Here is a 57,671-nt window from a genome sequence, read left to right on the forward strand (position 1 = left end):
GTTGTTTAGTTTTAATCGAACAGAACTTGCCAAAACAGGCGGTTCTCCTACTTTATTTCTTAACCAGTTTCTAATACCTTTATTTTTGGTAGGTTCACCAGCTAAATTGTACATCCAAAGTTTAAATGGCATACCTAGGAATTTTTTGTTAGGTTGTGGACGGGTTTTGCTTTCTAACAAATCTTTTAATGATTTTTGATCTTCAACTTTACCAGTACTGTCTGGATTTATTTTAACCGTTGCTCCCACATAAAGATGATCACCAACAGGTAAGTGCTTCGTTGTACTGCAACTGCTCAACACTAGTATGGTGAACAAAAGCACACAAATTATAAAGTATTTATTATTGGATGTCCTCATTTTATTTGTCTTCTTTGGTGTTGATGCTTTCTGCGTTTCTACGTCTACTTACTTTTTTAAAGATTTCATTGAATCTATTGTAATCTACAACTAAGGCAAATCCGACACCAGTTTCTATTATTTGTCCTTCAACAATTCCTTCTGTTTCGTTTCTACGATAGAAACGAAGTCGGTAACGGCCATCGGCTGATATGAGATATTCAACATTAATATTTCCAGCAATATTGCTCGACTTCTGATTACTTGGCCTATTGCCTTCTATACCAAATGTGCTGCCCACTGATATGGTGAGTCGGTCGTTTAATAATTTCTTTGAAAAATCTATTTCTAAATCTGTTCTATTTTCTAATGAGCCAGAAGAATAATCCTCAACTGCATTTACACCAAAATTTATATCTATTCCTTGAATAAGATTGGTTGCTAAATTATTTAACTGCTCGGTAAGTAACTTGCTCACACTTTGTCGTGCTATTGACGAAGTACTACTGCCTCCTGCTAAGCTTTGAAATGGATTTTCTGAAATAAATCTATTTAATGCTAATAATGCAAATACCTGTTTGTTTAATTCGCTTTCATTGGAATTTACTTGCTGTAATTTTGCAAATGCTGCAGCTCCTACAGCGCTAGCCCGTTCATCTTCCGGTAAATCTATTTTGAAGGAGATATTGGGTTTTAATAATTCGCCTTTTAAATACAACAGAACTTGGAAGTCTAATTTTTGTTTATAGGTGTTTCTGGCACTTGCGTCGAGGGTTTCCATTTGATCGGCTACTAAGTCAATTGCCGCTGTATTTACCTCGTAAATAGCCGTAATGTTTATGTCGGCAGAGGTGGGTTCTCCAGTCCAAACAATGTAAGATTCAGGTTGAATTTTAAATTCTTTTCTTGCTAATCCGCCTATAGAAAGGTTGTAAGAACCATCGGTTAATTGGTAACGACCAGTTAAACTTGTTTTTCCGCTCGGATCAATGGTTGCATTTAAACTTCCTTCGCCTTTTACTTTAAGCGCGTCTCCATTTGAAGGGTCAATCACTACGTTTAATTCTGCTTTTTTGTCGATAGTTAGATTTACACTTAAATTCATACCCGTTAGGGGCGATCGTGTTAAACTATCAACGTTTAAGGCGCGCTCTCCATTGAAAGGAGGGGCGTCGGCATCAATAAATTGGACAATTCCACTTTGTTCAATAACAGCTGGATCATCAGCTGGCATGGCAAAGAAAAACTTAGTGTCTTCGTTAACATTTACATTTCCATTAACGATTGGCTGATTTAAATCACCTGAAATTTTCAAATTGGAGCTTAAATAAACCGTTCCATAAATCAACTCATTATCCTTTGAGGTGGAGTTTAAGGCTCTAAAATTATTTGTTCTTAAGTCTAAGTTGAATTTAAAATCCTGGTAATTTGTGGTTAGAATAGCACCATCAATAACCGCAGTTTTTCCTAGGCTATCTATTAATGTAAACGAATCGAAATTAATACCCTTATTATTAAAGCTTATAGTTTCCTGTGGCACTCGAAAAAAGGAATTAACATATTTTATATTAAATCCAGCTTGATTAAAGTTTACCTTACCTTGTATGGTTGGCTCAGAAATAGCTCCTTTTGCAGTTAAATTGGCAGATATGGTTCCTGTTCCTTCTCTAATTTGTCCGCCTGATAAGCTTTCAATAAATTCAAGATTCAATTTCTCTAAATTTAGATTCAAATCTAAAGCACCATTTTCATTGGTATAATAGAACCCATTTACACGAGCTTCATGAATGCCAGTTAAAGAAGCATTTATTTCTATTGCATCATTAGTTTTGTTATTGGCATCTAATCTTAAAGTACCTAATTGGTCTTTTTGGTAGCGTAATTGGGAAGCAACTAGGTTGGCATTAAAGTTCATATTGGTTTGAATATCGCTTATTAATGCTTTTCCATTTAAAGTTCCACCCAATATAGATGTGTCTGTTTCTGCAAAACTTGTTAAGGTTTCAATTTTAAAATCTTTTAAAGTTATTTCAATTGGTGCATTCGGTGTATTTTCGCGACTCTGAATGCGCAAAAGTTGTTCGCCCTTGCTTAAATTAAAATTATTTGCCAATATCCCATCTTCACCAAACTGTATTAAGTTATTTGGATTAACCGTCCAGCGTTCGTAATTCAGGAGTAGATTTTCTGGTTTTAAGCTAAATTGGTAGAAGTTATCTTTAGCATTAAAAACTCCCGTTAAGGCGTATCTGTTTTTGAGTGCTTTATCTTTTAAGAAGATATTTACATTTAGCTTGTTATTTGAAGCATTGCCTATAATTTCTGAGTTGAAAAGCTGAATAGAAGGAGTAACAACAGACTTAATATTTAAGTTATAATCTAAAATTGCTCCAACTGGGCGAAGGGTAAGTAGTGCGCTGTCGATAGTATTTTTATCGTAAACAATTTTTGGGAACCACGCGCGTAGGCTTAAACTATCTGTAAGGGTGTTAAGTTGTCCACTTATTCTACTTGCCGCAAAGGTTTCTAACTTAGGTACAAATTCTTTTAGCAATTTTGAATTATAGATATTGACATCAAAATTGATTTTTTGATCTTCAGTTGGCTTAATTTCTCCGAATTGATAATACTTATTTATTTGATTGATAAAGGCCTGGCCGATTTGACTCAGTTTGTAATTTCCTTCTAGCTTGGCTTGGAGTACTTCGGAGTTAAGAGTTAGTGAATTTGCATCTTCGGTGCTTAAAGCCTCAATTTTTATCGTATCAACGTTTATTCGTTTGCCTTCTTTAACAATTTGTAAGCTTGTAGCCTTAACTGTGCCGTTTAAATAATCTAGATCGGCAGTTTCTATATTAGCATTTATAATTCCAGCTGCCTTAAATTCTGAAGGGCTAAAATTTATTGCCTGTAAATCTATTTGTTTAAGTTCAAGTTTTGCTGCAATTTTTGGGTAGGTATTTGATAAATTTCCACTTGCTACTAAACTAAAATCCACATTTTCGTCATTGCTAATTGTGTTAAACTGAAATTTTTGTTTGTCAAGACTAGCAGTTAATTGAATATTACGGTAATTGTATTGGTTGTAATTTAAACTTTCAATTGTGCCTTTTAAATCAGATTTAGCCGTTTTTAGATCAAACCCTTTACCATTAGCTTGAACTTTAAGCGAAATTTTACCTAATTCATTTTGTTGATTTAACAATGTTCCAACATCAAAATTTTCTAAATGAATTTGTGCATTATATTGCTCATTAAAGTTAAGTTTAGCTTGGAGTTTGGCGTTTCCGAGACTGGATTTAACTGCAAGGTTGGTGTCGAATTTTTTTAGTCCCCCTTTAAATTTACCATTCAACACAATGTTACTCGGTAAATTTATAGTATTGGGCAAGCTGCCTTTTGGTGCAAGTAAATTTATATCCTGTTTGTTGGTAATAAAGTGGTTGATGGTTAAGTCTAGGTTTAATGCATCTGGATTAGTAATGTTATCTGCTTTACCTTGAATATCTATTTTTGTATTACTAAGTCCATTTATTTTAAATTTTGGAATATTAATACTGGCTAAATTTCCATTTAAATTCCCGTCGACTTTTAAATTCAGATTTTTGTATTGTTCAGGTACTGCATCTGATAACAAGATAGCATCTTGCATCCCTATCTGTGTATTGATAATGCTTAAATTTAATTTTACATCGCTAGGTTTTTTAGTTAAATCTTCTAAACTATTAAATTGAATAAGCGCTTGACTGTTAATTTGGGTATAAGGCGTTTTTAGGGTGAAATCTTTAATTGAAATCTCACGATTCGTATATTTTGCAATACCTTTTAATAATTGTAATTCAAAACCACTTTTATCTTTAAATGAACCATTTAATAGGTTTGCTTGAATTTGATGCTCGGAATAGCCGATGTCTTTTCCTGAAAGATTTAAAGAGGTTAAATTAAGGTGATTAAAATCGATTCCATGCGAGGTTGGTTTTTCGGCCAGATTGTCAAACTGAATACGATTGTTTTTAAAATCAAATTGGTGAAGAGTGAATTTAATTTTGTTCGGACTATCCTTGATTTCAGTTGGTCCAACGCTAGTTTTAAGTGGCTCGGGCTTAAAGGCGAACTTAATCTGGGAATTTTGAAGTTTTATTCCACCCAAAACATAATTCATTTCAGTTAAATTTAATTTGGAGTGAGATAATTGTAAATCTTGAAGATTAGCTATCGCTTGAGTTGAAGAAACTTTATCATTGAAATTAATTTTCACCTTGTCGAACATCAACTTTTCAATTTCTATAAATGGCAAAACTGAGTTTGCAGTTTCTGAAGGATCTACACTTTTCTCAAGTTGATTTGCCAAAACCGCCAATGGTTTTTGTTGTAAATAATCTAATTGAGCGTTTTGAAGATTGATGTTTTTAATTTTAAATTTTTGATTGTTTAAATCAAAATCGTCAATTCTTGAATTAAAATTTCCGACACTTAATTTTAAAATATTGCCAGCCACATCATCACGATATTGAATGCGGATATTTTCAAACTTAAATTTATCGATCGAAAATTTAAGTGTAGAGGTAGTGTCTTTATCAATTTCTTCTTGTGATTTTTGTTGGTCGGACATAAAAGCGTTGACCAAAAAATTGAAATTAAAAGTTGTGTCAGGCGCAATACGAACAACATTTGCATTGATGTTATTTAATTCAATGTTTTTTATTTCAACTTGACTTTTAAAAAGTTTAAATAAACTAATATCAACCGCCAATCGTTCTGCATAAACCAGCGTGTCGCCCTTTAAATCTTCTAAATAGAATTCATTTAAAACAATATCGTTAGGGAAAACAATACTAATGCGCTTTAAGCTAACTTCTGTATTGGTTTTAGATTTCAGATAACTTATTGCTTTGTCTTTTACAAAATTTTGAACTGATGATAAATTCAAAGAAAGTGCAATTAAAACAATTACAATAAACAATACTGCGATTAGCCAAAGTCCAATCTTTAAGACTCTTCTTAAAATGATATTCAAACTTAATAATTGATTTATTTGGTTTATTTATTAAGCAATTTATACTTAAATTTTGTTTAAAATAACAATTTAAGAATTCATTTGTTCTTTGAAATTTATAATTTTTGAATATATTGTGAAATGGAGCAAAAAGCGTTAACTATAGAATATAAAGTATTTAAGAATATAAGTGAATTAGATCCAACTATTCAGAATTTGTGTGAAGCTTCGGAAAAGGCTCTAGCAACGGCTTATGCGCCCTATTCTAATTTTAATGTAGGAACGGCAATAGAACTTGAAGATGGTAAAATTATAAAAGGAAGTAATCAAGAAAATGTAGCCTATCCATCTGGTTTATGTGCAGAACGTGTTGCCTTATTTACAATTGGATCTCAATTTCCAAATGCCATTATAAAACGAATGGCCATTACTGCTCAAACTAAAAAGTTTCAAATTTCAACACCTGTTACTTCTTGCGGTTCTTGCTTGCAGGTAATGGCTGAGTTTGAGCAAAAGCAAAAATCATCTATTCAAGTTGTATTTTATTGTTTAGGTGGCGAAGTAGTGGTGGTGAATTCGGTAAAAGATTTAATGCCTTTTTCATTTGTTGAAGATAGATTGGGAGATTAATTGACTGTAGTGTATTTAATTGGGTTTCGAACCAAATAATTAAGTCCAATTTTTAGTCTAAACTTGCCAAAACTTGCCTATAGAAATTAAGCCAATCATCAATTTTTATTAATATTGAATATTCATGTTTAATTAAATTTTAAGATGCTTTTTTGGAAATAAATCATCTAAAAAAGGTCTTAAAATTGTATATTTACACTTGCCTAAAGCGTATAGTTAATGAGTGAAGAGTTAGACGAACAATTTGATGAATCCACATCATCTCAAGATCAAGAAGTAAAGCATACTATAACCCCAATTACGGGTCTTTATGAAAATTGGTTTTTAGATTATGCTTCATACGTAATTTTAGATAGAGCAGTTCCCCATATCAATGATGGGTTAAAACCGGTTCAGCGTAGAATATTACATTCTTTAAAAGAAATGGACGATGGTCGTTTTAATAAAGCGGCCAATGTTATAGGTAATACCATGAAATATCACCCCCATGGTGATGCATCAATTGGTGATGCCATGGTTCAAATTGGACAAAAAGATTTATTAATTGATTGCCAAGGAAACTGGGGTGACCCTGTAACAGGAGATAGTGCTGCTGCACCTAGATATATTGAAGCCCGATTATCTAAATTTGCGATTGATGTTGTTTTTAATCCTGATACCACAAAATGGCAATTAAGTTACGATGGTCGAAATAATGAGCCTGTTACTTTACCAGTCAAGTTCCCACTCTTATTAGCTCAAGGTGCAGAAGGAATTGCAGTTGGTTTAGCTACCAAAGTAATGCCGCATAATTTTGTGGAATTGTTAGATGCATCTATTGCTTCTTTAAATGGCGAGCGACCTAATATTCTTCCGGATTTCTTTACCGGCGGAATGGCAGATTTCTCAAATTATAACGAAGGTATGCGCGGAGGGAAAATTAGAGTTCGCGCTAAAATTACTGAAAAGGATAAAAAGACTTTAGTTATTACCGAAATCCCTTTTTCTACGACTACAGGTTCAGTAATTGATAGTATTCTTTCGGCAAATGATAAGGGTAAGATTAAGATTAAAAAGATTGAAGATAATACAGCTGCAAATGTAGAGATTGTAATTCATCTTGCTCCCGGAATTTCTCCTGATGTAACTATAGATGCTTTATATGCTTTTACCAATTGCGAAGTTTCTATTTCTCCAAATACCTGTATCATTAAAGAAGATAAGCCCCATTTTATGAGTGTTAACGATATTTTAATCGAAAACACAAAATATACTAAAGGCTTATTAAAACAAGAATTAGAGATTAAGCTTAATGAATTACAAGAGAAAATATTCTTCAGTTCATTATTAAAAATATTTATTCAGGAAGGGATGTATAAAAATCCTGAATATGAAAACTCACCGAATTTTGATGCGGTTGTAGAGGTATTACACCGTTTATTTGATCCGTTTAAAGCTGATTTATATCGCGAAATTTTAGCTGAGGATTTTAAAAAATTAATCGATAAGCCAATGAGCAGTATCACCCGCTTTGATGTGAAAAAGGCGGATGAACAAATGAATACTTTAAATAATGAAATCAAAGTTGTAAAAGGTCATTTAAAGAATTTAACTGCTTATGCCATTGCTTGGTTCCAAAAACTTAAAGATAAATACGCTAAAGGAAGAGAACGTAAGACAGAAATTAGGTTCTTCGATAGGGTAGAGGCAGCTAAAGTTGCATTGGCCAATGTGAAGCTTTATATGAATCGTGAAGATGGTTTTATTGGAACCGGATTACGTAAAGATGAGTTTGTGGCTGACTGTTCTGATTTAGATGAAATAATTGTTTTCAGAGCAGATGGAAATTGTATTATTACCAAAGTGGCCGATAAAACTTTTGTTGGTAAAGATATTATTCATGCGCAAGTATTTAAGAAAAATGATGAGCGCACGGTTTATAATATGATTTATAAAGATGGTTCGAGTGGTACAAGTTATATTAAGCGTTTCTCTGTAATAGGCGTTACGCGCGATAAGGAATACGATTTAACAAAGGGAAGTAAAGGCTCTAAAGTATTGTATTTTACCGCTAATCCTAATGGGGAAGCCGAAATTGTGAATGTACAATTAAGACCACATAGTAAACTTAAAAAGCTACAGTTTGATATAGATTTTTCAGAATTAACCATTAAGGGTAGAAATTCTATGGGTAATATTGTTTCTAAATACCCTGTTAAGAAAATTGTTTTAAAATCTAAAGGTGTTTCTACTTTATCTGGCCTTAAAATTTGGTATGATGATTTATTGAAACGTTTAAATGTAGATGGTAGGGGAACTTATTTAGGTGAGTTTGATGGTGATGATAAGATTTTAATTGTACACGAAGACGGTTGGTATGAGTTAACCTCTTTTGAATTAAGTAATCATTTTGATTCAGGAATGATTCTTATGCAAAAATTTGATCCTACAAAGGTTTTTGGTCTAGTTCATTATGATGCTAAAGCGAAGAATTATTTTGTAAAACGCTTTGTGTTTGAACTTCAACCTGCTGGCAAAGAGGTGAAAATTATAAGTGAAGAACCAGGCTCTAAATTGATGTTTATTACAGGTGATCCTAATGCTATGATAGAATTGGATGTAGAGAAGGGAAAAACCAAAACTCCTGAAACATTACAATTAAATCTAGCTGAACTAATTGATGTAAAAGGATTGAAAGCTAATGGAAATCGGTTAAGTCAACACGCAATTCAAGCAATTCGCTTAATTGACACGCCTGAAATAATGGTGGATGAAGTTCCTGAAAAAAACGAATCAAAGGTTGAGGATTCGGTTAATGATATGGAGATTAATGATGGGGATGATGCAGACGAAAACTCAGTTGAAGTAAATGAATTTAAGGAAGCTTCTAGTGGTGAGGCTGATGATAAAAAGGAAGCTGAAGTCGTTTCCAAACCAAAAACTATAGATTTAGAAATAACTAACCCAAATGATTTAGAAATAGATGATAAGGGACAAATGGGGTTATTCTAAGAACTTAAAAAGGAGCAAATAATTAAATTTGCTCCTTTATTTTTTCTTTAAATTCTTTAATAAACTTATTTAGCTTTGGTTCTATTACAAATGAACAATAGGGCTGATAAGGGTTGTTTCTATAATAATTAAAATGCTCTTCTTCTGCTGGATAGAAAGCACTTGCTGCGGTTATTTCCGTTACAATTGGGTTTGTATAAATACCTTCTTCATCTAAACTATCTTTAATCTTTGAAGCGGCATTTTGTTGAGCTTCATTTAAGTAAAAAATTACAGATCTGTATTGAGTGCCTTTGTCGTTCCCTTGACGGTTTAATGTGGTTGGGTCGTGTGTCTTGAAAAACACCAATAGTAATTCTTCGTAGCTAATTACATCTTCATTAAAGTCTATTTTAATTACTTCAGCGTGTCCAGTATTTCCATAGCAGATTTCTCTATAGGTTGGGTTTTTTAATTGTCCACCCGAATAGCCTGGTATTACGTTTATAACACCTTCTAGTTGTTGGAACACCGCTTCAGTGCACCAAAAACATCCTCCTCCAAAAATTGCTGTTTGCATAAATTAGAAACAAAAAAAGTTAGACGCTGGTTTTAAAAACAAAACATCTAACTTTTTAAAAACTATTATTTTATTGATACTGAATGTAAATAGGCTGAGGTTTTAATTTTAATAACTCCTCAGGCGTCATTAATCTATTTGGCGCTCGTTTAAGGTCGTTTTTATAGAAGATTTTAAACCCAGTAAATTGAATAGGTTCACTATAAATAAAATGTCTGTAAGTGCCTTTCTTTAACTCAGGTTCTCCCCATCCATCCATATGAGAAACAATCTGAACTTCCTTTCTTAATTTAACGTTTTGATAGTTGGTTACCATTCTTCTAGTAAATCTATGAACAACCAATACTTTAGGAGGTAAATTATGTTTATTTACTAAATCTGCTAAATATTGCGATACATAGTTTATATCAGCAGCGTCATAGGTTCCAATTTTTTTGCCAGGTAAACTACCATCTTTCATCGAGAATTCTGGATCAATGCCTAAATGTACATGAGGCATCATCATGTATTTTTCCAATTTAGGCAGCTCTTTTTGAATGGTACTTAATCCAACTTGAATATCAAGGAAAACAATTGCATTATGCATTTTAGCGATTGCAAGTGCCGAATCAATTTGAGAATCAGGCATTCTGTTAATGTACATTCCATCTTTTCCTGGACTACCACTAGCTACCACAGCAATATAATGAATACCTACTTGAACAGGAGTTTTTGGATCTGCTTTTTCCCAGTTTTGCACTTCTTTTTTAAGCATTTTCCACATTTCATTAGGTGCATATTCGCCTAATGCCCCCATTTTTTTTGAATATAAATTGCCATAATAAACCACTATTCTTTTATTTGGAAGAATAGCTCCATCAATCGGATAGGGTTGTTTTTTAACTGGCCATAAGCCAGAAGTATCTCCATTTGCTAGTTCTTTATTCTTTTTATTGTATAAAGCAGTATCTACAGGTAATCTCTCTATCACAGCAGCTTGTTCTTGTTCTTCTACGTTTTCTACAGCATCTGTTTTTTTTGCCTCTGTAGATTTTCCTTTAGTGTCGGAAGTACAACTACTAAAAATACCTAATGCTAATAAATAAGTTAAGGTTACAGCAGAAAAGGAGTTTAATTTCATATAAAAAGAATATTATAATATTTAGATATAAAGGTAAATCATTTATATTGATTTGAACTTAAGAAATATTTTTCAAATCAAGAAAATTCAAAGATTAAATTGTGATTTAAGGAAAGTCTGAGTAAAAAAAATAGGTCGTTGAATTTATCAACGACCTATTTTATTAATTTTATATAAAAAGTTTATTTTGTTGCTTTATCCCAAGCTGCTTTTCCTCCTACAACCGGAATGGTGAAACTTGTTCCATTTAGGTCAATGGTAATTTCAGTTCCTGCCTTTGGCCAAAGCGTAAATTCTTTATCACTTGAGAAAATCATTAATCCAATTTGTTTTCCAGCTGGAATGATTTGATCGTCTGGCTGAAGTTCAAATGTTAAATCAACAAATTTTCCAGGAACCAAAGGTTCACCTTTTCTAATTGATTTGTGATTTTGAGGGTCTGCCCATCCACGAGTAATTACATTTTCATAAATTTTCGCAGTTTTTTCCTCATTCCAAGGTAGAGAAACTAACCAAACAGAGAAATTTGCTGCTGGTTTACTGCTCGATAGTTTAACAGAAATTTTGCTCAAACCTGATAAATGTACAGCTTCCTTTAAAACTGGACTAACATATAATAACCTATTGTCTGACTTAGGCGACATGGCTAAATCTTTTCCAGAGAATTGTACGTCATCAATTAGTTTTTCAGTTCCTTGATTAGATGCTTTAGAAGTACTTAAATTACCTTTTTCATTTCCACCTTTAGTTAAATAAAGGGTTACTGGGCTTGCTGCAGGGTTAGGGAAATTTGCATAAGGAGTAGGCTCACCTTGTGGCGCACCTTCGCGAGTAATCCATGCTTTTGGATCTTTTTCAACTCCATTTTGAACATCAAACAAGAAACGAGTGAACCATCTGTTCATCATTTTAACCGGAGGGGGACCGCCATGGCCTCCTTGGTGATAATAAATTTGAGTTGGTAATCCCATTTTCTCTGCTTCTTTATACACTCTATAGCTATGTTCAGGCATTACATTCCAATCATTGAAACCGTGCGACATAAGTAATGCAGCTTTCATAGGTTTCATTTGATTAACATAATCTCTACCCGCCCAGAAATCATTGTAATCGCCAGTAGTACGATCCATTCCATTTGCTAATTCTGTATCACGAACAGTTTTATTATTATAGGCTCTTTTAGATGGGTCACCGCTATGGATGTAGTCATATAATACGTCTATGTCTTCACCTGGGTAACCTCCAGGGTTTCTAATTAAGCCATTTGAACGATAGTAATGATAATAGGAAGTATTTGGAGCTACAGGAATAATTGCTTTTAAAGCTTCTACACCAGTTGTAGCTGCAGCAAGGGGTAATGTACCTACATAAGAAGTACCGGTCATACCAACTTTTCCAGTACTCCAAAATGCTTTTACTTTTTCGCCACCTACTCGTGCTGTATAACCATTATCTTTTCCTGCTAACCATTCGATCACAGCTTTTGGTGCTAGAGATTCATTTTTCCCACCAACTGTAGGCGAGCCATCAGATTGTCCGGTACCTGGTGATGATGAATGCACTACAATAAAACCTCTTCTAATCCATTCGCGTTCTTGAGAAGTTGAAAGAGGTTTTGGAGTTCTGGTTACAACTTCGTGATGTGTTCTTGCAATTGGTGGCTTTACCCCAACTTCATGCTTCACATCCCAAAAAACACCTGGTTGATTGCCTAAAGTTCCAGTGTAATATGGACTAGTTTCATAAATTATTGGAAGTTTTAAACCTTCAGTTTCTGTTTGATATGGTCTAGTTACCGTAACATGCATACGGTCTAATTTTCCATCGCCATCGGTATCAAATGTAGTTTCTACCCATAATTCTTGTCGAATCCATTTATCTGGAGTTTCGAAAGCTGGAACAATTTGCGCTTCTCCGTCTTTTATTACCGGTTTAGCAGGCGAACTATTCTGCGCAAAAACGGAAGAAGCAGCCAACACTAGACCTAGGGAAAGGCCTATTGCTCCTTTTTTATTAATGTTAATTTTCATCATAAGATTTAGTATTTCGGATTATTTGTGCGGAAATATTTAAAAATTCTATTCAACTAATAAATAAACCCTATTAATTTTAATAAATATAAATATTACTTTATTAAAATATTAAAATAGTGATTAGTTAACTAGATTTTTACCAAATCTTCGTTATAACTTTAATTATTTGATTAATAAGTGATTGAGATAGGTTTGAGAAAGTCGTAAATGTTAAGAGGAAAATTGATTTACCTCAAAAAAAAGCGGAATATAAGTGCTTAGTAAAACGGCTAAGCACTTATATTTTATAAACTGTTAAATTTACCAAAAACGCCCAAGGGCAATTTTATACCAGAAGTGGCTTGTAAAAATAATTCTCCAGTTTCTAGGTTTTTAACTTTAGGGAATGAAGTTTTAATAAGATTCTCTACGATTACTGAAGAAAAGCCTAATGAATAAGTATTTAAGATTAGAAAATGTTCCCCAGGATCTAAAAGTTGAACTACATCTTGCATCATCTCTTGAATATGATCCTCTAATTTCCATTTTTCGCCATTAGGGCCATGTCCGTATGCTGGAGGATCTAAAATAATTCCGTTGTATTTTTTTCCTCTTTTTAATTCCTTTTTAACATATTTCAACGCATCTTCTACCATCCACCTTGTGTTTTTTAAGCCAGATAGTTCTTGATTTTCATTGGCCCAGGTAACAACTTGTTTAATAGAATCCACGTGCGTTGTGTCGGCTCCTGCGGCATTAGCAATTAAACTTGCAGCTCCCGTGTAAGCAAAAAGGTTAAGAACTTTAGGACTAGGCGTTTTAAACTTTTTAATTGTTTTTGAAATGTAATCCCAGTTTACTGCTTGCTCAGGAAAAACACCTAAATGTTTGAAAGAAGTTAAACCTAATCTTAATTTAATGGATACTTCGGGATTTGAATATTCAATATGCCAACGATCGGGTGCATTTTTATTCTTTTTTATCCATTCTCCAGAAGTAGCTGATCTGCCTTTGAAAATTATATCTGCTTTTTTTTGCCATTCATTTTCTGTGTAAACTTTTTTCCAAACGGCCTGAGGTTCAGGGCGACGTAAAACAACGTCTCCAAAACGTTCTAATTTTTCAAAGTCTCCACAATCTAATAATTCGTAATCTGGAAAATTAGTTGGCGATAGTAGTTGAATCATGTGTTAAAATTTATCTTTCGCAGCTTTCATAAATCGGCTTGCAAAAACAAAGTCGTTAAGTTCTTTAATGTCTGTTTTAGAAATGTCTTTATTAGAACCTTCCCAGAATTTTTTCCCTTCATAAAGGAAAATTATATAATCTCCAATACCCATTACCGAGTTCATGTCGTGGGTAACCACGATTGTGGTTGTATTATATTCTTCCGTAATTTCTTTAATCAGTTCGTCTATAACAATTGAAGTTCTAGGGTCTAAACCAGAATTGGGTTCATCACAGAAAAGGTATTTAGGATTCATCGCTATTGCTCTAGCAATACCTACTCTTTTTTTCATTCCTCCAGATAGTTCTGCAGGGTATAATTTATTTTTCCCAACCAAATCTACTCGTTCTAAGCAAAAATTTGCTCTTTCTCTTTTTTCACTATTCGACTGATCTGTGAACATATTTAGTGGAAACATGATGTTTTCTTCAACTGTCATGGAATCGAAAAGTGCAGATCCTTGAAATAGCATTCCAATTTCTTTTCTTATTTCAATTCTTTCCTCAAAATTCATGTTTAAAAAATCTCTACCATCGTAAGAAACTCTTCCACTATCGGGTTTATGTAACCCAATCATGCATTTTAGTAAAGTTGTTTTACCTGATCCCGAACCACCAATTATTAAATTTGTAAGACCTGGTTTAAATGTACCTGAAATACCTTTTAAAACTTTATTGTCGCCGAACGACATATGTATATCCTGAACTTCGATCATAGTAATAATTGAGTAACGATATAATCTGCCGCAAGAATAGAAATACAGCTAATAACTACTGCTTTTGTACTAGAACGTGCAACTTCTAAAGCACCTCCACGTACATAAAAACCTTCGTAAGCAGCAACAGAAGTAATTATAAATCCAAATACAAATGCTTTTACTAAAGCCACTGTAATGGTATAAGGATTAAAATCGGTAGTAATACCTTGAATATATTGAGAAGCAGTAATAGCTCCAGATAATGTACCTCCAATATAACCTCCTAAAATACTTAAGAACATAGAGATAATTACTAGAAATGGAACCATAGTAATACCTGCTATAATTTTAGGTAAAATTAAATAGCCCGGTGCGTTGATTCCCATAATTTCTAAAGCATCTATTTGTTCTGTGACACGCATGGTTCCAATTTCTGAGGAAATTGCAGATCCAATTTTTCCGGCAAGAACTAATGCACTTATGGTTGGACTTAATTCTAAAATACTAGAATCTCGAGTTACTTGTCCAATAATTGTTCTAGGTATTAAATCACTTGTTAACTGGAAAGCAATTTGCAATGTCATAACTGCTCCAACAAAAGTAGAAATAATACAAATTAGCCCTAAAGAACCAATTCCTACATAATTCATTTCTTGAAAAATTGCCTTTATATAGATTTTGAGCTTTTCGGGTTTTCTGAAAACTGCTTTTAAAAGAAGTATATACCTGCCAAAATTGGTAAAGTTCATGTATTTACATTATTAATTTATTGCAAAGATACTATACTACAAAGAAACGATAATATTTGTTCTGAGTTATATTTCTTAAAAAAATAATAATCATTTGAAAAATTTATAAGTCATTTGTCTTTTATGGAACAGAAAAGAGCAATAATTACAGGAGCTAGTAAAGGAATTGGTAGGGCCATAGCTTTTAAATTGGCAGAAGAAGGTTATTCTTTGGCACTTTGTGCACGAACTTTAGCCGATCTTAACTTGTTGAAAATGGAATTGGAAGTTTATAAGACTGAAATTCTTGTATTCCAGGTAGATTGCTCAATTAAGGCAGAAATAAAAGAATTTATAAAACAAATTGATCAACATTGGGGAGGAGTAGAAGTGCTCATCAATAATGTAGGTTATTATAAATCTAACTTAATTTTAGAAGAAGATGATCTAGATTTTGAATATCATTTAGCTGTTAATTTATTAGCGCCATATTACCTTTCAAAGCATTATGGAAATTTAATGAAGAAAAAAGGTAGCGGGCATATCTTTAATATAATTTCGATAAGTGCAATAGAGCAAACTGTAAATTATGGTAGTTATGGTGTAACTAAAGCGGGATTACTGAGTCTTAATAATGTAATTAACAAAGAGCTGGCTGAATTTGGTGTTAAAGTAACAGCGATTCTTCCGGGACCAACATTAACGCATTCATGGGCAGGTACAAATATACCCTCTGATCGTTTTTTAGATCCTAAAGATATTGCCGAAAATTTATATCAAGTTCTAAAATTAGGTTCAAATACTCAGGTAGATGAAATAATAATAAAGCCTCTTCAGTTTAAAATTTAAAATTGTAAGTCATGGAAAAGAAACTATATAGAAACGAACACGATAAAATGTTAGCGGGTGTATGTTCGGGTTTAGGAAATTACTTAGGAATTGAGGTGACTATTGTAAGATTGGTAATGGTTTTACTAACTTTTGTATTGGTGTTTTCTCCAATTATTGTATATATAATTCTTTGGGTTATTCTGCCTGTTAATCCTAATGGAATGCAGTATTTTAATACTTTTAATTCTTCTGCAGGTAGTCAGTTTAACAGCGCTAACGACCCTAATGATTTTAATAAAGCAGGTCAGTGGGAAAATAAATGGAATATGCCAAATGAAGGTTTTAATACAAATTTTAATCCCGATAATTTTAGACCAAAAAATAATAACGGAAAAATTATTGCAGGTGTTATCTTAATTGTTTTGGGAGGATTGTTTTTAGTAAGGGAATTAGAAATTCTGCCTTACTGGTTTAGCGTTAGAAAATTATGGCCACTAATTTTTGTTGGATTGGGTTTAGCTTTCATTTTTAAATCAAAAAAAGACAAACAATTTGAAGAATTTAAAGCAGCTAATGAAAAATATAATTCTACAGTAAATAAAGGAACTGCTCCTGATGTTGAAGAAAAGGATCAAAATTCTGCTGACCAAAATCAAACCATTTAATACATAATTTAAATCTGAATCTTATGAAAGTAGATAGAATAATTTGGGGGTTACTTTTCCTATTCGTTGGAGGAGTTATCTTATTGGATAATTTTAATGTTATCGAATTTTATTGGAGAAATGTATGGCGTTTTTGGCCAGTACTCTTAATAGTGGCTGGTGTTAACTTGTTGGTTAATAGAAAGAATTCGCCAATTGGAGGATATGTGACTATCGCAGTTACTGTAATTTCCCTTGCTTTTTTGTTTTGGAAAGGTCAACAGCCTGCACAAAGTTGGTGGTTTGGTGATAGAATTTATTCAAAAATAGAAAATGATGATTGGGAGGTTGATCATAAAGCTAAAATGGTTTATTCTGAAGCTATGCCGAGTGTAACTCCTAGAACGGCTAATCTTAATTTCAATGGTGGAGGTTATAAATTTTCACTTGAAGGTGAAACAGATAGCTTACTTTTTGCAGAATCTAGAATCAAAAAAAATGCACTTAGTTATACGAGTATAATAACTGATTCTGTGGCTACTTTAGAGTTTTCTACTAATAATCGCAAGAATAACTCTTGGAATGTAGATGGAAGTAACCAATTAAAATTATATTTAAACAAAAATCCGGAATGGAATTTTGATATAAATTTTGGTGCGGGGGAATTAGATATGGATCTAAAAGATTATAGAGTGAAAAATTTTGAATTTAATGGGGGAGCAACAGATGTTGATATAGTTTTCGGAAATCTAGTTCCATTATTAAATGTTGTAGTAAAAGCTGGAGTATCTGATATAAAAATTAAAGTTCCTTTTGATAGCGGTTGTCAGATTGTGACCAGTACAGGAATGTCTATGAGAAACTTTAGAAATTTTAAGAAAGTGGAAGATGGATTATATGAAACTGAAGGTTATGCAGCTGCAAAAAATAAAATAAACATCAAAATTGAAGGAGGATTAGGTAATTTTGAAGTTCAAAGAAACTAAAATAACGAGTGGATAACGAAAAAAACTATATGGTTGTAATTCAGGGTAGGCCCGCAGGGCCATTTACCATGGAAGAACTAAAAGGTTTAAAAATTAAATCAGATACTTTTATTAAGGTTAGAGGTATGGATGATTATAAAGAAGCGCATGCAATTCCAGAATTGCGTGCGCTTTTCAATTTAAAGCCTATCATTACGGCACCTCAGTACTTTGGTTCCTTTGATTTAAGGCTTTTCGCTTCGGTTGTAGATCACTTATTGATTTCAATGATTTATGTGTTTTGCATCTTAATTTCCTTTGTTTTTATAAAAGATACAGCCACTAGAATATATGTAGCTTTATTTTTCTCGCCATCAATAATTATTGGGAAATTTATCTATTCTACTATTGCCGAATCTTCTAAAAAACAGGCCACTATTGGCAAAAGGTTGGTTAAAATTAGAGTTACAGATTTGGATGGAAAGAGGATTAGTTTTTCAGTAGCTTTTTTAAGAAACCTTTCGAAATTAGCATCTACTTTGCCTTTTTTTATAGGATATCTTTACAGTTTTTTAAACAAAAAACAACAGTGTTTACACGATGTAATTTGTGATACACTTGTGGTGAAAGATCGTCTGTTATAATCATTAAATCAGATTTTAAATTATTCAATATTTCCTAAGAACTTGATGTAGGTTATTGTTTATCTTTGCAATAATGGAGCAGTTTTCTAATCAAAAATTAAAAGGTGGTTATTGTAATGATCTGAATAATTATTCGAGATTTTTAACCCGTGAAGTAAATGTAGGTGGAATAATTATGGGTGGAAATAACCCTATAAGAGTGCAATCTATGACAACTACAGATACCATGAATACATTGGCTACTGTAGAGCAAACCATACGAATGGTAGAAGCGGGCTGCGAATATGTTAGAATTACTGCGCCCAGTATTAAGGAAGCCGAAAATTTAGCCGAAATAAAGAAACAACTAAAACTAAGAGGGTATGATGTACCTTTAATTGCTGATATACATTTCACACCTAATGCAGCAGAATTGGCCGCTAGGATAGTAGAAAAGGTAAGGGTTAATCCTGGTAATTATGCCGATAAAAAGAAGTTTGAGGAGATTGAATATACAGCTTCAGCCTATGAAGCTGAGTTGGAAAGAATTAGGAAAAAATTTACGCCGTTAGTTAAAATCTGTAAAGAATATGGAACGGCGATGCGCATTGGAACTAATCATGGTTCTTTATCTGATAGAATTATGAGCCATTATGGCGATACACCAGAAGGAATGGTGGAATCGGCCATGGAGTTTATTAGGATTTGTGAAGCAGAAAGCTTTCATAATTTGGTTATCTCTATGAAAGCTAGCAATACCCAAATTATGGTGCAAGCTTATAGACTCTTGGTTCAAACTATGGTTAAAGAAAATATGAATTACCCATTGCATCTAGGTGTAACTGAAGCCGGTGATGGTGAAGATGGAAGAATTAAGTCGGCGGTTGGAATAGGTACATTATTAGAGGATGGCCTGGGCGATACTATTCGAGTTTCTTTAACTGAAGAACCTGAAGCTGAAATTCCTGTGGCGCGGGCTTTGGTTGATAGATATGTTAGGAGGTCAACTGAATCCAAGAAAGTTGAATCGAAAATATTAAATGATCAAAGTGAAAATGTACATTATAGCCCTTTCAATTATACTAGACGTAAAACTAACTCGGTATTAAATATCGGTGGGGCAATTCCTCCAGTTGTTTGTATTGATATTTCTGGTGAGAACCTTAAAGATCCATACATGTTAACTAGTTTGGGTTATAATTATAGTGCTTTATTAGATAAGTATAATTTAAGTGATCAGGCAGCAGATATTGTATTTCTAGGAGATAATTTACCTTCATTTACTTTACCAGGTAATTTAAAGCAAGTTTATAACTACAAAACATGGTTGGAAATAGAAGACAAGGAAAATTGTTATCCAATTTTTAATGCTAAGGAAATAGACGTTAATCATGTTTGGGATGAGCATTTGAACTTTATTGAAATTTCAACGAATGATGATTTGGAACTTTCAAATCTGAAAAATTATCAGACTGAAGGAAAAAATATTGTTTTGGTATTGTCTACTGAATCTTCACATGGAATGGCAGCACAAAGAGCATTTTTCCTTGCTCTTGAAAATCATCAATTAGATTTTCCTGTTATTATCAAGAGAACTTACCAAAGTGATTTGTTGTTGGAAAATGTAAAATTATATGCTTCTACAGATTTTGGTGCATTGTTTACAGATGGATTTGGAGATGGAATTTGGCTGAGTAATCCTCAAAATATTGTAGAAATAAACAGCACCTGTTTTGGTATTTTACAAGCTACTAGAACAAGAATCAGTAAAACTGAATATATATCTTGCCCAAGCTGCGGCAGAACACTTTTCGATTTACAAGAGACCACTCAAATGATAAGATCTAGAACTGATCATTTAAAGGGTGTGAAAATTGGGATAATGGGTTGTATAGTAAACGGGCCAGGCGAAATGGCTGATGCAGATTACGGATATGTGGGTACTGGACCAGATAAAATAACCCTTTATAGAGGCAAAGAGGTGGTTAAAAAGTCGGTGCATTCTAGTAATGCTTTAGATGAACTAATCGACTTGATAAAAGAAGATGGAAATTGGGTTGAAAAACTTGGTTAATTATAATTAAGAACCATTTATTTAATACTCAATTTGACTCAAAAACTAACTGTTTTTATATAATAGAACAATAATTTAGATAGGTTTTCATTATTTAAAATCTTTCTAAATTAATCTTAATTACAGCTTAATGACAGATGAGCAAATTGTGGTGAGTACATTTGCAGAAAGAAAAATTATACGGAGTTTAACTTGGAATATTTAAAGGTAATCGCATTTACACATAAACAGATTGATTTACAATCACTAGGTAAGCTAGTTATTTGTGATCAGTCTTTAAATACTAGGTTGAGTAATATTCAGGCTTCACTTAATATTAAAGAAATTTTCTACGTGGCTACCTGCAATCGCGTTGAGTTTGTTTTTACTTCAAATTTGGCGATTGATAATAATTTTATCCATACTTTCTTAAATACATTGGATTTAGGCTTACCGCCTGAGTTTTTGGAGCGTTTTATAGATCAGGTTTCAGTATTTGAAGGAGAAGATGCTTTTAATCATTTGTTGCGAATTTCGTGTTCGTTAGAAAGTTTAGTGGTGGGGGAAAAAGAGATTTTAGCACAGTTACGTAAAGCATATGAACAATGTAAAGCTGAAGGTTTTACAGGCGATTATTTACGTGTTATTATGGATAGGGTTGTAAAAACTGCAAAGGAAGTTTATACAAACACTAAAATCTCAAGAAATCCTGTTTCTGTAGTTTCACTGGCTTATAGAAAATTAAAGCAATTAAATACTTGTAGTAATAGCAGATTATTAATTATTGGAGCAGGGGAAACCAATAGAAATCTTGCTGAGTATTTAAAGAAACATAAATATTCAAATTTTTCAATTTTCAATAGAACATTTGAGAAGGCAGAATCTCTAGCTAAGGTTCTAAATGGTACAGCATATCCTTTAAGTGAATTAAAAAACTTTAATAAAGGATTTGATGTTCTAATTACATGTACTGGTTCTACAGAGCATATTATTACACCAGAAATTTATGCGCAATTGTTGAATGGGGAAGAAGATAAAAAGGTAGTTGTTGATTTAGCATTACCAAATGATGTAGATCCTGAAGTAGTTTCTAATAATTCTATTCATTATATTGAAATTGAAAGTTTAAAAGAAACTGCACGTAAAAATATTCAAGAACGTTACGATGAATTGGTTCATGCTGAACAGATTATAGCTGATAATATTAAAGATTTTGAGCTGGTATTAAAACAGCGCAGAATTGAATTGGCTATGAGTGATGTTCCACAAAAAATAAAGGAAATAAAGCATACCGCTATTAATGCAGTTTTTGCTAACGAGATTAATTCAATGGACGATAATTCCAGAGAAATATTAGAGCGAGTTTTAAACTACATGGAGAAAAAATGCATTAGTGTCCCTATGCGTATAGCTAAAGAAATTTTAGTTAATAACAAATAGACCTTCTCGTCTTATATACTTTCTTATAATTATATTTGTTTTAGAATTTTAAAAAATTCTAAACATCAATTTTAGATATCAACAAGAGAATGAAGACACCTTTAATTATAGGTACTAGGGGCAGTGATTTAGCACTTTGGCAAGCCAATCATATAAAATCTAAATTAGCAGAAATTGGCGTCGAAGCTGAGCTAAAAATCATTAAAACCCAAGGTGATAAAATATTAAATTTAAGACTCGATAAATTAGAGGGTAAAGGTTTCTTCACTAAAGAATTAGAAGAAGAACTACTTAATGGGTCAATAGATTTAGCGGTACATTCGCACAAAGATTTACCAACAGAAAATCCACCCGGATTAATAATTGCAGCAGTTCCAGAAAGAGAAGAAGCATCAGAATTATTGTTGATATTAAAGGATTGTGTAGATATTACTCAACCCCTTTCTCTTAAAACTGGCGCACAGGTTGGTACCTCATCAAACCGAAGAAAAGCTCAATTATTAGCGATTAGACCTGACTTAAATATCGAAGATCTAAGAGGTAATGTGCCGACAAGAATTTCTAAACTTAGAGACGAAAATTACGATGCTATTATGCTTGCACATGCAGGTGTAAAGCGTTTAAATATCGATTTAAGTGAGTTTCATGTAGAGGTATTGAGCGTTTCAGAAATCGTTCCAGCTCCAGCTCAAGGGGCGTTAGGTATTCAGATAAGAGAGCAGGATACAGAATTGTTCGATCTTCTTCAAAAAATAAATAATAAAGCAACTGCAGAAGAAATTGCTGTAGAACGCAAAGTGCTTAATTTGTTCGAAGGCGGTTGTCATATGCCTCTTGGTTGTTATTGCAAGAAAGATGGCGATGAATACGAAATATGGACATCAAAAGCGGATGACGACGAAGAGTTTCCAGATCGATTTTATTATCGCACTTCAAAGTTAGAAGGGGCTGCTGAGTATATTCATTCAAAATTCAATGCTTCGAGAAAGAGACCATCAACCGTTTTTATTTCTAGAGAAATTGGTGAAAATAGTTATTTCAGAAAAGCATTAGAAAAACATAATATTGAAATTGAGGGTCGTTCCTTAATTAAAACTACTCCTATTGTTACCAAATTAGATCCATTTACCTTAAGAAATGTAGATTGGGTGTTTTTTGCAAGTAGAAATGGGGTAGATTATTTTTTCAATCTTCATCCAGAGCTTTCTAAGAAAACTAAATTTGGTGTGGTTGGTAGAGGATCTGAAAGTGCATTAAGGGCCCATGGAAAGATGGCTGATTTTGTTGGTGAAGGTGTAGATATGAAGGAAGTGGGAGATGAATTTGCAAGTATTTTGACTGACGAAACGGTGTTGTTTGCAAGAGCACAAGATTCATTAAAGAGTATCCAAAATAGAGTGCCTTCTACGGTTACTATTGTCGACTTACCAATTTATGAAACAGTATTAGAGGAAGAGGTTGACCCAACGTTTGCCGAAGTTTTAATTTTTACTAGTCCATCTAATGTAGAAGCTTATTTTGCTGAAAATTTATTAGACCCTGGTCAACAAGTAATAGCAATTGGAACATCAACAGGAAAAAAATTAGAAGAGATGGGAACACCATATATTTTACCTTTTTCGCCAGATGAAATGGGATTAGCGGAAACAGTTTTTGGGATAGATATTAATTAGAAATGGAAAACTTTAGCATGTTAAATAGGCCAAGAAGGAATCGTAAATCAGCTGTGATAAGAAACATGGTTCAGGAGAATTATGTTCAAGCATCTAATTTGATTTTTCCATTGTTTATTGTAGATGGTGAAAAAAAGAAAGAAACCATTGCTTCTATGCCAGGGATTTATCGATATTCAATTGATAATTTATTAAAAGAAGTAGAATCTTGTTTAAATATAGGGCTTAAAGCATTTGATTTATTCCCAAATATTGAGGAGCATCTAAAAGATAAAACAGCTTCTCAAGCTTATATTAACGGCGGACTTTACTTACGTGCAATTGAAGCAGTAAAGAAAAATTTTCCAGAGGCTTGCATTGTTACAGATGTGGCAATGGATCCATATAGTAGTGATGGTCATGATGGTTTAGTATCTGAAGATGGTGAGATTTTAAATGATGAGACTTTAGAAATTTTAGGAAAAATGGCTTTAGCTCAGGCACATGCAGGAGCTGATATTATTGCTCCATCAGATATGATGGATGGTAGAGTTGGATACATTAGAAATGTATTAGATCAACATGGATTTTCAAATGTATCTATCATGTCTTATACAGCAAAATATGCAAGTGCATTTTATGGGCCTTTTAGAGAAGCGCTTCAATCTGCTCCAAAAGCAGGTGATAAAAAGACTTATCAAATGAATCCTGCGAATAGTAAGGAAGCATTAATAGAGGCTATGTTAGATACACAAGAAGGAGCTGATTTTTTAATGGTTAAGCCCGCTCTTGCTTATTTGGATATCATAAAACAATTAAACGAGCAATTCGATTTACCTATTGCGGCTTACAATGTAAGTGGTGAATATGCAATGGTAAAAGCATCTGTTCAAAATGGGTGGTTAGATGAAGGAAGAACAGTTGGTGAGATTTTAATGGGGATGCGTAGAGCAGGAGCAACTGCTATTTTAACCTATCATGCTAAAGAAGCTATACAAAATAAATGGATTTAATAGGTTTAAACCTATTTTTATAATAAAGAAAACATGCTAGATTCTATAAAGAAAATATTTTCAAATAACGAAGAAGAACTGCCAGTTAATTCGAGCTCAAAACCTGATATTTCTAGAGCTAAATCTGCTGAGCTATATGAGAAGGCAAAAACTTATTTTCCAGGTGGAGTAAATTCACCGGTTCGTGCATTTAAATCTGTTTATGGAACTCCATTATTTATTTCTAAAGGTGATGGTTGTACAATTTGGGATGCAGATGATAATCAATTCATTGATTTTTGTGGAAGTTGGGGTCCTTTAATTTTGGGTCATAACCATCCTAAAGTTAGGGAAAAGGTGGTTTCTGTAATGCAAAACGGAATGAGTTTTGGTGCTCCAACCGCTTTAGAAAATGAATTAGCAGAGTTAATTATTAAAAATAATAGCTTTGTAGAAAAAATTAGATTCACCAGTTCAGGAACAGAAGCAGTTATGTCTGCTATTAGATTGGCCCGAGGTTTTACTGGTAGAAATAAGATTATAAAATTTGAAGGTTGTTATCACGGACACACTGATTCTTTATTAGTTAAGGCTGGATCTGGATTAGTAACTTTCGGTGAAACTTCTTCAGCAGGAATTCCACCAGCATTTGCAAATGAAACATTGGTTTTACCTTTAAATGATTTAAATGCACTGAAAGAAGCATTTGCCTCATTTAAAGAAGATATTGCAGCAGTAATTATTGAAGGTATACCAGCTAACAACGGGTTATTGATTCAAGATAAAGAATACATACATGCCTTACGTGAAATTTGTACAGAAAACAAAGCTTTATTAATTTTTGACGAAGTTATAACTGGATTTAGGCTAGGATTTGAAGGTGCTGCAGCTTATTACGATGTGGTTCCAGATTTAGTAACTTACGGAAAGATTATAGGTGGAGGATTACCTGTAGGTATGTTTGGTGGTAAAGCAGAAATTATGGGAATGATTTCTCCAGATGGTGGCGTCTATCAAGGTGGTACCTTGTCTGGAAATCCTGTAGCTATGGCGGCCGGAATTGCTCAATTAACTGAACTTTCAAAATCAGGTTTTTATAAAGACTTAAATAAAAAAGCTGAAGAATTTTGTGAGAGTTTGCAAAGATTTGCTTCTGCAAGAAATTATCAATTTAAAGTTTTTAATGTTGGTTCAATTTTTTGGTTTGCTTTTTCAGATAACCCTGCCATAAAAACTGCAGCAGAAATTGATCCGGCAAGTATGGAAAAATATAAGGTTTTACATAGAGAGTTATTAAATAGAGGAATTTATTTTGGTCCTTCTGGTTATGAAGTAGGCTTCGTTTCTAGTGCACATACCAAAATAGATTTAGAAAAAGCTAAACGTGCTATTTTTGATTCATTAGACATAGTTTTTAGGAAATAGAATTGAAAAAATCTATCATCATATTTTATGCATTAATTTTTTATGCATTAACCCAGATGTTTTCGTGGGGATCTCTTGTAATGAGGTTACAACCCCAGCGAGTTGCTATGGTGGTAGGGGAAGGTTCTGTGTTTTTATTCCTATTAATTATAGGTGCTTATTTTATTAGAAAATCTATAATTAAAGAAGGGAAACTTAAGGAACAGCAACAAAATTTCTTGTTATCTGTTACCCACGAATTAAAATCGCCTTTAGCAGCTATAAAAATATCATTACAGACTTTAGTAAAAAGAGATTTAAACAGGGAAATGCAAACTTCTTTGTTGAATAATTCTTTGAAAGATATAGAACGATTAGATACGTTAGTAGAGAATATGCTATTAGCGACTAAAATTGATAATAGATCTTATACATTTCCTAAAGCTGAGGTAGATTTTTCGGAATTGGTGAGTAGAATATCGGATAGGTTACAACTACATTCTTGTAATACCCAGCAGATTATAAAAGCAGATATTGAACCCAATATTAAAATATATGGTGATGCATTTACTTTAGCGTCTGTAGTTACCAATTTAATTGAAAATGCGGTTAAATATTCCGAACCTTGTGCAGAAGTAAATGTTTCATTGCGCCAAATTGACAGCAAGGTAGTGTTTGTGGTGGCAGATCATGGAACAGGCATTTCTGATGAGGAAAAGATGTTTATTTTTGATAAATTCTATAGAGTGGGGGCAGAAAATACTCGGAGAACAAAAGGAACAGGCCTTGGCTTGTTTATTGTTAAAGAGGTATTACAACAACACGACGCTGAGATAGTTGTGAAAGATAATGTACCACAGGGTACTATTTTTGAAGTAACATTTTAATAATATGTCACAAAAATTAAGAATACTTTTAGTTGAGGATGAGGATCATTTACTCGACGCTATCAAATTAAACCTTGAATTAGAAGGATATAAAGTTCATGCTGTAAAGGATGGTAAAACTGCTTTAAAAGTTTTTAAAGAAGAACGCTTTAATCTAATAATTTTAGACGTTATGCTTCCTGAAATGGATGGTTTCCAAGTATGTGAAACCATTAGATTGGAAAACACTGAAGTCCCAATTTTATTTTTAACTGCAAAAAATACCAGCGAAGATAGAGTAATGGGCTTGAAAAAGGGTGCTGATGATTATTTAGTTAAACCTTTTAATTTAGAAGAACTTATTCTTCGTGTGGGAATTTTAGTTAAAAGAAGTTTAAAATCTGATGATTTAAAAGAACTTAATTCTTATAAAATTGGAGATAAAACAATTTATTTTAATTCATTCGAACTAAAATTAGATGACGGTACTGTAGTTCCTTTAACTAAAAAGGAAACTATGTTATTGAAATTATTAATTGAACGTAAAAATGAAGCCGTTTCTAGAGAGCAAATCTTAGAAACAGTTTGGAATTATGATGTTTATCCATCAACTCGTACAATCGACAATTTTATTTTAACTTTCAGAAAATACTTTGAGCCTGACCAAAAGAATCCGGTTTATTTTCATTCAATAAGAGGAGTTGGATATAAATTTACGGATAGTTAATGTACTCAGCATTTGTTAGATATATCCTTTTAGGATTTGCCATTGTGGCAGCCATTACATTCGGTTTTTATAGAGAATTAGAATTAGTAGCTGCCTCAATTTTTTTATTTTTCTTTATTCTTTGGAGTCATTACCGACACAGTTCTGTATTGTTAGCTTCAAAATATTTTAAAAATAAAGATTACGAGAACACGCAAAAATATTTAAATGAAGTACCTAATCCAGATAAATTAGCTAAAAATAGGAGAGGGTATTATGAGTTTATGCTAGCAAATATCGCTTTACAAGAAGAAGATTTTGCGGCGGCTGAATATCATTTTCAAATATCCAGCAAATTCCCTTTAGGTGGGAAAAATGATAAGGCATACGTTATGATTCATTTAGCAAACTTAGCCCTAAGAAATAAGGATATTGAAAGGGTTAATGTTTATTTGAAACATGCAAAAGAGTTGGCTACTACATCAAAAGCCAATGAATTAATACAAAGAATAGAAAAACAAGTATCCAAATTAAGTTAGTAATCTAATTACTAAGAAATAAAAGAATATCATGAAGAATAATTTATTTTTAGACGCAGCATTTTCAAAATCTACTGAACGTCCACCTGTATGGATGATGCGTCAGGCAGGTCGTTTTATGCCAGAATACTGGGAAATCAAAAACAAGTATTCATTTCTTGAGATGTGTAAAACTCCTGAAATTGCAGCTGATGTTACCATGCTACCTGTAGATTTATTAGGTATTGATGCAGCTATATTATTTTCTGATATTTTAGTAACTGGTGAAGCAATGGGTGGAGATTTAAGCTTCACACAAGGGGTTGGACCAAAATTCTCAAATCCAGTACAATCTATGGCAGATGTTGATAAATTAGATATTGATGTTTTGCCAAAATTACAATATGTTGCAGATGCAATTAAAGTTGTTCAACAAAGATTAAATGGTTCTATTCCTTTAATTGGTTTTGCTGGAGCTCCATTTACTGTAATGAGTTATTTAGTAGAAGGTGGTTCATCTAAAGATTTCAAGAAAACTAAATTACTTATTCATAATCATCCTGATATTGCTCATAAATTATTAGGGAAAATTGCTGCGGTAACTACAGATTATTTAAATATGCAAATTGAGGCAGGTGTAAATGCCTTACAAATATTTGATAGTTGGGCGTTATCTTTAGCTTGGAACGATTATAATGAATTTTCACATCGTTATATACAACAAATTATATCGAATTTAAATAGAAAAGATATTCCTATTATTTCATTCTGTAAAGGAAGTTCAGTTTTTGCACCTATGATGGCAGAAGCTAAACCTGATGTTATTTCTATAGATTGGAATGCAGATCTTTTAAATATTAAAAAGATTTTACCTTCGGGAATTGCTGTTCAAGGAAATCTAGATCCACATGTTTTATATGCCGATAAAGCGGTGATTAAAAAGACCATTATTCAGTTGTTCGAAAGAATGAGAGATGAAAAAGGGTTTATTTTTAATTTAGGGCATGGTATTATGCCAGACATTCCTTTTGATAATGTAAAATACGCCGTTGAAGTTGTAAAAGAGTTTAGATATTAAAATAATTTAATCTTCTAGGTATGGAATATTATTATCATGTTCTAGCATTACACATCATATTTGTGGTGAGCTGGTTTGCTGGTTTATTTTATGCTGTAAGATTATTTATTTACCATACCGAAGCAAATGACAGACCCGAGCTTGAAAAGCAAATTCTGCAAAAGGAATTTGTGAAAATTGAAGCTCGACTTTGGAATATTATTACCACTCCTGCAATGATATTAACTGTTGTTGCAGGAATTACTATGTTAACTTTAAATCCGGGATTATTAGAAGTAACCTGGATGCAAGTTAAATTAACCTTCGTTTTATTGTTATTGGTATATCATTTTATATGTCAAAATATAATGAAACAATTACGTAATCATAAATTTAAATTTTCTTCCGATCAACTTAGATTATGGAATGAAGTAGCTACTTTGTTCTTAGTAGCTATAGTGTTTATGGCGATTTTAAAAAGTGGTGTAAACTGGATATATGGCGTATTAGGTTTCTTTCTTTTCGCCATATTAATTATGATGGCAGTAAAAATTTATAAAAGATATAGAATTAAAAAAGGTATATGATGAAAACTAAATCTTTTATTATTATTATTATTTTATCTGTCTTTTTTTATAACCTAAATACGGTTAATGCTCAATTTAATAACTCAGTTTTCATTAGTAACTCATCAGATTCTTTAAAGGCGAATCACCTTTATCTAGATATAAATAATTTCAATTTTGTGCGTAATTATGAATATTTTAACGCATTCCAAGATGGATACACTTTATTTGGATCTATTTTAGAACCTCAATTAAAATATATAGCCAACGATAATTTACAGATTAGTGTAGGTGCTTTTTTAAGAAAAGACTTTGGTGATAGAGGTTTAAATGATGCAAAGCCTTTATTCAATGTGAAATATCACAAAAACAACTTAAAATTAATATTTGGATCATTAGAAGGAAATGTTCAGCATCAATATATTGAACCTTTGTATGATTTAGAACGAAGAATCACCAATCCAATAGAATACGGAACTCAACTTAAAATTGATAAACCTAATTATAATTTAAATGCTTGGATCTCTTGGGAGAAGATGATTTATAAAAATTCAACAGAACAAGAACAAATTTCTGGCGGATTAACTAGTGATTTTAATATTGTTAAAAAAGATCAGTTTAAATTTAGCTTACCTTTGCAGTTTATGGTTAAACACAAGGGTGGACAAATAGATATTAAACCATCACAGCCATTGGTTACCATGGTTAATGCAGCTATTGGCTTAAAATTGGAATTGCCTATTTCTAATAATAAAACTTTTAGTAGAGTTTTTACCGAAAATTATTGGGTAGGTTATAAAGATATGTCGCCCCAACCTGTTCAAATTTTTGAAAAAGGAAAGGGTTATTGGCTTAATTTAGGTTTAGATTCTAAATATGGGACAATTATTACTTCCTACTGGAATGGAAATAGTTTTATTTCATTAAAAGGTACCCCAATTTATCAATCTATTTCGTCTGATATAGATTTTCCAAATTATGCTGAGCCAAAAAGATCTTTACTGTTGATAAGATATGCCTATCAACAAGCTTTATTACCAAATCTGTTTTTAGATGTGAGAATTGAACCTATATTTGATCTTCATAGTCCTAATGCTAAAAAAATGGATTTTTCTAACTCCTTTTTTCTCACCTACAGAGAAACCATAAAACTCACAAAGGACAAAAAATAAATTTTCTTAATAAAAGTTGTACATCATGCAACCTTTTATAGCCTACCTCAGTCTTAATAATAACACAGAAAATGAGAGTGAGTAAACCAATAACCATTGAAGAATTAATTGCTGGATGTAAAGCAGGAAATCGTGCAATGCAAGAACTGCTTTATAAACAAACTGCTTCAAAAATGATGGCAATTTGCATGCGATATGCAAAAAATAGAATGGAAGCAGAAGATATTCTTCAAACTGGATATGTAAAGGTGTTTAGGAATTTGGATGCTTATAGAAATGAAGGCTCGGGAGAAGGATGGATAAGGAGAATAATGGTTAATACAGCAATTGAAAGCTATAGAAAGAATACGCGTACTTTAAATGTTGTTCAAATAGAAGAAGTTCATGATCTACCAGCTACAGGATTTGATTTGAATAATTTAGGAATGGAAGATTTGTTAAAGCTAATTCAAAAACTTGCTGAAGGATATAGAATTGTTTTTAATATGTATGTGATAGAAGGTTTTTCACATAAAGAAATCGCAGAAAGTTTGGGTATTTCTGAAGCAACAAGTAAATCTCAATTGAGTAGAGCCAGAAGTATATTAAAAGAAGAAATTTTAAAAATGGAGGGAATGCGCTATGCAACCTATACAGGATAAAGAATTAGATCAAATTTTTAAAAATGTTTTTAAAAATGCTGAAATAGAGCCTAGTAAGGATCTATGGGATAAAATTAATCCCGAAAATAAAAAGGGGAAAAACGTTAAGAAATTATCTTTATTGTGGATGGCAGCTGCATCAATTGTGGCATTAATTACCATCAACTTATTGTTTAAAGAAGATAAAATTCAACTTTCTTCAGGTAATGATCAGCAAAATATAACTGAAATTAAACCCAACATTCCCGAATTGGAAGAACCAACAAAGAATGACGTGATTGATTTGCCCGTATTATCTTCAGAGGTTGTAAGATCTGATGTAAAAACACAAATTAAAACGGAAGTTATACCTGCGGCTAAAACACAAGAAATTGTGGAGGTTTTACCAAAGCAAAAGATTGAATCAGAAATTGTCCTTGCACAACAAAACACGATTGAATTACCAGTAAACTCTACTAATGAGGTTGTTTTTGCTCAAGCTAATACTGAAGTTATTGCATTAAATGATAAACCGGAGGAAGATGGACCAGCTAATAATGCGATTAGAAATGTGGGTGATTTAGTAAACTTCGTAGTAGGTAAAATTGATAAAAGAGAACAAAAAGCTATTAAGTTTAAAACAGAGGACGACGAATCGTCTATCATAGGGATCAATATAGGATTCTTAAAATTTAATTCAAAAAAGAAATAATATTAACGCACAATATAATAATCAAATATCATGAAGACATTAATTGCAACTGTTTTACTTGCAAGTGGGCTTGTAAGTGCATCTATTGAAGCTAAAGCCAATGAATTGGATAGTTTAAAAAGGGAAAGAAGAAGTCTTACAATAAAATTTCACAGCAACAGAGATACCATTGAAAACAACAATAGTTCAAGTAAGTTTATAAGTGGATTTACTTTTACAAGATTTGATTTAGGTTTCTCTAAATTAATTGATAATGGTGATTTTTCTTTATCTCCAGCAAACGATTTTTTAAGTTATAAACCCTCTAAAACAAGCACAGTATCATTTGATGTTTTTCAATTGGGTTATAGAGTAAATTCTAATTTTAAATTTTACTTAGCTGGTGGTTTTGATTGGACTTTAATTCGTTTAAAAAAACCAATCACCATTCAGAAAAACAAACCAGATTTAACTTATATAAATGAGCCAATTTTATTTTCAAAAAATAGATTTTCAAGCAGCTATTTACACATTCCATTGAATTTTGAATTAAGAACCAATGAAGACGATAGAGGAAATAGATTTTATGCAGTATTTGGACCTGAAATAGCTTTTCTTTTAAGTGGAAAAGTTAAACAGATAAGTGATGAGCGTGGGAAAGAAAAATTTAAAGACGATTATAACTTCCAACCATTTAGATATGGAGCTACAGTTAGATTAGGTTATGGAAGTACAGGAATATTTGCTAAGTATTACTTCAATGATATGTTCGAAAGTACTGCTCAAAAAGGGTTGAAAAATATGAGCTTTGGTATAACTTTTGGCTTAAATTAATTCATTTACAATCATTATTTTAAAATCCTGTTGAAGAATCTCAACAGGATTTTTTTTTAAAGAAATGGCAGATTATAAAATTCCTGAATTGCAACCCTTAAGCTTTATATTTGTATGTGGAAAAACCAATAATACGAATAGACAAGGCTAGTAAATTTTATACAGGGGAGCTAGGTGGGATAAAGGATGTTTCTTTTCAGATAGATAGAGGAGAAATTACAGCGGTAATTGGTAGTAGTGGCTCGGGAAAATCTACCTTATTAAAATGTATTTATGGTACTTTAGCATTAGATTCAGGTATTATTTACTATGATGATTTGCGAGTATTAGGTCCTGATGAGCGACTTATACCTGGGCATCCAAATATGAAAATGGTATCGCAGGATTTTAATTTAAATATTTACGCTACTGTTTACGATAATATTGGTGCCATGGTTTCTAACCGCGACCTAAAATATAAAGGGTCTGCAGTTACTTCTGTTTTAGAACAACTTCATATCAGCCATTTAAAATCGAAACGTATAATAGAATTGAGTGGTGGGGAACAACAACGCGTTGCGATCGCAAGAGCCCTCGTTACTAATGTAGATGTTTTATTGCTTGACGAACCTTTTAGCCAAATAGATACTCTTTTAAAGATCCAACTTAGGAGGGATTTAAAAGCGATTGTTAAGCAGCGCAATATTAATGTTATTTTAGTTTCTCATGATCCATTAGATGGGTTAAGTATGTCAAACCAATTGGTGATTTTGGATAAAGGGAAAGTAATTCAGACAGGCAGTCCAGAAGAAGTTTACAATAATCCTAGAAATATTCAAGTTGCGAAACTTTTGGGTCAGGCTAATATAATTGAACCGGAATTTGCCAAATTTTTGAATTTGGTGTCGGAAAATCAGCTAATAATTTATCCAGAGTGGATTCAAGTTTCAGATAGCCCTAACGCTTTTGAGTGTAGGGTTGTTGAGATCAATTTCCAAGGGCGTGCCGAAGAAGTTCTAATAGAACGAAATGGACTCATGCTCACCATGATGCATGTTGATTTTGGAAAAATTCAAATAGGAGATATAATTCGTATCGATATAAAAAAGTATATAGCATTATAAGTAAACGAGTATTTGCTTGTCCTCATTTACTGATGGGGGTTATTTTAATAATCATATTTGATGTATATTAATCCCATAATAAAGGTTCAGGCTTTTAAGTATTGCTTACCTGTTAAGTAATAAATCCCCTCAATTTCTTGTTGAGAGGATTTTAAATACTTTTAGTTAACGTAATCTGACGGTACAAGAACTACTTTTACTCTTACCGCTCCGCTGGGTCTAATAGGCGCCCTATCTTGAAAATCTGAACTTTGGATATCAATGGTAAGTCCGCCATTATAAACCTCATAACTATAAGAATCTACATTATATACAAAAGGCAATTGAATATAACTAGTTGCGCTATTTTGAGTAGGTGTATAGGATAAGTAAACTAAAGTTGCCTCATTCTGAATATGATAAGGATCAATACCACTTATGCTTAAATCTGCTGAATAAGTTAGCCCATCATTACTTAGTTTCCATTGGGTAGGCTGAATATCCCGAATGTAGGTTTTACTTCCTGCAGTTTCGTTTACAATAGTTTGTTTTTCGCATGAAGCTAGACCTAGTGTAGCAATGCAAATTAATAGTAGGGTTAATTTTTTCATGGTTGTTAAGTTTTGTGTGTATATCATCTAATACAAAATATTTGCCATTTTTCTTTGGAGATTAATTTTAAAGAAATTTTAATCTAAATGGATAAAGATTTTTATTCCAATCGTATTTCAACTGAATTAAATGTTTGGTATTCTAGTCGGACTTAAATAAATATGTACTATTTACATGAATCCCATTCTATTGGAATCTAATTTTAGAAAAATAAATAAAAGCACAGTAAAACTCCATAAAGAAGATCCACCATAACTAATAAATGGAAGTGGAATACCAATAACTGGGACAATACCAATAGTCATCCCTATATTAATAAACAAGTGGAAAAACAGAATACTGGCCACACAATAGCCATAAACCCTACTAAATGTAGATCGCTGTCTTTCTGCCAGATTTATAATTCTTAATAAGAGGATAGTAAACAAACCAATAACTACTAAACTTCCTACAAAGCCCCACTCTTCACCGATTGTAGAAAAAATAAAGTCAGTACTTTGAGCGGGAACATATTCGAATTTAGTTTGTGTACCTTCTAAAAAACCTCTTCCAGTAGCTTGTCCGGCACCAATTGCTATTTTAGATTGAATAACATTATAGCCAACACCTTTTGGATCACTTTTTAAGCCTAATATAACTTCAATTCTTGATCGTTGATGAGGTTTTAAAATATTATTGTACGCTGCTTTAACAAAAAACAAATAACCTATAGCAACTAAGCAGATTAAAACAACCGTAATAATATAATTTCTTCTTTTCTTATTTAAATAAATTATTAACCCTCCTGCAGCTAAAATTAAAGGGATTAAAATTTTAAATGAAACTAAAAAGGCGGCGATAAATAATACGATTAAGCCTAATAAAACCAGTAAAAAGTAACCAGACAACCCTTCTCTATAAAGTGGAAAAAGGAATGAAAGAAACACCAATGCAGACCCAGCATCGGGTTGTAGTAAAATTAATAGTAAAGGCGCTCCAACAATTAATCCTGCAATAAAAATTGATTTAATATCATTTAATTTAGGATTAAAATTTCCGATATATCGGGCTAATAATAATGCGGTACCAAATTTTGCGAATTCTGCAGGTTGTAATTTAAATGAACCAATAGCAATCCAAGCTTTATTTCCGCCTACTTCATTTCCAATTAATAATACTAGTAAAAGTAAAACTAATGTTGTTCCATAAACTATAGGGGCAAAGACGCTAAAGAATTTGGCATCAAATAATAAAATAGATAAACCTAATACCAGTCCTAAAAGAATAAATATTAATTGCTTTCCATAAGTAGATGAAAATCTAAAAAACTCATCAGCTTTTTCTGGGCCATAAACTGCTGAATAAATATTTACCCAACCTATAGCACATAGTGCTACATAAATTAGAATAGTTATCCAATCTACATTAAAAAAAAACCTATTGCTTTGATGTTGATTCATGTTATCGAGCAGTTAAATTTGGTTTTTTATTTTTAGTTTGAGCTGTAGCTGGAGCTATAGCTTGTTTATTAGTTGGAGTATCTACAGTTTTTGGTTTAGCTGGAATTTTAACAAAAACATCTGGCATTAAATTTTTTGCCTTCATATTCTCTAGCTGTGGAATTTTATAAGCAGAAATACTATCCCTTAAATATAATTCGGTCATAAAACTAGCCATTGGAGCTGCATAAGTACCTCCGTAGCCTCCATTTTCGACGACAACAGCAACGGCAATTTTTGGATTATCTCTTGGTGCAAAACCAATAAAAACGGAGTGGTTTTTACCTCTTGAGTTTTGCACAGTTCCGGTTTTACCTACCATTGGAATTCCTGGAATTCTTGATTGAATAGCTGTACCCCATGGTTTATTTACAGCATCGTCCATTCCCGCAATTACAGATTCGAAATGTTGTTTATCTATTCCAACGTAATGTTTATCTGTGTATTTTTTTCTGATTAATTTTTTATCACCTACAGCTTTAACTAGGTGAGGTTTTATGTAATAACCTCTATTAGCAATAATTGCCATAATATTTGCCATTTGTAAGGGAGTTGTACTTACTTCACCTTGTCCAATCGCTAAAGAAATTACAGTTGTATAACCCCATCTGCTTTTGTGCATTTTGTCGTAATCTTCTTTTTTCAAAAGTTTCCCTGTTCTTTCAAATGGAATATCTATACCCAATGTATCTCCAACACCAAATTTTCTAACTTGTTCTTGCCATTTTTCGTAGGCTTGACGTTGGTTTTTAAAACCATCCTTGGTTAGCATTTTTTCAAAAATATAGCAGAAATATGTATTACATGATCTTGCCAATGCCATACTTAATGCAATATTGCCATCGTAATGCTCACATTTAACTATATGATTACCTGCCTTATAATAATGTGGGCAGTAAAATGTTGTACTCGGATTTATTACCCCATTTTGAAGAGCTATAAGTGCATCTAAGGGTTTAAATGCTGATCCTGGAGAATATTTACCTTGAATAGGACGGATGTTATGTGGACTATGAGTTCCCATTAATTCCATGTAATAATTACCCCAGTTTTTTCCAACCAATTTATTTGGGTTATAACCAGGACTACTCACAAAAGCTAAAACCTCTCCAGTTGATGGTTCAATAGCAACAATACTCCCAACTTTATTCTGCATTAATTGCTCTCCAAGCTTTTGTAAGCGAATATCTACAGAAGAAATTAACCTTTCCCCATTTACGGCTGCGGTGTCAAATTCTCCATTTTGATAACTGCCTTGAGGCATGTTTTTAGCATCATAAAGCATGTTTTTAACACCTCTTTGACCTCTTAAAATAGTCTCGTAACTTCTTTCAATTCCAGTACGGCCAATTTCATCGCCAGGCCTGTAAAAACCATCTGATTTTCTAATATCAGTTGTGTCAACTTCTCTTACATACCCGAGCATATGAGCGCCAACGCTGTCTGGGTAAACCCTAATAGATCTTGGTTGAACCATAAATCCTGGATAAAGAAACAATCTTTCCATTAGAGCTGCATAGGTATTTACAGATAATTGTTTTAAAAATGGTGTTGGTCTGTAATTAGATTTCATTTTTGCTCTATGCATTTGTTTAATGAAATCTTCTTTTGAAATATCTAGAATTGAGCAAAGTGCCAAGGTATCTATATTCTTAACATCGTTTGGGATAACCATTAGGTCGTAAACGGGTTCGTTTTGAACAAGGACTTTATTATTGCGGTCTAAAATTACCCCTCTAGCGGGGTACATATAAATTTTTCTTAAAACGTTTGAGTTCGCAGAAACAAAGTATTTATCGCTATAAATTTGGATGTAAAAAAGTTGACCTAATAATATTAATGAGGTTAAAAGGATTAAACCTTGAATTATATATTTTCTGTTAAATAAATTATTCATTAGGTGCTTTTATTGTAAAAGATGGACTCTGTTAGGACAATTAACCCTAAAGTGAATAAACTGCTAAATAAACAACGCATTAATGTGTAGCCTATTTCAGCAAATTTAAAAGCTTCCAAAATAAATACAATTAGATGATGAGATAGAATGCAGGTAATAGTAAATAAAATGAACCACTTAAATCCCATATTTCCTAAAGTGGGTTCAGGTGAATCAAAACTGTCTCGAGTAACCGTAATTGAAATAAATAATATTCTTATAAAAGCCAGCATTACACAGGCCGAAGTATGAACGCCAAGGGTATCATAAAATGCATCTAATGTTAAACCAGTTAAAAATGCCAATAAATACAATAGAAAATTTGGCGTACTAAATGGCAATAACATGATGAATAAAATGTAAATAAATGGCGTCGACAGATTATAGAACGCCATATTTCTTAATAGGAACACTTGAATAAATATCAAGATAAACCAGCGAAGGACATTTACAATGATAAGCTTACTGTTCATTTGGTTTTCTATTTTCTAATTCAAATTGCTCCTTAGCCAAACTGTTTTTAATAACATACACATATTGTAACGTACTAAAATCATTAAATAAAGCAATTTCTAAACTCATGAAATTATCGCCTGTTGGCACTGATGCATTGGTTACTTTACCTACAGGAATTCCTTTTGGAAATGATCCTGCGCCAGAAGTTACAATTGTATCACCCTTAAATATTTTAAACTGATTTGGAATTTCTTTTACATAGGCATGTCTAAAGTCGAAATTTCCATCGCCCCAAACTAAAGCACCCAATACATTGTTTTTTTTCATCTCAACACTAATTCGGGTTTCTTTATGAAGAAGTGATTGGATTCTGGCAAGATTTGGAGAAACATCATCAATAAACCCAACTACACCCATATTGGCCGACATAACTGCCATACCTTTTTCAATGCCCTGCAATGACCCTTTATTAATTGTGATATAATTATTTCGCAAGGTAATAGAGTTTTTTATTACTCTAGCAGCGATAAATGAATACTGTTTATTGTTTAAAGTGTCTTTAAAAGTGATGTTTTTTAGTGTATCAGGGTTAATGAAACCAGCTAATTCTGTTTTAAGTTTAGCATTTTCTAAAGCTAAACTATCATTAACAGATCCAAGCGATAAATACCTTTTAAAAACATTTAATCTTTCATAGGCAGTGCCAACTACTTGATTTGTAGAATTTAAAGTAATGCTTTTTTGATAATCATTATTGGTAAGGGTTAAATAAATACCTATTGAGAAAAAAATTAAAAAGAAGAAAAATGCGTTATATCTGCTTAAAAATATCCAAAGGTTACGCATTACTTTACTTTACATTTTTATGGTTAGGGTTATTTATTTATCTGAATATTAAAAATAATGCAATAGGAAATACTTCCTATTGCATTAAGAATTTATAATTTCCAATATTTTTAAGTGCAATTCCAGTACCTCTAACTACAGCGCGTAATGGATCTTCTGCAACATGCACAGGTAATTTAGTTTTAGAACTAATTCTTTTATCTAAACCTCTTAATAAGGCACCACCACCTGTTAAATAGATACCAGTTTGGTAAATATCTGCTGATAGTTCTGGAGGAGTAATTTCTAATGCCTTTAAAATTGCTTCTTCAATTTTAGAGATAGATTTATCTAAGCAATGAGCAATTTCTGTATAAGATACAGTGATCTGCTTTGGAACACCTGTCATTAAATCTCTTCCTTGTACAGCAAAATCACTAGGTGGATCAGTTAGTTCTGGTAATGCTGCACCAACTTCAATTTTAATTTTTTCTGCTGTTCTGTCTCCGATCATAATATTATGTTGGCGACGAATATAATTCACTATATCAGAGTCGAAATTATCTCCAGCAACACGAATAGATTGATCGCAAACAATACCAGAAAGGGCAATAACTGCGATTTCTGTGGTACCACCACCAATATCAATAATCATATTTCCCATTGGTTCTTCTACGTCAATTCCAATACCTACAGCTGCAGCCATTGGTTCATGAATTAGATAAACTTCTTTAGCTCCAGCAATTTCAGCACTATCTCTAACTGCACGTTTTTCAACTTCAGTAATACCTGAAGGGATACAAATAACCATCCTTAAAGATGGGAACATCCAGCCTTTTCCTCCGTTTAACATTTTTATCATCCCCTTAATCATAGCTTCTGCAGCATTAAAATCTGCAATAACACCATCTTTAAGCGGTCTTACAGTCCGAATATTATCGTGTGTTTTACCTTCCATTTGCATGGCTTGTCTGCCAATAGCAATGATTTTATTTGTTGTTCTGTCGAATGCAACAATTGAAGGCTCATCTACAACAACTTTATCGTTGTGTATTATAAGGGTATTGGCGGTGCCAAGATCTATAGCTACTTCTTGTGTAAACCAGTTGAATAAACCCATTTATATATGGTTAGAATGTTAAATGTTTTGAGTGAATTGTAATTGTAAAGTTAAAAATTTTTTGCGAATTAAATTATAGAACCTAGATCGATAAATTCAATCCATTAAATTATAACTCTAATACCCCTAAATATAACAAATATTAGTGTTGAGTAAGGGTTATTGTTAATGTTTAAAATGTCGAACGCCAGTTGTTACCATAGCTATTTTTTTAGCATTTGCCATATTCACAGAATCTGCATCTTTAATTGAGCCACCTGGTTGTAGAATAGCGGTAATTCCAGCGTCTGCAGCAATTTCAACACAATCTGGGAAAGGGAAAAATGCATCAGAAGCCATAACACTTCCTTCTAAACTAAAACCAAACTCTTTAGCTTTGATAATGGCTTGTTTTAACGCGTCGACTCTAGAAGTTTGACCTACACCACTTGCTAATAAGACTTTGTTTTTAACCAATACAATGGTATTAGATTTTGTATGTTTAACTAATTTATTCGCAAATTCTAAGTCAGAATATTCCATTTCGGTTGGCGATTTTTCAGTAACCGTAGTCATTTGATCACGTAATTCAACCTGTAAATCTTTATCCTGCTCTATTACACCATTTAATAAAGTTTTAAATTGCTTTTTACCTAATTCAATAGGGTTTCTTTGAAGAATAACTCTGTTTTTCTTAGTTGAAAATAATTCTAACGCTTCTGAATCATAATCAGGAGCAATTAAAACCTCGAAAAACAATTGATTAATTTCTTCGGCTGTAGCTTTATCAATTTTTTGGTTAGTAATTAAAACACCTCCAAATGCAGAAACTGGGTCGCAAGCAAGTGCATCAATCCATGCTTGTTTAACATCATTGCGAGTTGCTAAACCGCAAGCATTAGTATGTTTTAAAATAGCAAACGTAGGCTCAGTAAATTCATCAATTAAACTAACTGCTGCATCTACATCAACTAAATTATTATATGATAATGCTTTTCCATTGTGTTTAGTGAAAAGAGCATCTAAATCGCCATAGAATACCCCACTTTGATGAGGATTTTCTCCATATCGTAAAACTTGACTCGTCGCAATACTTTCTTTAAATACAGATATAGGGTCTTCCTGATTAAAATAATTAAATATTGCAGTATCGTAATGTGACGAAGTATGGAAAGCTTTGCGCGCGTAATTTTTTCTTTGCTCTAAGTAAGTTACCCCATTTTGCTCAGAAAGTTGTTGTTCTAATGTAGTATAATCTTCTTTAGAAGCTAAAATAACTACGTCGTTAAAATTCTTGGCAGCGGCACGAATTAAAGAAATACCACCTATGTCAATTTTTTCTATAATTTCTGCTGGTGTACCACCAGCTTTAACAGTTTCAGTGAATGGATACAAATCAACAATAACCAAATCAATTTCTGGTATTTCATATTGTTCAATTTGTTGGATATCTTCTTCTAAACCTCTTCTGTTTAAAATTCCTCCAAAAACTTTAGGATGTAAAGTTTTTACTCGGCCTCCTAATATAGAAGGATAACTTGTTAAATCTTCAACTGCAGTAACAGGAATGTTTAAGTCTTTTATAAATTGCTCAGTACCTCCTGTAGAGTAAAAATTTACCCCTTGGCTAGCAAGTAAACGAATAAGCGGTTCTAAGCCGTCTTTATAATATACGGAAACAAGTGCATTTTTAATTTTAACAGGTGCAGTCATGATGTTTTTAAATTGAGCTGCAAAGGTAAAAAAATCAAAAACGTTAAGTGAATTAAAATCTAAATATTTTATCTATCTATAAATGGTGTTCTGCTTTATTTTTTTAGCTTTTTAATGATGTTTTCTACAATTCTAGGGAAATGCAAATGTTCTAGCTGTTGTCCTTTAAACTTAATCATTTCTAAAGTGTCGGTTTCTTCAATTCTGTATTTTGCTTGGTAGATGTGTTCGCCTTCATCAAACTTATTGTTTACATAATGAATTGTAATGCCGCCTTCTTTTTCGCCAGCAAGCATAACCGCTTTGTGAACTTTATCTCCATACATTCCTTTTCCACCATATGCTGGTAATAGGGAAGGGTGTATGTTTATTATTTTGTTAGGATATTCATTGATGAGTTTTTCAGGAATTAGCCATAGAAAACCTGCCAAAACAATTAAATCTATATCTAAGTTTTTTAACAAATCAATAATTTCATCTGTCTCATAAAATTCGTGCTTATCAAAAATATGAGTTGGAATTTCAAAACTATCGGCTCGTTGCAAAACAAAAGCTTCCGGGTTGTTGGTTAGAACTAGGGAAATTTCGGCTTCGTTGTTGCGCTTAAAATGCTCCATTAACTTTTGAGCATTAGATCCAGAACCGGACGCAAAAATGGCTATGTGCTTTTTCATCGAATCAAAAATAATATTTTAGTATTTATATCCTAACTTTTAATAGATTTCGACTAAATTTTCCTTATTTTTGTTGGATAAATAATTGCTAAAAAATTATTTGAAATAATTGGTTGTATATTTGAAAGATAAATTCTATATTTGCAACCCGAAAGAATAAATAACAATAGAGTAAAAGGCTACACATAATGGCAAATCATAAATCCTCTTTAAAAAGAATTAGAAATAGCGCGACAAAGCGTTTGCGTAACAGATATCAAGCTAAAACAACACGTACTTTTATTAAAAGATTACGTGCTGCAGTAGATAAAAAATCAGCATCTGATCTTTTACCTACAGTAGTATCAATGCTTGATCGTTTAGCTAAGAAAAATGTTATTCATAAAAACAAAGCAGCGAACAATAAATCGAAATTAACAAAATTTGTTAATGGATTAAAATAATTAACTAAAAGTTAGTATATTGAAAACGTGTAGCTATCCTACACGTTTTTTTTATGCGCAAAATTTCAAACAAAAGCTCCGTCGAAAGCATAAAGTCTTGGGATATTCAAGATAGACCTAGGGAGAAATTACTAGAGAAAGGTCGACAACAGCTTTCAAATGCCGAATTAATTGCATTATTAATCAGAGTAGGTAATGTAAATGAATCTGCTGTTGGCCTTAGTTCTAAATTATTAAAATCTTATAATTATGATTTATCGCTGTTGGCCAAGGCGAGTGCACAAGATCTTTGTAAAATTCCAGGCATAGGGGTGGCTAAAGCTGTAGCCATTATTGCGGCATTAGAAATCGGAAGAAGAAGACAAGATGTAAAAAGCTCATTTTCTGATCCTATAAAATCTTCAGCTGATGTTTATAATCATTTATATTCAAGTTTTGTTGATCTTCAACATGAAGAATTTTGGATTGTATTACTGAATAGGGCAAATAGAATAATGACTAAGGTTAGAATTAGTATAGGTGGATTTAGCGGTACGGTTGCAGATCCAAAAGTAATATTCAAGGTGGCCTTACAACATAGTGCTTCGAGTATTATATTAATTCATAATCATCCGTCCGGACAATTAATGCCTAGTAACGAAGACAAAAAAATAACCAGCAAATTGGTAGATGTAGGTAAAAATTTAGAATTACCAATTTTAGATCACTTAATTATTACCGACGAAGGTTATTATAGTTTTGCAGATAATTTAGAGATTTAATAATATATGAAATTGAATATTATTTGTAGTTTTCGTTAAAATTTAAATCATGAAAAGTAAACTCTTAATATTTATAATTTTTATAGTCCCTATTTCGGTACTAGCTCAAAAAGTAGACAAGTCTGTTAATGTTATGTCTTATAATATAAGGTATAACAATGTAAACGATAAAGAAAATGCTTGGCCAAACAGGAAAGATAATGTTAAAGCTTTAATTAAGTTTCACGATGTAGAAATATTAGGGGTTCAAGAAGCGCTAAATGGTCAGATTAACGAATTACTCTTAAATTCAAATTTTGAAGTTGAGGGGGTAGGAAGAGATGATGGCGATAAAAAAGGAGAGTATTCTGCTATTTTTTACGATAAAAGTAGGTTTGTTAAGCGAGATGGAGGAACTTTTTGGTTGTCTACTACTCCAAATGTTCCAAGTAAAGGTTGGGATGCAGCATTAAATAGGATTTGTACCTGGCTAAAATTATATGATAAACTTACCCGTAAGGAATTTATGGTTTTTAATACCCATTACGATCATGTCGGTATTAATGCTCGAATCCAATCGGCCTTGCTAATAAAATCAAAAATGATAGAAATGGCTGCGAATTTACCGGTTATTTTAACGGGTGATTTAAATGTTACTCCCGAAACTGAAGCCATTAGTACAATTAAATCTTTTTTGATAGATTCTAGAGAAGTTTCTAAAGAGCCAGCGTATGGTCCGATCGGTACATTTAATGGGTTTAAATTTGATAGCGAATTAAAAGATAGGATTGATTATGTCTTTGTGAATGATAAGTTTATTGTTCAAAAATATGCTAACCTAACAGATAGTAAGGACAAGCGTTATTATTCAGATCATTTGCCTGTGTTTGTGAAATTAAATTTTAAATAAATTACACTGGCTCTGCATTTTTAGGACTGTTTTGTAAATGCTATATTTGCATATTATAGAAAGCTATCTTTCTAGTTTTACAAGAAACTAATACATGAAAATATCTTATAATTGGCTTCAACAATTTTTTAAATCTGCTGATTCAAATCCATTATTAACAAAAACACCTCAGGAAATATCATTAATATTAACTGATATTGGTTTAGAGGTAGAAAGTCTGGAGAAAGTACAACCTATTATTGGTGGGTTAGAAGGATTAATTATTGGAAAAGTACTAACACGTGAACAGCATCCAAATGCGGATAGACTTAGCGTGACTACAGTTGATTTAGGTGCAGGAGATCCTGTTCAAATTGTGTGTGGAGCGCCAAATGTTGCAGCTGGACAAACCGTGGTAGTTGCACCAGTGGGTTGTACTGTTTACCCATTAAATGGAGAACCGTTTAAAATAACCAAATCTAAAATTAGAGGAGAAGTTTCTGAAGGAATGATTTGTGCTGAAGACGAAATAGGATTAGGCAAAAGTCATGATGGTATAATGGTACTTCCTGAAGATGCTGTAGTTGGTACTTTAGCGAAACACTTTTTTAAATTAAATGACGATTATTTATTTGAGATTGGATTAACGCCAAATAGATCCGATGCAGCCTCACATTTGGGTGTTGCTAGAGATTTAGCTGCATATTTCAGAACAAACATTACTCTTCCAGATTTAAGTGCATTTAAAGTTGATAATACTAATTTAAATATTGCAGTTAAAATAGAGAATGAATCAGCTTGTAAACGCTATACTTCGTTAAGCATTACTGGCGTAAAAGTAGAAGAGTCGCCAGAGTGGATTCAAGAAAAATTAAAAATTATTGGATTAAGGCCTATCAATAACATAGTGGATATAACTAACTATGTACTTCATGAACTAGGTCAGCCTCTACATGCTTTTGATGCTGATAAAATTAAAGGCAGCCAAATAAACGTTAAGAACTTTAAAACAGGAACTCCTTTTGTTACTTTAGATGGGGTAGAAAGAAAATTAGATGCTGAGGATTTAATAATTGCTGATGCAGAGAATCCATTATGTTTAGCTGGTGTATTTGGTGGATTAAATTCGGGGGTTAGTGAAGAAACGACCAATGTTTTTTTAGAAAGCGCATATTTTGATGCTGTATCAATTAGAAAAAGTAGCAAAAGACATGGCCTAAAAACCGACGCTTCATTTAGATTTGAAAGAGGAACGGATCCAGAAATCACTGAAATTGCACTTAAAAGAGCTGCCATTTTAATTACCGAAATTGCTGGTGGTAAAATTTCTTCTGAAATCTCAGATATTTATCCTAACCCTGTAAAACCAGTAGAAATTGAAGTCTCTTATCAGGAGATAAATGATTTAATTGGGTTTGAAATACCTGCTGATGAAATATCAACTATTTTAAAAAGTTTAGGGATAGAGATATTAATTTATCAACAAAATCAATTAAAATTAAGTGTTCCTTCATTTAAAGTAGATGTAACTCGCCCTTGTGATATTACTGAAGAGGTTTTACGTATTTATGGATATAATAGTATTCCAATTCCATCGAAGATTAATGCATCTTTGGGGAATACTGTAAGACCAGATAGAGAACTTACACAACATACAATCGCTGATTTATTGTCTGCACAAGGATTTGCTGAAATATGGTGTAACTCGCTTACTAAGGGGGGGTATGCATTAAATAAAGAAACTGTTGTGGAAATATTAAATCCTTTAAGTAGCGATTTAAGCATTATGCGTCAAAGTTTATTGCATCCTGCATTAGAAAGCGTGGCTTATAATCAAAATCATAGAATTAACGATGTAAAATTCTATGAATTTGGTAAAGTTTATCATAAAACTGAAAGTGGCTATGCTGAGCAAAATCACTTATTATTGTTAATGAGTGGTGCTCAAGAAAGTGAACGATGGACTAATAAAACGGCAAATGTAAATTTCTATTCAATTAAGGGAAGTGTAGAAGCAATTTTGGGTAGGTTAGGTTTATTGAACTTTCAGGTAGAAGAACTTGAAAATTCTCAAAATGCGGAATATGGATTAAAATATTTCAGAGGGAAGGATGTTTTTGTTGAATTTGGGGCAGTTTCTTCAAGTATTAGAAAATCTACTGATGTAGAAAGAGAGGTTTTTTATGCTCAATTTAACTGGGATTTAATTCTATCGGCCGTTGCCAAATTAAAAATTAAAAACAAGGAAGTATCTAAATTTCCTGTGGTTAGAAGAGATTTATCTTTATTGATAGATAACCATATAAATTTTGAAAATTTAAAAACTATAGTTTTTAAATCGGAGAAGAAATTAGTGAAAGATGTTAATATTTTTGATGTCTTTTTAGGAACAAAAACGGGTTCATTGCCAGAAGGAAAGAAGTCTTATGCGATAAGTATTACACTGCAAGATGAAAGTCAAACTTTAACCGATAAGCAAATTGATGCCGTTATGCAAAAAATTATACATAACTTAGCAAAAGAAGTTAACGCAGAAATTAGGTAAATGTTGGGTTAGCCGGATTTATAATAATGGTTTCAATTGTAGATAAGTTGCAGAAAATAACGCAAAAGACAGTTCATTTAATTGAATTGTGTAATGCACTGCAAGAAGAAAATAGCCTTCTCAAACAAGACAATGAGCGCTTAAGAAATCTGAATACAACGTCAGAAATTAAGGTTCAAGAGTTAGATGAGAAGCTTAGAGTATTGAAATTAGCTAAAAGTATTGAAGGTTCAAGTGAAAAATCACTTGATATAAAACAAAAAATTAACGAATTTGTGCGGGAAATTGATAGGTGTGTGGTATTGCTGAAAAAATAATCAGCAAATAGTAGAAACAAAGCCAATATAATGGGAGAAATCTCGATAAAAATATCCATCTCTGACCGTATTTATCCTTTAAAGGTGAATATGGAAGAGGAAGAAATTGTACGAAGAGCAGCTAAAATCATTAACGAGCGTATAAAGGAATACCAAGAAAATTATGCCGTTAGAGATAAACAAGATTTGCTTTCGATGGCCGTATTGCATTATGCAACTGCGGTTCTGAAGGCAGAAAACAATGTTCAGAATCAAGATAATCAGCTATCTGAAAAGGTAGAGGAACTGGATGTTTTACTGTCGAATTTTTTCAAAAAATAATTGGTTTTAATATTTAGCCGGTGCTAAGTTTAATGTTTCTACTTTTGGATTATTCCGAAGATATCTAAACCTTAAATTTTGTAACGGTTTTTTTATTTTAAAATTATGAATGAAATAATACTTTATATATGTGTTAGTTTAGTAGCAGGTATATTTATAGGAAGATACTTATTAAGATTACTTTTAAAGCGTCAGGAAATTGCAGCGCAAACGAAAGTAAAAAAGATGCTTAAAGAAGCAGAAAACAATGCCGAAATTCTAAAAAAGAATAGGCTATTAGAAGCAAAGGAGAAGTTTTTACAACTTAAGTCAGAGCACGAAAAGGAAGTAAATGAGCGAAATAATCAGCTTTCACAAAAAGAAAATTCAATTCGTCAGAAAGAGCAATCTTTAAATCAGAAATTGGATAATCTTCAGAAAAAAGAAAATGAATTAGATGCTCAAAAGAACAACTTAGCAAAGCAGCATGAAATTGCTTTAAAAAAGCAACAAGAAGTTGAAGCAATTAAAAATCAGCACGTACAACAATTAGAAACTATTGCTGGATTAAGTGCTGATGAAGCGAAAAATCAACTTATAGAGAACATGAAGAATGAGGCTAGAAGTCAAGCCATGATTCAAGTGAAAGATATTGTTGATGAAGCTAAATTAACAGCTACAAAAGAAGCTAAAAAGGTAGTTATTCAAACTATTCAAAGAACCGCCGTTGAAGCTGCAATTGAGAATACTGTTTCGGTATTTCATATTGAAAGTGATGAAATTAAAGGTAGAATTATTGGTAGAGAAGGTAGAAATATTAGAGCATTAGAAGCGGCTACCGGAATTGAAATTATTGTTGACGATACGCCAGAAGCAATTATTTTATCAGGTTTTGATCCTGTAAGAAGAGAGATTGCGAGATTAGCTTTACATAGATTAGTAACTGATGGTAGAATTCATCCGGCAAGAATTGAGGAAATTGTTGCTAAAACAAAGAAACAAATTGAGGATGAAATTATAGAAATTGGTGAGCGTACTGTTATAGATTTAGGAATTCATGGACTACATCCAGAATTAATTAGAATGGTAGGAAGAATGCGTTATCGTTCTTCATACGGTCAGAATCTATTACACCATAGTAAAGAAGTAGCAAATTTCTGTGCTACAATGGCGGCTGAGTTGGGATTAAATGCAAAATTAGCCAAACGTGCAGGTCTATTACATGATATTGGTAAAGTGCCAGATGATAATCCAGAATTACCTCACGCAATTTTAGGAATGCAATTAGCCGAAAAATATAAAGAACATCCTGAAGTTTGTAACGCTATTGGTGCCCATCACGACGAAATAGAAATGACATCTATGATTTCTCCTATTATTCAGGCTTGTGATGCTATTTCTGGAGCTAGACCAGGTGCAAGACGTGAAGTTGTAGAAAGTTATATTAAACGTTTAAAAGAATTAGAAGAATTAGCTCTTTCTTATCCTGGAGTTGAGAAAACTTTTGCCATCCAAGCAGGACGTGAATTACGTGTTGTAGTAGAAAGTGAAAGAGTAACAGACCAACAGGCTGAGTTATTAGCGGCAGATATTTCTAACCGTATTCAAACTGAGATGACTTATCCTGGTCAAATTAAAGTAACCGTTATCAGGGAAACAAGATCTGTTTCTTTTGCTAAATAATACTTAAGATAGTAATCATTTTATACTAAACGAAATGAAAAATAAAGTAGAAAAAAAACAAATTGATGTTTATTTCGATACTTATTCTGAAAGTCATCAAAATCCAGTGAATAAATTTATTCACTGGATTTGTGTTCCTCTTATTTTATTTAGTATAATAGGTTTAGTGACTGCAATTCCATTCCCTAATTTGGAATTTTTAGGCCAATACAAAACTTATTTAAATTGGTTTTCATTTTTAATGGCAGCCGTAATTTATTATTATTTCAACATTTCTAGAGTTTTAGCTTTTTTAATGATTTTGGTTATATCTGGAATGTATTACTTTATAATTTTATTAGAAAGAGTTGAACAAAATGGAGGTCCAGCATTATGGCAAGTTTCCCTTGGTATTTTTGTGGCGGCATGGATTGGTCAATTCATTGGTCATAAAATTGAAGGAAAAAAGCCTTCTTTCTTGGATGATTTAAAGTTTTTGTTAATTGGGCCAATTTGGCTGCTTCATTTTATTTGTAAAAAAGTAGGCTTACCATATTAAGCTTAACATCTTGTTAACATAGCACTAAACTAATGGTAATGTACGCCTAACCATTAATTAACATTGTGGTAATACTTTTGATGAAACAAAAAATCATTAAAAGTGAAAACACAATTATTCCTAAAAAGAACGTTCATATTATTTTTTTTAATTGCAATTCCGTTTGGCATTTTCGCTCAAACAACGGGTTCAATTTCAGGGAAAGTAACCGACAAACAAAATGGAGAACCTATAGTAGGGGGAGGCGTTAAAATCTCTGGTACTACTAAGGCTGTAATGACAGATGTTGATGGAAGATTTATATTAAGTTCCTTAGCACCTGGTTCGTACGTACTAGAGTTTTTTTATTTGGGATACGCAACCAAAAAGATTACTGATATTGTAGTAAAAGCTGGAAATTCTGCAACAGTTGATGTAGTATTAGAAGAAAGCGGACAACAATTAGATGCTGTTGTATTTACAGCTACCGTAAAACAAGAATCTGTAAATTCATTATATAATAAACAGCGTACTAATATTAACGTTTCTGACGGTATTTCTGCTGATCAAATCAGAAGATCTCCAGATCGTAATGCTTCAGAAGTTTTAAAAAGAGTTAGTGGTACAAGTGTACAAGACAATAAATTCATTATTGTAAGAGGTTTAAGTGATAGATACAATGCAACACTCTTAAATAATGCAGTTTTGCCAAGTTCTGAGCCAGATAGAAAAGCATTCTCATTTGATATTATCCCGTCTAATATGGTAGATAATATTGTAATCAATAAAACGGCATCACCTGATCTTCCTGGAGATTTCTCTGGTGGTGTAATTCAAGTTTTAACAAAGGACATTCCAACAGAAAATTATCTTTATGCTTCTGTAGGAACTGGACTAAACTCTCAATCAACTTTCAAAGACTTTAAATTAGGTGAAAAATCATCAGTTGAAAATTTTGGATTTGTAGATAAATCTAGACAAATTCCATATGGTATAGTTTCAACTCAAAATTACCAAGTATTAACGGATAGAGAGAAAATTGCATCGGGTAAATTATTTAATAATTCCTTTGGGAGAAATACTTCTACAGCAATGCCTTCTCAAGCGTACCAATTAAGTGCTGGTTTAAGAAAAGTATTTAAAAACGAATCTACCTTAGGAATGATTTTGTCTTTAAATTATAGATCTTCAGAAAACTTAACCACAGGCGTGAGATCTGATTATACTCAAGATAAAACGGAATATACATTTAGAGATAATTCTTATAAGTTTTCATCTTCTGTAGGTGGATTAGCTAATATTGCTTATACACACGGAAATAATAAAATTGCATTTAAAAACTTATATAATATCAACTTAGATAATACGTATTTAGAAAGAGAAGGTGATATTTTTATTGATAAAATTAAGAGAAAGGGCTATTCTTTCGATTTAGTAAGCAAGAGTTTATTTAATAGTCAGTTAGAAGGTGAACACAAACTTTTATCAAATGACATTAAAATTAACTGGAATTTGGGCTATTCTTATTCAGATAGACTACAGCCAGATTTAAAGGCAGTTAATTATGATTTAGTTCAAGGTCAAACTGAATACTTAGCAGTAGTTCCAAATGGTACTGCAGCTAGAACTGATGCAAGTAGATTCTTTTCAGAGTTATTTGAAGATAGTTTTAACGGGGGATTAAACGTTACTATTCCTGTTAACTTCTTACAAGAAAAGAGCGCATTAAAAGTTGGTGCTTTTAAGCAATATAAGTTAAGAGATTTTGGTGCAAGAAAATTTGGCTATATCCGTTCATTTGCAACAGGTCAATTCAATCAAAACTTATTAAGACTTCCATTTGATAAAATATTTGATCCTTCAAATTTAAATGACAATGGATTTATTTTAGATGAGGGAACTGAACCTACGGATAGATATGATGCAACATCTGATGTAACAGCAGGTTATTTGATGTTTGATACTAGAATAGCAAAGAAATTAAGAGTTTCATTAGGAGCAAGAATTGAAGATGCTTACCAAGAAATTAATACAGCAGACTTATCTGGTAATTTATTAAAAGTGTCTAATCAATTTACAGATATATTACCTTCATTAAATACAACTTTAAATATTTCTGAGAAGCAAAATTTAAGAATGTCAATTTCTAATACGGTAACAAGACCTGAACTTAGAGAACTTTCTAATTTTGGATTCTTCGATTATATTTCGAAACGTGTACTTATTGGAAATCCTAATTTAAAAAGAAGTCAGAATACTAACTTGGATTTAAAATATGAGATATTCCCAGGAGCTGGACAAGTATTATCGGTTTCAGGTTACTATAAATATTTTAAGAACCCAATTGAGCAAGTTGTTTCTTCTGGTAGTGTAAGAAATGTAACCTTCCAAAATGCAGAATCTGCTACAACTTATGGTGTAGAATTAGAAGCTAGAAAAAATTTAAGTTTCATTAAAGGTGTTCCAGCTTTCGAAAATTTAACAGCTTATGTAAATGCATCGTTAATTTTCTCTACAGTAAATTTAAATAGCTTAATTTCTGAGGTTACAAATCGTGCATTGCAAGGGCAGTCTCCCTATTTAATTAATGCAGGCTTATTATACAATGATCCAATTTCTAATTTATCCTTTAATGTATTATACAATAGAATAGGGGAGAGAATTGCAGAAGTAGGTTATCAAGGTTATGGTGATATTTATGAAAAAGGTAGAAATATGTTTGATGTTCAGGTTTCAAAGAAAATCTTAAGCAATAGAGGCGAATTAAGATTAAACTTATCTGATATCTTAAATGAAAAAATAATATTCTATCAAAATAATAATACAACTAAGACCTATCAGAAATCTGATAATATTATGAACACTGCTAGAACTGGCTTTGGTGCGAGCTTAACTTTCTCTTATAATTTAGGATTAGGCTCTAAATAATATTAACATACACTTAACATATAGATTACCCAAATGTAAAGCAGGCTTAACATTTGGGTAATCTTGTTTATATAGCTTTGATTAGTGAATTTAAAGAAGCAATACAGCTGTTTTAAATCCATAAACTCAATAATTTAAAATAATAATGAAAAACATTAAATTTTCGATTCTAGTAGTAGCTGCAGCCATGACAATTATGTCGTGCAGAAAAACCAACACGCCAGATCCTGTAGCTCCACCAAAAGCTCCAGAATCTATTTCAGGTGAAATTTCGGCAAACAAAACCTTAACTGCCGATAGACAATGGATATTGGATGGTACCGTTTTTGTGAAAAGTCCGGCTGTATTAACCATTCAACCAGGAACAGTTATTAAAGCTAAAGTTGGTTCAAAAGCAGCATTAGTAATTGATAAAGGTGCAAAAATAATAGCCGATGGAACAGCTTCTAAACCAATTGTTTTTACTTCAGGTAAAGACGCAGGAAGTAGAGCACCTGGCGATTGGGGGGGTTTAATTTTAGTTGGTAGAGCAACAACAAATAGAACTGCGCCAGTAAACGTTGAAGGTGGTGTAGCTTTAACTTACGGAACTGATAAAATTGATGATGATGATTCTGGAATATTAAGATATGTTAGAATTGAATATGCAGGTATCGGTGCTAATGATAGCGAGATTAATGCTTTAACTTTTTATGCAGTAGGAAACAAAACAGTTGTAGAAAATGTTCAAACAGTTTATGCTAATGATGATGCATTTGAATTTTTTGGTGGAACTGTAAATGCTAAAAATTTAGTTGCTTATGCAACAGCTGATGATGATTTTGACTTTGATTTTGGTTATAGTGGAAGTATTCAATTTGCAGTAGCATTAAGAGATCCTAAATTTGTAGATGCACAAGATGATGGAAACGGAATTGAGTGCGATAATGATAACGCAGGTTCTGATGCATTGCCAATTACAAAACCAAAATTATCTAACTTTACTTTAATTGGACCAAATGGTGCTGATGGAACAGCTGCAAGACATGCATATGGTAACCGTTGGAGAAGAGGAACTCAATTTATTTTCAACAACTCAATAATTTTAGCTAATCAAAAAGGTGGTTTAAACATTGAGTCTGATAAATCTGCTAACTTCTATAAAAATGGTAATTCTGAATTTAAGAACAACTTAATTGCAGCTTCAACCAATCAAATTTTAACAAACGCAGCGGCTTCTATTTTAACTGTTGCTGATATACAAACAAAAGTTGTAGTGAATGGTGGAGCAATTTACTCAAACGTGAATACAGATGTTAAATTAACTAGTCCGTTTGTTTTAACTGGACCAAACTTCTTACCTGCAACTGGTTCGCCAGCATTGAGCGGAACATGGGCGGCTACACCTGGAGCAACTTCTGTTTCTTATCGTGGTGCATTTGGTACTACAGATTGGACAAGTGGATGGACCAACTGGAACCCACAAACAAAAGTTTATTAAGATTTATAACCATATAAAAAAAGGGGATGAAAATTATTTTCATCCCCTTTTTATGTTTTACAAGTTTTTACCTAGCTTTTCAAACATTTCTTTAGGAATGTTTTGAGCATCAACAATCAAAAATCCATCTAAACAATCAGAGAATTTTGGGTCAATATTAAAACAAATAATTTTGGCATTTAAATTCATGTATTGACGTAATAATACTGGAATTTTTAAATGTGAACTTTCTATTTGTGCAATTAAACTGTCTAAATCTTTTAAACTTTCACTACTTTCTACTAATATTTCTGTGTCTAATGGATTTAAATCGGCTTTAAATTTATTTTTTGGCTTCACTAATCGCGCTAAATCATAATCAAAATGATTTTTAGTGATATAATCAACAATTAGGCATTTAGATAACTTAGAGAAATTGTTGCTTATACTTACTGGGCCAAACATATATCGGTATTGTGGATTATCAATAATATACTTAACAATCCCTTTCCACAATAAAAATAATGGCAATGGTTTTTGTTGATATTCCTTTCTAATCCAAGATCTTCCTAATTCTATACCTTGTTTTAGGTATGGATAGAAGCCTTCCTTAATTTTAAATAATTCGGCTAAATAAAATCCTCTTCGTCCAAAAGTTTCTAAAATTTCGTCGCCTTTTCCAATTCTATAAGCGCCAACTATTTTATGTGCTTCTTTATCCCAAATAAATAAATGATTATAATAAATATCGTAATTATCTAAATCAATACTTTTATTTGTTCCTTCACCCACTTCTCTAAAGGTAATTTCTCTTAACCTCCCAATTTCACGTAGAATATTTGGAATAGCGGAAGTTGGACAGATATAAACCGTGTAATTTTTCTCTTCCCAAGTTTTAAAGTTATCTAAAGTTTCAACCTCTTTAATAAGTATTTCTTCCATTGTTTCAGGAATAATTTCGCGAGGTTTCTTTTTAATTTTAAATAAATTAATGGGATTGAAAAGTTTCTTTTCTTCTTCTAAACTCGTGCCTAATGCATAAGTTCTAGCTCTTAAGAAATTGAGAAGCTTGTTTGTGTTGTTTTTATATGAAATCTCATCAATTTCAATAGGCTTACCTATCCTTACTTTAATATTTAAACCTTGTTTATTTAAAAATTCTGATGGGAGTTTAGCCGTTCTTAAAGTTGGGTGAATAAAACTTAGAACATTAAACAGAACACCATTATTACCATGAAAATAAATTGGAACTACAGGTAGTTTTGCTTTTGCAATTAATTTTCCAACCACAGGGTGCCATATCTTATCGGTAACCTCCTGACTTTCTATATTGAAAGTAGATACTTCTCCAGCAGGAAAGATGCCAATAGGAATACCACTTTTTAATAAATCTAAAGTTGTTTTTAAACCACTAATACTTGATGAATGTTGAACATTTTCGAATGGATTTACAGCAACAAAAAACTGATCGAGATTAGGGATTTTCTTTAAAATGAAATTTACCATCACCTTTGCTTCTGGTCTAATTTTGCAAAGTAATTTTACTAATGCTAGACCTTCTACTCCGCCGTATGGGTGATTGGCAATGGCAATAAAACCACCTGTTTTTGGGATATTATTTAACTCAGATTCGTCTATATCTACTGTAACCCCAATTGTTTCTAAAATTTTATCAACAAACTCTAATCCTTCGTAGTCTTTATTTTTCGAAAATACCTCATTAATTTCATTCAACCTCATTATTTCCATTAACAGTGAGGCTAATCCTGGTACCCCTAGCTTATCTATTTTTGTGGCTTCAGCAAACTCTTTTTTTGTTATAATCTTCATCTTATCTGAATCTGGGAATACATTGAACTATCAAAAATATGATTTAAATTTAATTTAATTGTTATTCAAATATTAAATAGATGTGGTGGGGTAAAATTTTAGATCATTATAAATTTTCTGAAAAGGAAATTAGGGGAATAAGAGTAATAATGTTGGTTGGATTAGTAATCTATTTTATTCCAGATGCAGTGAATTATTTAAGTTCAAAACAAGAAACTGAACAGGAATTTCATTTGAGATATATTCAAGTATTAAGGCAAAACGACATAGATAAGCCAGTTGATGTATATTTTAGTAATAGGGAATCTGAAAAGGAAAAGAGGAAAAGGGTTAAATTAAAACCATTTAATCCGAACATTTTAACCCAACAAGAATGGGTAGAATTAGGGTTGAGTGAAAAACAGGCTAACGTGATTTTGAATTACATTAAAAAGGGAGGGAAGTTTAAAAAAGTTGAAGACCTGAGCAAAATTTTTGTTATTTCTCCTAAACTTTATAAAGAAATTGCGCCATTTGTAATCCTACCAAAAGACCAAAACTTAATCAAAAGCAATGTATTTAATCAACCTATTCCTAATAAAAAATCAACCCAATTAAATATTGACATTAACACTAATTCGGTGGAAGAACTTGAACAATTAACTGGAATAGGAAAAGTATTGGCGACTAGAATTTTAAATTACAAAAATAAATTAGGTGGTTATATTAATAAAGCGCAACTTTTGGAAGTTTATGGAATAGATACTCCTCGTTATTTAGGTTTATTGACACAAATTTATTTAACTGAGCAATTGAAAAAAATATCCATTAATACTGCTAAATTTGAGGAATTAATAAATCATCCTTATTTGAATTATAACCAAGTTAGAGCTATAATTCAATATCGAAATCAACATGGGGAATTTTCCTCTATTGATGATTTAAAGAAAGTTTATTTAATAACAGAAGCAGATTGTAAACGATTGGCGCCTTATTTACTATTTTAAAATGATTGAAGAAAGAATCAAACAAACCATACGCGACATATATGATTTTCCAAAACCAGGAATAATATTTAAGGATATTTCAACCATATTTTTAGATGCAGCGTTGTGTAAATCTATAGTAAAATCGTTTGTTGATAAAATAAGGCATTTAGAGCCAGATGCAATAGTAGGATTAGAAAGTAGAGGATTTTTATTGGGTCCATCTATTGCGATGGAACTAGGAAT

Annotated in this window: 50 protein-coding genes (2 of these 50 running past the window's edge); 33 read left to right on the plus strand and 17 right to left on the minus strand. The window is 32.3% G+C overall.

Annotated elements, in window-relative coordinates:
• Together tamL and VRU49_RS06570 are read right to left on the minus strand one after the other, a co-directional pair.
• A protein-coding gene (gene tamL, locus VRU49_RS06565) for a translocation and assembly module lipoprotein TamL (RefSeq protein ID WP_330145985.1) crosses the window boundary here: on the minus strand, positions 1 to 360 show its beginning. 1,950 nt of this gene lie to the left of the window's left edge; only the first 360 of its 2,310 coding nucleotides appear in the window; the start codon lies at positions 358 to 360; its stop codon lies beyond the left edge, outside the window.
• A gap of 1 nt (position 361) precedes the next feature.
• Positions 362 to 5,356 carry a translocation/assembly module TamB domain-containing protein gene (locus VRU49_RS06570; protein WP_330145986.1) on the minus strand — a complete coding sequence of 1,665 codons (4,995 nt, stop codon included), beginning with the start codon at positions 5,354 to 5,356 and terminating at the stop codon, positions 362 to 364.
• Between the two features lie 120 nt (positions 5,357 to 5,476).
• On the opposite strand from VRU49_RS06570, the gene VRU49_RS06575 reads away from it, so the two are divergent.
• Entirely contained in the window at positions 5,477 to 5,965 is a 489-nt protein-coding gene (locus VRU49_RS06575) for a cytidine deaminase (protein WP_330145987.1), read from the plus strand.
• Between the two features lie 219 nt (positions 5,966 to 6,184).
• Positions 6,185 to 8,956, plus strand: coding sequence for a DNA gyrase/topoisomerase IV subunit A (locus VRU49_RS06580; RefSeq protein WP_330145988.1), 2,772 nt, complete (start codon positions 6,185 to 6,187; stop codon positions 8,954 to 8,956).
• A gap of 22 nt (positions 8,957 to 8,978) precedes the next feature.
• Here the strand turns inward: VRU49_RS06580 and msrA are convergent, their stop codons facing one another.
• From msrA to VRU49_RS06610, 6 genes are all read right to left on the minus strand, one after another.
• Positions 8,979 to 9,515: a peptide-methionine (S)-S-oxide reductase MsrA gene (msrA, locus tag VRU49_RS06585; protein WP_330145989.1), complete on the minus strand. Its 537-nt coding sequence runs from the start codon at positions 9,513 to 9,515 to the stop codon at positions 8,979 to 8,981.
• A gap of 70 nt (positions 9,516 to 9,585) precedes the next feature.
• Entirely contained in the window at positions 9,586 to 10,635 is a 1,050-nt protein-coding gene (locus tag VRU49_RS06590; protein ID WP_330145990.1) for a hypothetical protein, read from the minus strand.
• Positions 10,636 to 10,817: 182 nt separating this feature from the next.
• Entirely contained in the window at positions 10,818 to 12,668 is a 1,851-nt protein-coding gene (locus VRU49_RS06595) for a Xaa-Pro dipeptidyl-peptidase (RefSeq protein ID WP_330145991.1), read from the minus strand.
• A gap of 284 nt (positions 12,669 to 12,952) precedes the next feature.
• Positions 12,953 to 13,834 carry a class I SAM-dependent methyltransferase gene (locus VRU49_RS06600; RefSeq protein ID WP_330145992.1) on the minus strand — a complete coding sequence of 294 codons (882 nt, stop codon included), beginning with the start codon at positions 13,832 to 13,834 and terminating at the stop codon, positions 12,953 to 12,955.
• Positions 13,835 to 13,837: 3 nt separating this feature from the next.
• The gene (locus tag VRU49_RS06605) at positions 13,838 to 14,590 is read right to left on the minus strand and encodes an ABC transporter ATP-binding protein (RefSeq protein WP_330145993.1); all 753 of its coding nucleotides are present in this window, start codon (positions 14,588 to 14,590) and stop codon (positions 13,838 to 13,840) included.
• A complete protein-coding gene (locus tag VRU49_RS06610) occupies positions 14,587 to 15,321 on the minus strand; it encodes an MlaE family ABC transporter permease (protein WP_330145994.1) in 735 nt (244 codons plus the stop codon). Before VRU49_RS06610 ends, VRU49_RS06605 begins: the two co-directional genes overlap by 4 nt.
• 123 nt (positions 15,322 to 15,444) lie before the next feature.
• Here VRU49_RS06610 and VRU49_RS06615 point away from each other — a divergent pair, with 123 nt between their 5' ends.
• From VRU49_RS06615 to VRU49_RS06705, 19 genes are all read left to right on the plus strand, one after another.
• A complete protein-coding gene (locus tag VRU49_RS06615; RefSeq protein WP_330145995.1) occupies positions 15,445 to 16,149 on the plus strand; it encodes an SDR family NAD(P)-dependent oxidoreductase in 705 nt (234 codons plus the stop codon).
• Between the two features lie 11 nt (positions 16,150 to 16,160).
• Entirely contained in the window at positions 16,161 to 16,796 is a 636-nt protein-coding gene (locus tag VRU49_RS06620; protein WP_330145996.1) for a PspC domain-containing protein, read from the plus strand.
• Positions 16,797 to 16,819: 23 nt separating this feature from the next.
• The gene (locus VRU49_RS06625; protein ID WP_330145997.1) at positions 16,820 to 17,761 is read left to right on the plus strand and encodes a toast rack family protein; all 942 of its coding nucleotides are present in this window, start codon (positions 16,820 to 16,822) and stop codon (positions 17,759 to 17,761) included.
• Positions 17,762 to 17,769: 8 nt separating this feature from the next.
• Positions 17,770 to 18,384, plus strand: coding sequence for an RDD family protein (locus VRU49_RS06630; protein WP_330145998.1), 615 nt, complete (start codon positions 17,770 to 17,772; stop codon positions 18,382 to 18,384).
• A gap of 73 nt (positions 18,385 to 18,457) precedes the next feature.
• Positions 18,458 to 20,437, plus strand: coding sequence for a (E)-4-hydroxy-3-methylbut-2-enyl-diphosphate synthase (gene ispG / locus VRU49_RS06635; RefSeq protein WP_330145999.1), 1,980 nt, complete (start codon positions 18,458 to 18,460; stop codon positions 20,435 to 20,437).
• A 192-nt stretch (positions 20,438 to 20,629) separates the two neighbouring features.
• Positions 20,630 to 21,856: a glutamyl-tRNA reductase gene (gene hemA, locus VRU49_RS06640; RefSeq protein ID WP_330146000.1), complete on the plus strand. Its 1,227-nt coding sequence runs from the start codon at positions 20,630 to 20,632 to the stop codon at positions 21,854 to 21,856.
• 89 nt (positions 21,857 to 21,945) lie between these two features.
• Positions 21,946 to 23,529: a hydroxymethylbilane synthase gene (gene hemC / locus VRU49_RS06645; protein ID WP_330146001.1), complete on the plus strand. Its 1,584-nt coding sequence runs from the start codon at positions 21,946 to 21,948 to the stop codon at positions 23,527 to 23,529.
• 2 nt (positions 23,530 to 23,531) lie between these two features.
• Positions 23,532 to 24,521: a porphobilinogen synthase gene (gene hemB, locus VRU49_RS06650; RefSeq protein ID WP_330146002.1), complete on the plus strand. Its 990-nt coding sequence runs from the start codon at positions 23,532 to 23,534 to the stop codon at positions 24,519 to 24,521.
• A 33-nt stretch (positions 24,522 to 24,554) separates the two neighbouring features.
• Positions 24,555 to 25,925, plus strand: a complete 1,371-nt coding sequence (hemL, locus tag VRU49_RS06655) for a glutamate-1-semialdehyde 2,1-aminomutase (RefSeq protein ID WP_330146003.1) — start codon at positions 24,555 to 24,557, stop codon at positions 25,923 to 25,925.
• 2 nt (positions 25,926 to 25,927) lie between these two features.
• Entirely contained in the window at positions 25,928 to 26,791 is an 864-nt protein-coding gene (locus VRU49_RS06660) for a sensor histidine kinase (protein ID WP_330146004.1), read from the plus strand.
• 4 nt (positions 26,792 to 26,795) lie between these two features.
• Positions 26,796 to 27,497, plus strand: a complete 702-nt coding sequence (locus tag VRU49_RS06665) for a response regulator transcription factor (protein WP_330146005.1) — start codon at positions 26,796 to 26,798, stop codon at positions 27,495 to 27,497.
• The gene (locus VRU49_RS06670) at positions 27,497 to 28,015 is read left to right on the plus strand and encodes a hypothetical protein (RefSeq protein WP_330146006.1); all 519 of its coding nucleotides are present in this window, start codon (positions 27,497 to 27,499) and stop codon (positions 28,013 to 28,015) included. The genes VRU49_RS06665 and VRU49_RS06670 overlap by 1 nt, the downstream gene beginning before the upstream one ends.
• Before the next feature lie 31 nt (positions 28,016 to 28,046).
• On the plus strand, positions 28,047 to 29,072 hold the full coding sequence (gene hemE, locus VRU49_RS06675; protein WP_330146007.1) for a uroporphyrinogen decarboxylase: 1,026 nt from the start codon (positions 28,047 to 28,049) through the stop codon (positions 29,070 to 29,072).
• Between the two features lie 20 nt (positions 29,073 to 29,092).
• Positions 29,093 to 29,638: a protoporphyrinogen oxidase HemJ gene (hemJ, locus tag VRU49_RS06680; protein WP_330146008.1), complete on the plus strand. Its 546-nt coding sequence runs from the start codon at positions 29,093 to 29,095 to the stop codon at positions 29,636 to 29,638.
• The gene (locus VRU49_RS06685; protein ID WP_330146009.1) at positions 29,635 to 30,789 is read left to right on the plus strand and encodes a hypothetical protein; all 1,155 of its coding nucleotides are present in this window, start codon (positions 29,635 to 29,637) and stop codon (positions 30,787 to 30,789) included. The genes hemJ and VRU49_RS06685 overlap by 4 nt, the downstream gene beginning before the upstream one ends.
• Before the next feature lie 71 nt (positions 30,790 to 30,860).
• Positions 30,861 to 31,430 carry an RNA polymerase sigma factor gene (locus VRU49_RS06690; RefSeq protein WP_330146010.1) on the plus strand — a complete coding sequence of 190 codons (570 nt, stop codon included), beginning with the start codon at positions 30,861 to 30,863 and terminating at the stop codon, positions 31,428 to 31,430.
• Positions 31,411 to 32,121 carry a hypothetical protein gene (locus VRU49_RS06695; RefSeq protein ID WP_330146011.1) on the plus strand — a complete coding sequence of 237 codons (711 nt, stop codon included), beginning with the start codon at positions 31,411 to 31,413 and terminating at the stop codon, positions 32,119 to 32,121. Before VRU49_RS06690 ends, VRU49_RS06695 begins: the two co-directional genes overlap by 20 nt.
• A gap of 30 nt (positions 32,122 to 32,151) precedes the next feature.
• Positions 32,152 to 32,934, plus strand: a complete 783-nt coding sequence (locus VRU49_RS06700; RefSeq protein ID WP_330146012.1) for an outer membrane beta-barrel protein — start codon at positions 32,152 to 32,154, stop codon at positions 32,932 to 32,934.
• Between the two features lie 116 nt (positions 32,935 to 33,050).
• Complete coding sequence (locus tag VRU49_RS06705) at positions 33,051 to 34,037, plus strand: ABC transporter ATP-binding protein (protein WP_330146013.1); 987 nt, start codon at positions 33,051 to 33,053, stop codon at positions 34,035 to 34,037.
• A 161-nt stretch (positions 34,038 to 34,198) separates the two neighbouring features.
• Here VRU49_RS06705 and VRU49_RS06710 read toward each other — a convergent pair whose 3' ends face one another.
• The 8 genes from VRU49_RS06710 to purN form a co-directional block, all read right to left on the minus strand.
• Complete coding sequence (locus tag VRU49_RS06710; protein ID WP_330146014.1) at positions 34,199 to 34,627, minus strand: hypothetical protein; 429 nt, start codon at positions 34,625 to 34,627, stop codon at positions 34,199 to 34,201.
• Positions 34,628 to 34,798: 171 nt separating this feature from the next.
• Entirely contained in the window at positions 34,799 to 36,067 is a 1,269-nt protein-coding gene (gene rodA, locus VRU49_RS06715) for a rod shape-determining protein RodA (protein ID WP_330146015.1), read from the minus strand.
• Position 36,068: 1 nt separating this feature from the next.
• Positions 36,069 to 38,003: a penicillin-binding protein 2 gene (mrdA, locus tag VRU49_RS06720; protein WP_330146016.1), complete on the minus strand. Its 1,935-nt coding sequence runs from the start codon at positions 38,001 to 38,003 to the stop codon at positions 36,069 to 36,071.
• The gene (locus tag VRU49_RS06725; protein ID WP_330146017.1) at positions 38,003 to 38,437 is read right to left on the minus strand and encodes a rod shape-determining protein MreD; all 435 of its coding nucleotides are present in this window, start codon (positions 38,435 to 38,437) and stop codon (positions 38,003 to 38,005) included. The genes mrdA and VRU49_RS06725 overlap by 1 nt, the downstream gene beginning before the upstream one ends.
• A gap of 67 nt (positions 38,438 to 38,504) precedes the next feature.
• Complete coding sequence (gene mreC / locus VRU49_RS06730) at positions 38,505 to 39,344, minus strand: rod shape-determining protein MreC (RefSeq protein WP_330146018.1); 840 nt, start codon at positions 39,342 to 39,344, stop codon at positions 38,505 to 38,507.
• Positions 39,345 to 39,420: 76 nt separating this feature from the next.
• Complete coding sequence (locus VRU49_RS06735) at positions 39,421 to 40,443, minus strand: rod shape-determining protein (RefSeq protein WP_330146019.1); 1,023 nt, start codon at positions 40,441 to 40,443, stop codon at positions 39,421 to 39,423.
• A 165-nt stretch (positions 40,444 to 40,608) separates the two neighbouring features.
• A complete protein-coding gene (gene purH, locus VRU49_RS06740) occupies positions 40,609 to 42,135 on the minus strand; it encodes a bifunctional phosphoribosylaminoimidazolecarboxamide formyltransferase/IMP cyclohydrolase (RefSeq protein WP_330146020.1) in 1,527 nt (508 codons plus the stop codon).
• A 95-nt stretch (positions 42,136 to 42,230) separates the two neighbouring features.
• A complete protein-coding gene (gene purN, locus VRU49_RS06745; protein WP_330146021.1) occupies positions 42,231 to 42,809 on the minus strand; it encodes a phosphoribosylglycinamide formyltransferase in 579 nt (192 codons plus the stop codon).
• A gap of 188 nt (positions 42,810 to 42,997) precedes the next feature.
• Here purN and rpsT point away from each other — a divergent pair, with 188 nt between their 5' ends.
• From rpsT to VRU49_RS06795, 10 genes are all read left to right on the plus strand, one after another.
• Entirely contained in the window at positions 42,998 to 43,252 is a 255-nt protein-coding gene (rpsT, locus tag VRU49_RS06750) for a 30S ribosomal protein S20 (protein WP_330146022.1), read from the plus strand.
• Between the two features lie 53 nt (positions 43,253 to 43,305).
• Positions 43,306 to 44,013: a RadC family protein gene (gene radC / locus VRU49_RS06755; RefSeq protein ID WP_330146023.1), complete on the plus strand. Its 708-nt coding sequence runs from the start codon at positions 43,306 to 43,308 to the stop codon at positions 44,011 to 44,013.
• A gap of 49 nt (positions 44,014 to 44,062) precedes the next feature.
• Positions 44,063 to 44,902 (plus strand): endonuclease/exonuclease/phosphatase family protein, encoded by an 840-nt coding sequence (locus VRU49_RS06760; protein WP_330146024.1) that lies wholly within the window; start codon positions 44,063 to 44,065, stop codon positions 44,900 to 44,902.
• Between the two features lie 94 nt (positions 44,903 to 44,996).
• On the plus strand, positions 44,997 to 47,426 hold the full coding sequence (gene pheT, locus VRU49_RS06765) for a phenylalanine--tRNA ligase subunit beta (protein ID WP_330146025.1): 2,430 nt from the start codon (positions 44,997 to 44,999) through the stop codon (positions 47,424 to 47,426).
• A 26-nt stretch (positions 47,427 to 47,452) separates the two neighbouring features.
• Complete coding sequence (locus VRU49_RS06770; RefSeq protein WP_330146026.1) at positions 47,453 to 47,743, plus strand: hypothetical protein; 291 nt, start codon at positions 47,453 to 47,455, stop codon at positions 47,741 to 47,743.
• A gap of 30 nt (positions 47,744 to 47,773) precedes the next feature.
• Positions 47,774 to 48,064 (plus strand): cell division protein ZapA, encoded by a 291-nt coding sequence (locus VRU49_RS06775; protein WP_330146027.1) that lies wholly within the window; start codon positions 47,774 to 47,776, stop codon positions 48,062 to 48,064.
• A gap of 105 nt (positions 48,065 to 48,169) precedes the next feature.
• A complete protein-coding gene (gene rny / locus VRU49_RS06780; RefSeq protein WP_330146028.1) occupies positions 48,170 to 49,726 on the plus strand; it encodes a ribonuclease Y in 1,557 nt (518 codons plus the stop codon).
• A 34-nt stretch (positions 49,727 to 49,760) separates the two neighbouring features.
• Positions 49,761 to 50,264 carry an Mpo1 family 2-hydroxy fatty acid dioxygenase gene (locus VRU49_RS06785; RefSeq protein ID WP_330146029.1) on the plus strand — a complete coding sequence of 168 codons (504 nt, stop codon included), beginning with the start codon at positions 49,761 to 49,763 and terminating at the stop codon, positions 50,262 to 50,264.
• Positions 50,265 to 50,366: 102 nt separating this feature from the next.
• Positions 50,367 to 53,171: a TonB-dependent receptor gene (locus tag VRU49_RS06790; protein ID WP_330146030.1), complete on the plus strand. Its 2,805-nt coding sequence runs from the start codon at positions 50,367 to 50,369 to the stop codon at positions 53,169 to 53,171.
• A 145-nt stretch (positions 53,172 to 53,316) separates the two neighbouring features.
• Complete coding sequence (locus VRU49_RS06795; RefSeq protein ID WP_330146031.1) at positions 53,317 to 54,651, plus strand: hypothetical protein; 1,335 nt, start codon at positions 53,317 to 53,319, stop codon at positions 54,649 to 54,651.
• 57 nt (positions 54,652 to 54,708) lie between these two features.
• Here the strand turns inward: VRU49_RS06795 and VRU49_RS06800 are convergent, their stop codons facing one another.
• Positions 54,709 to 56,460 carry a bifunctional lysophospholipid acyltransferase family protein/GNAT family N-acetyltransferase gene (locus tag VRU49_RS06800; RefSeq protein ID WP_330146032.1) on the minus strand — a complete coding sequence of 584 codons (1,752 nt, stop codon included), beginning with the start codon at positions 56,458 to 56,460 and terminating at the stop codon, positions 54,709 to 54,711.
• Positions 56,461 to 56,540: 80 nt separating this feature from the next.
• On the opposite strand from VRU49_RS06800, the gene VRU49_RS06805 reads away from it, so the two are divergent.
• Positions 56,541 to 57,446, plus strand: coding sequence for a ComEA family DNA-binding protein (locus VRU49_RS06805; RefSeq protein ID WP_330146033.1), 906 nt, complete (start codon positions 56,541 to 56,543; stop codon positions 57,444 to 57,446).
• A 1-nt stretch (position 57,447) separates the two neighbouring features.
• Positions 57,448 to 57,671 carry the 5' portion of an adenine phosphoribosyltransferase gene (locus VRU49_RS06810; protein ID WP_330146034.1) on the plus strand. The gene runs 307 nt beyond the window's last position, so 224 of the gene's 531 nt are visible here — the first part of the coding sequence; the start codon lies at positions 57,448 to 57,450; its stop codon lies beyond the right edge, outside the window.

Source organism: Pedobacter flavus, from assembly GCF_036324285.1.
GTDB classification, from domain to species: Bacteria; Bacteroidota; Bacteroidia; order Sphingobacteriales; family Sphingobacteriaceae; genus Pedobacter; species Pedobacter flavus.

Coding starts and splice junctions, on each gene's coding strand:
- VRU49_RS06575 (WP_330145987.1), top strand. CDS start 5,477: ATGGAGCAAAAAGCGTTAACTATAGAATATAAAGTATTTAAGAATATA.
- VRU49_RS06580 (WP_330145988.1), top strand. CDS start 6,185: ATGAGTGAAGAGTTAGACGAACAATTTGATGAATCCACATCATCTCAA.
- msrA (WP_330145989.1), bottom strand. CDS start 9,515: ATGCAAACAGCAATTTTTGGAGGAGGATGTTTTTGGTGCACTGAAGCG.
- VRU49_RS06590 (WP_330145990.1), bottom strand. CDS start 10,635: ATGAAATTAAACTCCTTTTCTGCTGTAACCTTAACTTATTTATTAGCA.
- VRU49_RS06595 (WP_330145991.1), bottom strand. CDS start 12,668: ATGATGAAAATTAACATTAATAAAAAAGGAGCAATAGGCCTTTCCCTA.
- VRU49_RS06600 (WP_330145992.1), bottom strand. CDS start 13,834: ATGATTCAACTACTATCGCCAACTAATTTTCCAGATTACGAATTATTA.
- VRU49_RS06605 (WP_330145993.1), bottom strand. CDS start 14,590: ATGATCGAAGTTCAGGATATACATATGTCGTTCGGCGACAATAAAGTT.
- VRU49_RS06610 (WP_330145994.1), bottom strand. CDS start 15,321: ATGAACTTTACCAATTTTGGCAGGTATATACTTCTTTTAAAAGCAGTT.
- VRU49_RS06615 (WP_330145995.1), top strand. CDS start 15,445: ATGGAACAGAAAAGAGCAATAATTACAGGAGCTAGTAAAGGAATTGGT.
- VRU49_RS06620 (WP_330145996.1), top strand. CDS start 16,161: ATGGAAAAGAAACTATATAGAAACGAACACGATAAAATGTTAGCGGGT.
- VRU49_RS06625 (WP_330145997.1), top strand. CDS start 16,820: ATGAAAGTAGATAGAATAATTTGGGGGTTACTTTTCCTATTCGTTGGA.
- ispG (WP_330145999.1), top strand. CDS start 18,458: ATGGAGCAGTTTTCTAATCAAAAATTAAAAGGTGGTTATTGTAATGAT.
- hemC (WP_330146001.1), top strand. CDS start 21,946: ATGAAGACACCTTTAATTATAGGTACTAGGGGCAGTGATTTAGCACTT.
- hemB (WP_330146002.1), top strand. CDS start 23,532: ATGGAAAACTTTAGCATGTTAAATAGGCCAAGAAGGAATCGTAAATCA.
- hemL (WP_330146003.1), top strand. CDS start 24,555: ATGCTAGATTCTATAAAGAAAATATTTTCAAATAACGAAGAAGAACTG.
- VRU49_RS06665 (WP_330146005.1), top strand. CDS start 26,796: ATGTCACAAAAATTAAGAATACTTTTAGTTGAGGATGAGGATCATTTA.
- VRU49_RS06670 (WP_330146006.1), top strand. CDS start 27,497: ATGTACTCAGCATTTGTTAGATATATCCTTTTAGGATTTGCCATTGTG.
- hemE (WP_330146007.1), top strand. CDS start 28,047: ATGAAGAATAATTTATTTTTAGACGCAGCATTTTCAAAATCTACTGAA.
- hemJ (WP_330146008.1), top strand. CDS start 29,093: ATGGAATATTATTATCATGTTCTAGCATTACACATCATATTTGTGGTG.
- VRU49_RS06685 (WP_330146009.1), top strand. CDS start 29,635: ATGATGAAAACTAAATCTTTTATTATTATTATTATTTTATCTGTCTTT.
- VRU49_RS06690 (WP_330146010.1), top strand. CDS start 30,861: ATGAGAGTGAGTAAACCAATAACCATTGAAGAATTAATTGCTGGATGT.
- VRU49_RS06695 (WP_330146011.1), top strand. CDS start 31,411: ATGCAACCTATACAGGATAAAGAATTAGATCAAATTTTTAAAAATGTT.
- VRU49_RS06700 (WP_330146012.1), top strand. CDS start 32,152: ATGAAGACATTAATTGCAACTGTTTTACTTGCAAGTGGGCTTGTAAGT.
- VRU49_RS06710 (WP_330146014.1), bottom strand. CDS start 34,627: ATGAAAAAATTAACCCTACTATTAATTTGCATTGCTACACTAGGTCTA.
- rodA (WP_330146015.1), bottom strand. CDS start 36,067: ATGAATCAACATCAAAGCAATAGGTTTTTTTTTAATGTAGATTGGATA.
- mrdA (WP_330146016.1), bottom strand. CDS start 38,003: ATGAATAATTTATTTAACAGAAAATATATAATTCAAGGTTTAATCCTT.
- VRU49_RS06725 (WP_330146017.1), bottom strand. CDS start 38,437: ATGGCGTTCTATAATCTGTCGACGCCATTTATTTACATTTTATTCATC.
- mreC (WP_330146018.1), bottom strand. CDS start 39,344: ATGCGTAACCTTTGGATATTTTTAAGCAGATATAACGCATTTTTCTTC.
- VRU49_RS06735 (WP_330146019.1), bottom strand. CDS start 40,443: ATGGGTTTATTCAACTGGTTTACACAAGAAGTAGCTATAGATCTTGGC.
- purH (WP_330146020.1), bottom strand. CDS start 42,135: ATGACTGCACCTGTTAAAATTAAAAATGCACTTGTTTCCGTATATTAT.
- purN (WP_330146021.1), bottom strand. CDS start 42,809: ATGAAAAAGCACATAGCCATTTTTGCGTCCGGTTCTGGATCTAATGCT.
- rpsT (WP_330146022.1), top strand. CDS start 42,998: ATGGCAAATCATAAATCCTCTTTAAAAAGAATTAGAAATAGCGCGACA.
- radC (WP_330146023.1), top strand. CDS start 43,306: ATGCGCAAAATTTCAAACAAAAGCTCCGTCGAAAGCATAAAGTCTTGG.
- VRU49_RS06760 (WP_330146024.1), top strand. CDS start 44,063: ATGAAAAGTAAACTCTTAATATTTATAATTTTTATAGTCCCTATTTCG.
- pheT (WP_330146025.1), top strand. CDS start 44,997: ATGAAAATATCTTATAATTGGCTTCAACAATTTTTTAAATCTGCTGAT.
- VRU49_RS06770 (WP_330146026.1), top strand. CDS start 47,453: ATGGTTTCAATTGTAGATAAGTTGCAGAAAATAACGCAAAAGACAGTT.
- VRU49_RS06775 (WP_330146027.1), top strand. CDS start 47,774: ATGGGAGAAATCTCGATAAAAATATCCATCTCTGACCGTATTTATCCT.
- rny (WP_330146028.1), top strand. CDS start 48,170: ATGAATGAAATAATACTTTATATATGTGTTAGTTTAGTAGCAGGTATA.
- VRU49_RS06785 (WP_330146029.1), top strand. CDS start 49,761: ATGAAAAATAAAGTAGAAAAAAAACAAATTGATGTTTATTTCGATACT.
- VRU49_RS06795 (WP_330146031.1), top strand. CDS start 53,317: ATGAAAAACATTAAATTTTCGATTCTAGTAGTAGCTGCAGCCATGACA.
- VRU49_RS06800 (WP_330146032.1), bottom strand. CDS start 56,460: ATGAAGATTATAACAAAAAAAGAGTTTGCTGAAGCCACAAAAATAGAT.
- VRU49_RS06805 (WP_330146033.1), top strand. CDS start 56,541: ATGTGGTGGGGTAAAATTTTAGATCATTATAAATTTTCTGAAAAGGAA.